45 protein-coding genes (2 of these 45 cut by a window edge) are annotated in these 57,671 nt (G+C 45.0%); 21 read left to right on the top strand and 24 right to left on the bottom strand.

Annotation, left to right across the window (positions count from 1 at the left end):
• The 4 genes in view from gshA to clpP are tightly spaced (at most 15 nt apart) and all read right to left on the bottom strand, a layout consistent with a single transcriptional unit that may run on beyond the window.
• On the bottom strand, positions 1-990 hold the 5' portion of the coding sequence (gene gshA / locus B143_RS0103485; RefSeq protein WP_018122220.1) for a glutamate--cysteine ligase. The gene continues 573 nt to the left of window position 1, outside the view; only the first 990 of its 1,563 coding nucleotides appear in the window; its start codon is at positions 988-990; its stop codon lies off the left edge, out of view.
• Positions 991-1,001: 11 nt separating this feature from the next.
• Positions 1,002-1,646: a ribonuclease T gene (rnt, locus tag B143_RS0103480; protein WP_008314498.1), complete on the bottom strand. Its 645-nt coding sequence runs from the start codon at positions 1,644-1,646 to the stop codon at positions 1,002-1,004.
• Positions 1,643-2,941 (bottom strand): ATP-dependent Clp protease ATP-binding subunit ClpX, encoded by a 1,299-nt coding sequence (gene clpX / locus B143_RS0103475; RefSeq protein ID WP_008314499.1) that lies wholly within the window; start codon positions 2,939-2,941, stop codon positions 1,643-1,645. The genes rnt and clpX overlap by 4 nt, the downstream gene beginning before the upstream one ends.
• 15 nt (positions 2,942-2,956) lie before the next feature.
• Positions 2,957-3,565, bottom strand: a complete 609-nt coding sequence (clpP, locus tag B143_RS0103470) for an ATP-dependent Clp endopeptidase proteolytic subunit ClpP (protein WP_008314500.1) — start codon at positions 3,563-3,565, stop codon at positions 2,957-2,959.
• Between the two features lie 184 nt (positions 3,566-3,749).
• On the opposite strand from clpP, the gene serC reads away from it, so the two are divergent.
• Positions 3,750-4,832 carry a 3-phosphoserine/phosphohydroxythreonine transaminase gene (gene serC / locus B143_RS0103465; protein WP_018122219.1) on the top strand — a complete coding sequence of 361 codons (1,083 nt, stop codon included), beginning with the start codon at positions 3,750-3,752 and terminating at the stop codon, positions 4,830-4,832.
• 40 nt (positions 4,833-4,872) lie between these two features.
• Complete coding sequence (locus B143_RS0103460) at positions 4,873-7,002, top strand: carboxy terminal-processing peptidase (RefSeq protein WP_018122218.1); 2,130 nt, start codon at positions 4,873-4,875, stop codon at positions 7,000-7,002.
• Here B143_RS0103460 and B143_RS0103455 read toward each other — a convergent pair whose 3' ends face one another.
• Together B143_RS0103455 and B143_RS0103450 are read right to left on the bottom strand one after the other, a co-directional pair.
• Positions 7,003-7,890 carry a LysR family transcriptional regulator gene (locus B143_RS0103455; RefSeq protein ID WP_008314503.1) on the bottom strand — a complete coding sequence of 296 codons (888 nt, stop codon included), beginning with the start codon at positions 7,888-7,890 and terminating at the stop codon, positions 7,003-7,005. It lies immediately after the preceding gene.
• A gap of 102 nt (positions 7,891-7,992) precedes the next feature.
• The gene (locus B143_RS0103450; protein ID WP_018122217.1) at positions 7,993-9,498 is read right to left on the bottom strand and encodes a carbon starvation CstA family protein; all 1,506 of its coding nucleotides are present in this window, start codon (positions 9,496-9,498) and stop codon (positions 7,993-7,995) included.
• 177 nt (positions 9,499-9,675) lie between these two features.
• Here B143_RS0103450 and B143_RS0103445 point away from each other — a divergent pair, with 177 nt between their 5' ends.
• The 3 genes from B143_RS0103445 (at position 9,676) to smc (ending at position 14,919) form a co-directional block, all read left to right on the top strand.
• Positions 9,676-10,977 carry an L-cysteine desulfidase family protein gene (locus tag B143_RS0103445; RefSeq protein ID WP_018122216.1) on the top strand — a complete coding sequence of 434 codons (1,302 nt, stop codon included), beginning with the start codon at positions 9,676-9,678 and terminating at the stop codon, positions 10,975-10,977.
• Between the two features lie 37 nt (positions 10,978-11,014).
• A complete protein-coding gene (locus B143_RS0103440) occupies positions 11,015-11,353 on the top strand; it encodes a DUF4870 family protein (RefSeq protein WP_008314507.1) in 339 nt (112 codons plus the stop codon).
• A 197-nt stretch (positions 11,354-11,550) separates the two neighbouring features.
• On the top strand, positions 11,551-14,919 hold the full coding sequence (gene smc, locus B143_RS0103435) for a chromosome segregation protein SMC (RefSeq protein WP_018122215.1): 3,369 nt from the start codon (positions 11,551-11,553) through the stop codon (positions 14,917-14,919).
• 1 nt (position 14,920) lies between these two features.
• On the opposite strand, the gene B143_RS0103430 is transcribed toward smc, so the two are convergent.
• Positions 14,921-15,352 carry a DNA polymerase III subunit chi gene (locus tag B143_RS0103430; protein WP_018122214.1) on the bottom strand — a complete coding sequence of 144 codons (432 nt, stop codon included), beginning with the start codon at positions 15,350-15,352 and terminating at the stop codon, positions 14,921-14,923.
• A 112-nt stretch (positions 15,353-15,464) separates the two neighbouring features.
• On the opposite strand from B143_RS0103430, the gene tgt reads away from it, so the two are divergent.
• Genes tgt through lptG form a run of 3 tightly spaced genes read left to right on the top strand, consistent with a single transcriptional unit; the run spans position 15,465 to position 18,701 of the window.
• The gene (tgt, locus tag B143_RS0103425) at positions 15,465-16,577 is read left to right on the top strand and encodes a tRNA guanosine(34) transglycosylase Tgt (RefSeq protein WP_018122213.1); all 1,113 of its coding nucleotides are present in this window, start codon (positions 15,465-15,467) and stop codon (positions 16,575-16,577) included.
• Entirely contained in the window at positions 16,578-17,645 is a 1,068-nt protein-coding gene (gene lptF, locus B143_RS0103420) for an LPS export ABC transporter permease LptF (protein WP_008314511.1), read from the top strand. It begins immediately after the preceding gene.
• Positions 17,646-18,701 carry an LPS export ABC transporter permease LptG gene (gene lptG, locus B143_RS0103415; protein WP_018122212.1) on the top strand — a complete coding sequence of 352 codons (1,056 nt, stop codon included), beginning with the start codon at positions 17,646-17,648 and terminating at the stop codon, positions 18,699-18,701.
• Positions 18,702-18,757: 56 nt separating this feature from the next.
• Here lptG and B143_RS0103410 read toward each other — a convergent pair whose 3' ends face one another.
• The gene (locus tag B143_RS0103410) at positions 18,758-20,470 is read right to left on the bottom strand and encodes a coiled-coil domain-containing protein (RefSeq protein ID WP_018122211.1); all 1,713 of its coding nucleotides are present in this window, start codon (positions 20,468-20,470) and stop codon (positions 18,758-18,760) included.
• Positions 20,471-20,641: 171 nt separating this feature from the next.
• Between B143_RS0103410 and B143_RS0103405 the strand changes: the two genes are divergently transcribed.
• Positions 20,642-22,090 carry an aminoacyl-histidine dipeptidase gene (locus B143_RS0103405; RefSeq protein ID WP_018122210.1) on the top strand — a complete coding sequence of 483 codons (1,449 nt, stop codon included), beginning with the start codon at positions 20,642-20,644 and terminating at the stop codon, positions 22,088-22,090.
• A gap of 39 nt (positions 22,091-22,129) precedes the next feature.
• Here B143_RS0103405 and B143_RS0103400 read toward each other — a convergent pair whose 3' ends face one another.
• The 6 genes from B143_RS0103400 to B143_RS0103375 are packed head-to-tail and all read right to left on the bottom strand — an operon-like array spanning position 22,130 to position 26,763.
• Positions 22,130-23,497, bottom strand: a complete 1,368-nt coding sequence (locus B143_RS0103400; protein WP_018122209.1) for a GTPase/DUF3482 domain-containing protein — start codon at positions 23,495-23,497, stop codon at positions 22,130-22,132.
• On the bottom strand, positions 23,484-24,548 hold the full coding sequence (locus tag B143_RS0103395) for a DUF2868 domain-containing protein (protein ID WP_038195786.1): 1,065 nt from the start codon (positions 24,546-24,548) through the stop codon (positions 23,484-23,486). The genes B143_RS0103400 and B143_RS0103395 overlap by 14 nt, the downstream gene beginning before the upstream one ends.
• Positions 24,545-24,991 carry an NfeD family protein gene (locus B143_RS0103390; protein WP_018122207.1) on the bottom strand — a complete coding sequence of 149 codons (447 nt, stop codon included), beginning with the start codon at positions 24,989-24,991 and terminating at the stop codon, positions 24,545-24,547. Before B143_RS0103390 ends, B143_RS0103395 begins: the two co-directional genes overlap by 4 nt.
• A gap of 8 nt (positions 24,992-24,999) precedes the next feature.
• A complete protein-coding gene (locus tag B143_RS0103385) occupies positions 25,000-25,920 on the bottom strand; it encodes an SPFH domain-containing protein (RefSeq protein ID WP_008314518.1) in 921 nt (306 codons plus the stop codon).
• A gap of 26 nt (positions 25,921-25,946) precedes the next feature.
• Positions 25,947-26,282: an iron-sulfur cluster insertion protein ErpA gene (gene erpA / locus B143_RS0103380; protein ID WP_008314519.1), complete on the bottom strand. Its 336-nt coding sequence runs from the start codon at positions 26,280-26,282 to the stop codon at positions 25,947-25,949.
• A gap of 46 nt (positions 26,283-26,328) precedes the next feature.
• On the bottom strand, positions 26,329-26,763 hold the full coding sequence (locus tag B143_RS0103375) for an NUDIX hydrolase (protein WP_018122206.1): 435 nt from the start codon (positions 26,761-26,763) through the stop codon (positions 26,329-26,331).
• Positions 26,764-26,905: 142 nt separating this feature from the next.
• Here B143_RS0103375 and B143_RS0103370 point away from each other — a divergent pair, with 142 nt between their 5' ends.
• From B143_RS0103370 to B143_RS0103345, 6 genes are all read left to right on the top strand, one after another.
• The gene (locus B143_RS0103370; RefSeq protein WP_018122205.1) at positions 26,906-27,625 is read left to right on the top strand and encodes an SDR family NAD(P)-dependent oxidoreductase; all 720 of its coding nucleotides are present in this window, start codon (positions 26,906-26,908) and stop codon (positions 27,623-27,625) included.
• A gap of 108 nt (positions 27,626-27,733) precedes the next feature.
• Positions 27,734-28,966, top strand: a complete 1,233-nt coding sequence (locus B143_RS0103365; protein WP_018122204.1) for an aspartate kinase — start codon at positions 27,734-27,736, stop codon at positions 28,964-28,966.
• 68 nt (positions 28,967-29,034) lie between these two features.
• Positions 29,035-30,330, top strand: a complete 1,296-nt coding sequence (locus B143_RS0103360) for a dicarboxylate/amino acid:cation symporter (RefSeq protein WP_018122203.1) — start codon at positions 29,035-29,037, stop codon at positions 30,328-30,330.
• 19 nt (positions 30,331-30,349) lie between these two features.
• The gene (aroC, locus tag B143_RS0103355; RefSeq protein WP_018122202.1) at positions 30,350-31,417 is read left to right on the top strand and encodes a chorismate synthase; all 1,068 of its coding nucleotides are present in this window, start codon (positions 30,350-30,352) and stop codon (positions 31,415-31,417) included.
• Between the two features lie 9 nt (positions 31,418-31,426).
• A complete protein-coding gene (gene hemB, locus B143_RS0103350; protein WP_008314525.1) occupies positions 31,427-32,431 on the top strand; it encodes a porphobilinogen synthase in 1,005 nt (334 codons plus the stop codon).
• A gap of 187 nt (positions 32,432-32,618) precedes the next feature.
• Positions 32,619-34,004, top strand: a complete 1,386-nt coding sequence (locus B143_RS0103345) for an SLC13 family permease (protein WP_018122201.1) — start codon at positions 32,619-32,621, stop codon at positions 34,002-34,004.
• A 63-nt stretch (positions 34,005-34,067) separates the two neighbouring features.
• Here B143_RS0103345 and B143_RS0103340 read toward each other — a convergent pair whose 3' ends face one another.
• Entirely contained in the window at positions 34,068-37,466 is a 3,399-nt protein-coding gene (locus tag B143_RS0103340) for an FAD-dependent oxidoreductase (protein ID WP_018122200.1), read from the bottom strand.
• Positions 37,467-37,647: 181 nt separating this feature from the next.
• On the opposite strand from B143_RS0103340, the gene fumC reads away from it, so the two are divergent.
• From fumC to B143_RS0103325, 3 genes are all read left to right on the top strand, one after another.
• Positions 37,648-39,042, top strand: a complete 1,395-nt coding sequence (gene fumC / locus B143_RS0103335; protein WP_018122199.1) for a class II fumarate hydratase — start codon at positions 37,648-37,650, stop codon at positions 39,040-39,042.
• Between the two features lie 117 nt (positions 39,043-39,159).
• Positions 39,160-40,209: a 2,3-butanediol dehydrogenase gene (locus B143_RS0103330; protein WP_018122198.1), complete on the top strand. Its 1,050-nt coding sequence runs from the start codon at positions 39,160-39,162 to the stop codon at positions 40,207-40,209.
• 102 nt (positions 40,210-40,311) lie between these two features.
• On the top strand, positions 40,312-41,541 hold the full coding sequence (locus B143_RS0103325) for a sugar transporter (protein WP_018122197.1): 1,230 nt from the start codon (positions 40,312-40,314) through the stop codon (positions 41,539-41,541).
• Position 41,542: 1 nt separating this feature from the next.
• Here B143_RS0103325 and yccS read toward each other — a convergent pair whose 3' ends face one another.
• Positions 41,543-43,666, bottom strand: coding sequence for a YccS family putative transporter (yccS, locus tag B143_RS0103320; RefSeq protein ID WP_018122196.1), 2,124 nt, complete (start codon positions 43,664-43,666; stop codon positions 41,543-41,545).
• Between the two features lie 112 nt (positions 43,667-43,778).
• Between yccS and B143_RS0103310 the strand changes: the two genes are divergently transcribed.
• Entirely contained in the window at positions 43,779-44,921 is a 1,143-nt protein-coding gene (locus B143_RS0103310; RefSeq protein ID WP_248647495.1) for a hypothetical protein, read from the top strand.
• Positions 44,922-44,923: 2 nt separating this feature from the next.
• Here the strand turns inward: B143_RS0103310 and B143_RS0103305 are convergent, their stop codons facing one another.
• A complete protein-coding gene (locus B143_RS0103305) occupies positions 44,924-45,940 on the bottom strand; it encodes an FUSC family protein (protein ID WP_018122194.1) in 1,017 nt (338 codons plus the stop codon).
• A 52-nt stretch (positions 45,941-45,992) separates the two neighbouring features.
• Here B143_RS0103305 and B143_RS0103300 point away from each other — a divergent pair, with 52 nt between their 5' ends.
• Both B143_RS0103300 and B143_RS0103295 read left to right on the top strand, forming a co-directional pair.
• Positions 45,993-47,879: a Na/Pi cotransporter family protein gene (locus B143_RS0103300; RefSeq protein WP_026165687.1), complete on the top strand. Its 1,887-nt coding sequence runs from the start codon at positions 45,993-45,995 to the stop codon at positions 47,877-47,879.
• Complete coding sequence (locus B143_RS0103295; RefSeq protein ID WP_018122192.1) at positions 47,872-49,335, top strand: hypothetical protein; 1,464 nt, start codon at positions 47,872-47,874, stop codon at positions 49,333-49,335. Before B143_RS0103300 ends, B143_RS0103295 begins: the two co-directional genes overlap by 8 nt.
• Here the strand turns inward: B143_RS0103295 and B143_RS0103290 are convergent, their stop codons facing one another.
• The 7 genes from B143_RS0103290 to B143_RS0103260 form a co-directional block, all read right to left on the bottom strand.
• Positions 49,336-50,451, bottom strand: coding sequence for a 5-bromo-4-chloroindolyl phosphate hydrolysis family protein (locus tag B143_RS0103290; RefSeq protein WP_018122191.1), 1,116 nt, complete (start codon positions 50,449-50,451; stop codon positions 49,336-49,338).
• Positions 50,452-50,466: 15 nt separating this feature from the next.
• Positions 50,467-51,567, bottom strand: coding sequence for a toxic anion resistance protein (locus tag B143_RS0103285; protein ID WP_018122190.1), 1,101 nt, complete (start codon positions 51,565-51,567; stop codon positions 50,467-50,469).
• A gap of 9 nt (positions 51,568-51,576) precedes the next feature.
• A complete protein-coding gene (locus tag B143_RS0103280) occupies positions 51,577-51,978 on the bottom strand; it encodes a hypothetical protein (RefSeq protein WP_018122189.1) in 402 nt (133 codons plus the stop codon).
• 8 nt (positions 51,979-51,986) lie between these two features.
• Positions 51,987-53,891 (bottom strand): ABC-F family ATP-binding cassette domain-containing protein, encoded by a 1,905-nt coding sequence (locus B143_RS0103275; protein WP_018122188.1) that lies wholly within the window; start codon positions 53,889-53,891, stop codon positions 51,987-51,989.
• A 10-nt stretch (positions 53,892-53,901) separates the two neighbouring features.
• Positions 53,902-54,729 carry a dihydropteroate synthase gene (gene folP / locus B143_RS0103270; protein ID WP_018122187.1) on the bottom strand — a complete coding sequence of 276 codons (828 nt, stop codon included), beginning with the start codon at positions 54,727-54,729 and terminating at the stop codon, positions 53,902-53,904.
• Positions 54,730-54,792: 63 nt separating this feature from the next.
• Positions 54,793-56,118 carry a heme biosynthesis HemY N-terminal domain-containing protein gene (locus B143_RS0103265; protein ID WP_018122186.1) on the bottom strand — a complete coding sequence of 442 codons (1,326 nt, stop codon included), beginning with the start codon at positions 56,116-56,118 and terminating at the stop codon, positions 54,793-54,795.
• On the bottom strand, positions 56,115-57,671 hold the 3' portion of the coding sequence (locus B143_RS0103260; RefSeq protein WP_018122185.1) for a uroporphyrinogen-III C-methyltransferase. It continues 750 nt past the right edge of the window; the window shows 1,557 of its 2,307 coding nt (coding positions 751-2,307); its start codon lies off the right edge, out of view — the gene reads right to left on this strand; it ends in the stop codon at positions 56,115-56,117. The genes B143_RS0103265 and B143_RS0103260 overlap by 4 nt, the downstream gene beginning before the upstream one ends.

Genomic DNA, 57,671 nt, shown 5'->3' with positions numbered 1-57,671 from the left:
CACATACTCAATCCCGCGTGTTTTTAAGGCGCTCAGTAATGTTTCACCGCTTTTCAGCACTTGTTTGGGGCGAATGCTCGCATAGTATTCATTTTCGATCTGTAGAATGTGATTATTGATCTGAAAATATTGACCATCTTTTTTCGTGGGAATGTGGGAAACTTTATCGCATGGCGTCAACACAGCACGCTCAATGTCACGGATGTAATCTGTCAATGAGTTAAACGAAACTGTGAATTTACATTTGTTGTTACTGTAGCCAATGTCTGATAAACGAAGGGAGGTGGCATTTTTAAGATACACCGTTTCATCATCAAACGTTTCAAATGGATGATGGCTGCCTTCTTGTAGGAAGGTTTTGGGCATCACAGGCGATGCGCCAAAGAAATAGGGCACTAAAAAGCCAAAACGTGACACTGAACGCATCAAGTGTAAATAGCGCTCTGATTTAAAATCTTGAAGGGATTGCGTATTGCCAAGTGCCGCTTGCCAATTGGTAAAAAACTCATCACTCAACGAGAAGTTAAAATGAATGCCTGCGATGGTTTGCATCATCTTGCCATAACGATGGGCAAGACCGGTGCGGTACAGCGTTTTCATTTTTGCAGCATTTGATGTGCCATATTGAGCAATCGGAATGTCATCAACATTGTTGATGGTGGGCGGCATGGAATCTGGCCACACCACTTCATGATCTAAGCATTCTGCGGTGTAGGCCTGGATTTCATCTAATGCTTGATAGAGATCTTCAGGGGAGTGATACACATTGGTGACAAACTCCAATAAATTTTCCGCAAAATCTGTGGTGATGTTTGGGTTTGTCAATGCTGAACCAAGGGCACGCGGATGCGGCGCTTGGCTCAACAGGCCTTGCTCATTCACACGCAAACCTTCACGTTCTAAGCCCATCGTCACATGTTTGATGCCATCGGCCTTAGCACCTAATGTTTTGAGATGGTCGTTTAAAGATTTGGAGAGCATTTTAAACATAATCGATCCTTTTATAGAACGGAATGTAGATCAAAGCCAATGTGTGTTTGCCACATGTTGACAATTTTACAGAATAATTCTGCGGTTTGCTGTGTATCGTATAGGGCAGAGTGAGCATCGGCTGCATCCCAGGTCATGCCTGCGGCGATCGCTGATTTTGCCAACACCGTTTGCCCAAAGGCCAGCGCACTTAAGCTTGCCGTATCTAACACAGAAAAGGGGTGGAAAGGTGAGCGTTTGATGTCACAACGTTCAATGGCAGCATTTAAAAACGCTAAGTCAAAATGCGCATTGTGGCCAATTAAAATGGCACGTGTACAACCTTGGCGACGAACCTCTTCACGTACCGCAGTAAAGACGCGGGTGAGCGCCTCTTTCTCCGGGATTGCCATGCGAAACGGATTGTCTAACTTAATACCGTTGATCTTCATGGACTCAGGATTGATGCCTAAGTTTGGCGCAGGTTCAATGTGGGTGGAGACATGATGCGTGGTTTTCATCATGCCATTGTCATCGATGTCTAAAAAGACGGCCGCTATTTCAAGCAACGCATCTTTTTTTGGGTTTAAACCGCCGGTTTCTACATCGACAACAACAGGTAAAAAGCCCCTAAAGCGCAATGACATTAAGGGCGGATGACTTAATTGATCACTCATGACGTTTGTTCAGCCTTTGAGCGCTTCGAGGTGCGCTTTGCAGGTTTTTTGGCCTCAGCAGCCGGTAATGTGTATTCAATCATCGGTGGCACACGATCAATGATCTGTGGGCGGTCGATGATGACTTTGGCCACATTCTCTTCCGATGGAATGTCAAACATTGTGTCTAACAACGTGGACTCAATGATGCTGCGTAAGCCGCGTGCGCCTAATTTACGGGCAATGGCCAATTCAGCAATCGCTTTTAAACCTTCTTCTGTGAATTCTAATTCAACATTGTCAGAGGCAAAAAGGTATTCAAATTGCTTCACAATGGCATTTTTAGGTTTCGTTAAAATGTTGATGAGGGCAGCTTCGTCAAGCTCTTCTAACGTTGCCACAACAGGCAATCGGCCAATGAATTCAGGGATTAAACCAAATTTGATTAAATCTTCTGATTCCACTTCGGCAAAGAGTTCAGAGATTGTGCGTTCTTCATCTGATTTCTTAAGTTCAGCGCTAAAACCAATGCCGCCTTTGTTTTGACGCATGTTGATGATTTTATCTAAGCCCGCAAATGCACCGCCACAAATGAAGAGGATGTTGCGCGTATCGACATTGATGAGCTCAGCATTTGGATGCTTGCGGCCACCTTGAGGCGATACCGCAGCTACAGTGCCTTCAATGATTTTGAGTAGGGCTTGCTGAACGCCTTCACCGGATACATCACGCGTGATGGATGGATTGTCACTTCTGCGTGTGATTTTATCGATCTCATCAATATAGATGATGCCTGTTTGCGCACGTTCCACATCAAAGTTGGCATTTTGCAATAGGCGCTGAACGATGTTTTCCACATCTTCACCCACGTAACCTGCTTCTGTTAAGGTTGTGGCATCAGCAATGGCAAAGGGCACATCCAACATTTTAGCTAAGGTTTCGGCCAATAATGTTTTACCTGAACCCGTTGGGCCAATCAGTAAAATGTTACTTTTGGTGAGTTCTACATCAGAACGCACAGTTTTAGATTCTAAACGTTTGTAGTGGTTATACACCGCAACGCTCAATGTTTTTTTCGCCAAATCTTGGCCAATCACATATTCGTTTAAAGCTTCGAATAATGCTTTCGGTTTCGGCAGAGGTTTTTTGGTGTGATCTTCCACCATTTCATCCGTGATGAGCTCGCCACACAGCGCGATGCATTCATTACAGATGTACACATTAGGGCCAGCAATGAGTTTTTGCACTTCATCTTGTGACTTATCACAAAATGAACAGCGCAAGACTTTGCCTTTTTTCTTTGGAGTATCAGTCATAAAATTTAGTCTTTATTAACGGTGAGAGATGACAGAATCGATGATGCCGTATTTTTTTGCTTCTTCGGCACTCATAAAATTATCGCGGTCTGTATCTTTCACAATTTTTTTCAAAGGTTGTTTGGTGTGTTCTGCCATGATGCGGTTTAAACGATCTTTAATGAACAACATCTCTTTGGTGTGAATTTCGATGTCGCTCGCTTGACCTTGATAACCGCCAAGTGGCTGATGGATCATGATGCGTGAGTTTGGCAAGGATAAACGCTTGCCTTCAGCGCCTGCCGTTAATAAAAAGGCGCCCATGCTGCATGCTTGACCAATACACATGGTGGATACATCCGGTTTAATGAACTGCATGGTGTCATAAATGGACATGCCAGCTGTGACAGAACCACCGGGTGAATTGATGTATAAATGGATGTCACGATCAGGGTTTTCTGCTTCTAAAAATAGCATTTGAGCCACCACAAGGTTCGCGCTATAGTCATCGACAGGTCCCACTAAAAAGATCACGCGATCTTTCAAAAGGCGAGAGTAAATATCAAATGCGCGCTCGCCACGAGCCGATTGTTCGACAACCATTGGCACTAAGTTTAGGTTGTGAATATCATTATTAAAAGACATTAGAATCCTCATGACCGAATTTAAAAATAAGCCACCAATTCTAGCAGAAAGCTTTCTAAAATCCTATGTCAAATATTGAAAAGGCAATTCTAGGCATAGATTTTAGCCATGATGAAAGACTCCATTTTAGAAAAAATTTGGTATAGTGTAGCCTTGCTCATACATTTTAAATTGTGGATTGAAAATGGAACGTAATTATAATTTTTGTGCAGGACCCTCTACTTTACCTGAGTCAGTATTAAAACAAGCCCAGGCAGAATTGTTAAATTGGCAGGGATTAGGTGCGTCGGTGATGGAAGTCTCCCACCGCAGCAAAGAGTTTGAGGCAGTGATGAGAAACTGCGAAAACAAAATGCGTTCGCTCCTCAATATCCCTGAAAACTACAAAGTGTTGTTTTTGCAAGGTGGCGCTTTTGCGCAGTTTTCCATGATCCCCATGAACATCTTAGGGGGAAAAACGCAAATTGATGCCATTGAAACCGGTGTGTGGTCTGGCAAAGCCATGAAGGCGATGGCAAAACATGCCAACATCAACCTTGTGGCGAGTACGAAAGAGACAAAATTCACCACGTTGCCCGATTTAAATGCGCTGAACTTTTCTAAAGACAGCGCATTTGTTCATTATTGCGACAATGAAACCATCAATGGTGTGGAATTTAGAGCACCATTGACAGCGTGTGAAACACCTGTGGTGGCAGACATGAGCTCGAACATTTTATCGCGCGCGTTTGATGTGTCTAAATTTGGTTTGATTTATGCAGGGGCACAAAAGAACATTGGTCCATCGGGCGTGACTTTAGTGATCGTGCGTGAAGATTTACTGGGCCAAGCGGATCCTAAAACTTCAGATGTGTTCAATTATGAAGTGCAAGCGAAAAACATGTCCATGATCAATACGCCACCGACATTCTCACTCTACATGATTGATCTTGTTTTGACATGGTTGCAAGGGCAAGGCGGCGTTGAGGCGATTGAAAAAATCAATGCAGAAAAATCCGCGATGCTTTATGGCTTGATTGATCAGAGTGATTTTTATCACAATCCTGTGGCAATGGATGCACGTTCTCGCATGAATATTCCATTCACCATTGCAAATCCAGAATTAGATCCCATCTTCTTAGCGAAAGCAAAAGAACAGGGCTTAATCAATTTAGAAGGCCATCGCTCGGTCGGCGGGATGCGTGCAAGCATCTACAATGCATTGCCTTTAGAAGGTGTACGTGCATTGTGTGAATTCATGTCCGACTTTGAAAAACAGTATGGTTAAATCACACAACAAATACTTGGGTTGACAAAAAGATATGATGATGAAACGAACAAAATGGGGCATGATCCTGCCATTAGCCGCAGCATTGCTCTTTAGCAATCTGCAAGCGAGTGAGTTGCCGGCGATTCGAGCAAGTGCCATTGAGCAAAAGCAATTGCCGCAGATTCAGTCGAATAAACGCTTTGAACGCATCAGTTCAGCGCATGCGGCAGCGATGGCTCAATTTCAATATGGTCAGTTGCCCATTAATGATGCGCTCTCTGAGCGCATCTACTCGTTGTATCTGAACTCTCTAGATCCGCAGCATGTCTACTTTTTACAGTCCGACATTGATCAATTCAATCAACACAAGTATTTGTTTGATGATTACTTAAGGAAAGCGCAATTGCACTTTCCTTTTGAAATGTACAACCGTTTGATCGAACGCATTGATGAGCGTGAAACCGCCATTGAACAATTGATCGACGGTGATTTTGATTTTACCACCGATGAAGAGATTCTCATCAATCGTAAAGATGAGCCCTTTGCTCAAACAACCGATGAGCTCAATGCCATTTGGGCGCAGCGCATCAAAAATGAATTGTTAAATCTCATCGTGTCAGATGATGAAATTACGTTAGATGAAGCAAAAGCAAAGTTGAAAAAACGCTATGCATCGCGTCATGAACGCTTGATGCAGGTGGATGCCGATGACATTTTTGAAATCTATATGAATGCCATTTCCTTGGCGTTTGATCCCCATTCAGGTTATTTATCCCATCGCACGATGGAAAACTTTAACATCAACATGAGCCTCTCACTACAAGGGATTGGCACTGTATTACGCCAAGATGATGATGGCATTTCGATTATGGAAATTGTGTCGGGCGGTCCTGCGGATTTGAGCAATCAATTGGTGGTGGGTGATCAAATCATTGGTGTGGCGCAAGGCGATGATGGCGAATTTTTAGACATCGTGGGCATGCGTTTAGATCATGTGGTGGATAAAATCCGTGGTAAAAAAGGTACTGTGATCCGATTACAGGTGCTTGGTAATAAAGGCAAAGGTCCTGAGAAAATCGTGCGCATTGTGCGTGATAAAGTGAAATTAGAGCAGCAAGCGGCAAAATCTGACGTTAAAATCATCGAAAAGGATGGCAAAACACAAAAGATTGGTGTCATCACGTTGCCCACGTTCTACAGTGATTTTGAAGGCAGCAAAGAGGGTGAAAAAGAGTTCAGAAGCACCACGCGCGATATGAAGCGCTTGGTCAATGAACTGACAGACAAAGAGCACATTGATGGTTTAGTGATCGATCTACGTGGCAATGGCGGCGGCTCTTTAGAGGAAGTGATTAATTTATCTGCGCTCTTTATTCCAGAAAAGAAAACCGTGGTGCAGGTGAAAAATTATAATGGCTCTATTGAAACGCGCCACAGCGTCAATGAAAAGCCAATTTATGATGGACCTTTGATGGTGATCACCGATCGCTTGAGTGCATCGGCAAGTGAGATTTTTGCAGGCAGCATTCAGGATCAAGCGCGCGGCTTAATTGTGGGCAATACCACCTTTGGTAAAGGCACTGTGCAATCCTTACTGCCATTAGATGGTTGGTTGGCAAAAGCGGATAAACCTGGGCAAAGTAAAGTGACCATTGCGATGTTCTATCGCGCGAATGGTGAAAGTACGCAAGAGAAGGGCGTTGTGCCAGACATTGTGTTGCCACAAATCTACAATCCGCAAGACATCGGCGAGGCGAAAGAGAAATATGTTTTGCCGTGGGATAAAATTCCGGCGGCCAAAGATCTCAAAGTGACTGAAACATTGACGGAGTTTGTGGCGCCTTTGCAAAAAGCCCATGATGAGCGCTTAACTCAAGATGAGAAGCTTAAAATCTTCCAAGCGCAGCGTGATAAAATTCAAGCGCTTTGGGATGTGAAGACGCTTTCTCTTAATTTAGATGAACGCCATCAAGAACTCAACACCCAAGAAAAAGCCTCCTTTGACAATGCCAATGAGATTCGTGCCCTTTACAATCTTGAGCCTTTAACCCTAGAGCAATACAAGAATGAAGATGGCACGCACACAGAGTTGTTAAAAGAGACAACGCCGGATGTATTGTTAGATGAAAGCGTTAACATCATGAGTGATTATATTGATTTAATTCAACAAAAATCGCCTGCAAAATAGTCAGCGCGGCGCCGCTCTTGCCAGCTCAATGAAGCGACGCACATGGGCATTGTGCTGATCTAATTCGCGATAGCCCACATGAATGTTTTTAAAGATTCCCCCTTCACCTAAACGCACAGGTCGAATGGGGAATTTTTTTTGATAGCGATCAATGAGCCATCTTGGCATGGTGGTGACGCCGCGTTGTGTGGCCACCATTTGTAAGATGATCTCGGTATCTTCTAAGGGTTTGTGCACTTTAGGGATGCAGGCAGCGGGCAGTAAAAATTGGTTGAACACATCTAAGCGCGCTTTTTCTACGGGGTAGGTGAATAGGGTTTCTGTCAATAGATCGCTCGGCTTTGCAAAAGGCGAATTCACCAGCGGATGATCCTGATGTACCACTAACACCAATTCATATTCAAACACAGGCTCAAAGATGATGTTCGCCATATTGATGGGATCGGGCGTGATCAGTAGATCAATGTCATGGTTAAAAATGGCTGCAAGTCCACCAAATTTAAAGCGCTGTTTGACATCGATGTCCACGCCAGGATAAGCATGCAAAAAAGGATCAACAATGCTGAGTAACCATTGATAACACGGATGGCACTCCATGCCAATGTGCAGTGTGCCAAGCTCATGGCGGGCATAGCCTTTCAGATTATGATCCACACGTTCAAGCTGTGGAAGCAAACGATTCGCTTGATCTTGCAAATATTGTCCTGCCTCTGTTAAGCGAAGGGTGCGGCCATCTTTCACCCAAAGCTCTGTGCCCACAAGGTGCTCAAGTTTTTTGATGGTGTGACTCAATGCCGATTGCGTTAAGTTCAATGATTTTGCAGCGCCCGTTAACGAGCCTTCGCGATCAATGGCGCGAAAAATGGCTAAATGAATGCGTTCGATCATGTGCTTTCCTAGTTGAAGATAGGGATCATGAACTATATCTTATTTTTATCTTTGCGCGCATTAAAAAACGGCGCTTTTGCGCCGTTTCAAGGATGGGTGAATTTAGTTGCCTTTACAGCTAAAGACATAACCGCTTTCTTTCATGGTGCCATCCCAGCCGGTTAAATCCTCTTCAAGGTTTAAGCCCATGGGTTTTTGGCGTTTCGCTTGCCAGAAAAAGAGCGCCACCAACACCACAGAGATGACAGATGCCCCCATGATGGCGATTTGTGAAGGTAAGCCAAAGCCAATCGGTTGCTCAAGGATGTACGTTGTGGTTGCCATCAACATAAAGATGCCCGGTAATAATGGCACCCAGAAGTTACGATTGCCTAAGTAAAGGTACATTGCGCCCACAAAGAGTGCAATCACCGCTGTTGATTGGTTCGCCCATGAGAAATAACGCCATAAGATGTTAAAGTCTAATTGTAATAAAATGGCAGAGATGACAAACATCGGTAAAGCAATCCATAAACGTTTAGAAATGCTCTTTTGAGAGATTTTAAGGTAATCAGCGATGATCATGCGTGCACTTCTAAATGCAGTGTCGCCAGATGTGATCGGTAAAATGATGACGCCTAAAATGGCTAAAGTCCCGCCAATGCCGCCAAGCATGGTGATGGACACTTTACTCACCACTAAAGCAGGCCCGCCTTCTTTTAACACAGCTTGTAAACCTGCGCCAAAGGCAGCATTCGGCTCATAGAACATGGCCATAGCCGCCGCAGCCCAGATCATTGCAATGATGCCTTCTGCAATCATCATGCCGTAGAAAATTTTACGGCCATCTTTTTCATTTTGCGTGGTGCGTGAAATGATGGGGGATTGCGTGGCATGAAAGCCTGACAATGCGCCGCAAGAGATGGTTAAAAAGAGCAATGGGAAAATCGCTAAACCACCGGGATGCATGTTGTCTAATGTGATTTCTGGAATGTTTGCCGCTTGGCCTGTCACCACTAAACCAATGCCAATGCCGATGGCGCTGATCACAAGTAGAGCGCCAAAGAATGGATAAAAGCGGCCGATGATTTTATCAATCGGCAATAATGTTGCGAGCACGTAGTAGGCAAAAATGACGCTCACAATGATGGCTAAGCCCACTTTGCCGCCCATTAAGTCATACAATAATTGACCAGGTGCAGACACAAACACGGTGCCAACCAATACCAATAATAAGAGGGCAAATGCATTGACGATGTGGCGCATGGCTTTGCCTAAGAATTTTTCTGCCAATTCAGGTAAATGGGCGCCGCGGTTACGAATGGAGATCATGCCCGTTAAATAGTCATGCACGCCGCCTGCAAAAATGCAGCCCAGCACAATCCAAATGAAAGCCACCGGACCATATAATGCCCCTAAAATGGGTCCAAAAATGGGACCAACGCCGGCGATGTTCAATAACTGAATGAGTGAATTTTTTGTGGTGTTCATCGGAACGTAATCCACGCCATCGCTGCTTGTGTAAGCAGGCGTGGGGCGATCTTTGGTTCCGAAGATCTTCTCGACATATTTGCCATACGTCAAATAGCCGATGATTAATAGAATGATGCTGCCAATGAATGTATACATATCCTCCCTCCATATTTAGTATATTTTTATGCACACCTCATCAATTTATAGCCTGAATTTCTGCCTTTGTATAGCCTTTGATTAAAAAATTGTAGGGAAAGTGTAGTGATAGAAAGTGGCTGAAAAATATGCGCAAAAATGGCATACTATTCCCTTAAGTGAAAGGAGGTACAGACGATGAATCACAAGACCTGGCAACAATACATCAAAGCGTTACACAGTGAAGTCAAACCTGCGTTAGGCTGCACTGAGCCGATCTCTCTGGCCTTCGCTGCGGCAAAAGCCCGCGCACTGCTTGGTGATCAAGAAGAGATCATTAAGATTGAGACATCCGTCTCCCCGAACCTTTTAAAAAATGGCATGGGCGTCACTGTGCCCGGGACAGGCATGAAAGGGCTTGCCATTGCCGCCGCTGCAGGTGCCGTTTGTGGGGACAGTGAAGCAGGTTTAGAGGTGCTTAAAAACATCAATCGATCCTGTGTTGAAGCGGCAAAAGCGCTCCTTGATGCGGATAAAGTCAGCGTTCAAATGGCATTGACGAAAAAGGTGCTCTACAGCGAGGCGATTGTACGTACAGCGCATCACAGTGCGCGCGTTTGCATTGCCGATGGGCACACTAACATTGTGCGCCTTGAAAAAGATGGTCAAGTGCTCTTTGAAGCGCCGGATACCGGTGATCAAGGTCCGAAAAAGGCATTTGATTTTTCAGAGGCTTCCATTGCAGATATTTATGATTTTGTCATGCAGGTGCCCATTGAAGAGATCGCCTTTATGTTTGAGGCAGAAACCATGAATGCGGCGCTTTCTGAAGAAGGATTGACGCATGATTATGGTTTGCACATTGGTAAAACCATGATGAATCAGTTAGATAAAGGATTCATCTCCAAAGATCTCATGACGGACATCATGATTCGCACAAGTGCAGGTTCTGATGCACGCATGGGCGGCGCAACATTGCCGGCGATGAGTAATTCAGGCTCAGGCAATCAAGGGATTTCTGCCACGATGCCAGTTGTGGTGGTGGCGGATTTTGTCAATGCCTCAAAAGAGGATCGCATCCGTGCGCAAACCTTGTCTCATTTGGTGGCGATTTACATTCATAATACCTTTCCATCGCTGTCTGCCTTATGCGCGACTTCCACTGCCTCGATGGGTGCTGCCGCTGGCATGGCGTGGCTGCTTGGGGATCACAAATTAGAGGTGATCAACGATGCCATTTGCAGCATGATTGGTGATGTCTCTGGCATCATTTGTGATGGGGCGGCAAATAGTTGTGCGATGAAGGTGTCATCCACTGCCAACGCTGCGTTTAAAGCGGTGATGATGGCGCTTGACAATGTGCGTGTGACAGGGCAAGAAGGCATCGTTTCCCCAACGGTGGAGGAGAGCATTCAAAACCTTGGGCACTTGGTGTGTGATGGCATGAAACAGACGGATGAACAGATTATTAGAATCATGATCAACAAAGCAAAGTGTTAATCTTTCCCTTCATTAATCATAAAATAAGGAGCAAACCATGAACATAACAGATGCTAAAAAAATGTCATTGGTAGTGTATGTGCTGTTTTTGATCAGTATTGTGATGCCACCTGTGGCGGTGATCGCCATTATCCTTGCCTTTGTTAAGCGCAATGAGATGCGCGGCACGATTTATTACAATCACATGCTCTATTTGATTCGCACGAGCCTTGCAAGCTTTGTGTTGTGGATCGCGGGGCTCATTCTCACGCTGATTTTTGTGGGGTATTTGGTGCTCTTTTGTGTCTCGATCTGGTTTGCATTTCGTGTGATTTATGGCTTTGTGCAATTTAACCACAATGAGAACATTGATCCTTATAAATGGTTTTTAGCATAAATACATTCTTTCTTTTCAATGAACCTGAAACCTTGGGGTTTCAGGTTTTTTTATTGTCCCTTTCCATTCAATCACATCTTGCATTCATCTTTCTAAGACTAGATAATGTCCGCCTTTAATCATAAACATCGGGCATTTTTGTTGTGTATCTAAGTAAAGTTAAACTCTCTGGTTTTAAATCGTTTGTAGATCATACGGTGTTTGATTTAACACACCGCTTAAATGGCATTGTGGGCCCGAATGGTTGTGGGAAGTCAAACATCATTGATGCCATTCGCTGGGTGATGGGGGAATCTTCTGCCAAGCAGTTGCGCGGCGAAGCGATGACGGATGTGATTTTCAGTGGTGCTACAAGTCGTAAAGCCTCAAGTTTTGCAAGCATTGAGTTGGTGTTTGACAATACTGATGGGCGAATTGGCGGGCAATGGGCAGCCTTTGGCGAGATCAGCATTAAGCGTATTTTAGAGCGCACCGGTCAAAGTACGTATTACTTAAATGGTGCAAAATGCCGCCGTAAAGACATCACCGATATTTTCTTAGGCACAGGTTTAGGTGCGCGCTCGTATGCCATCATTGAGCAAGGGATGATTTCGCGCATTGTGGAATCAAAACCCGATGAATTGCGTTTGGTGTTTGAAGAAGCCGCCGGCGTTTCAAAATATAAAGAACAAAAACGCGAAACGGAAATCCGCATTGAACACACGCGCCAAAATTTATTGCGCTTATTAGATGTGCGCGAAGAGCTCAGCACGCAGCTCACCCATTTGGAAAAGCAAGCGAAAAAAGCTGAAACTTACCAAGTGTTAAAACGTGAAGAGCGCTTATTGCAATACATTGCCTTAAAACAACAAAAAGCAGAGATCAGTGCAGAACAAGCGGATTTAACGGCGCGTTTAGAGGCATTAGAGGCAGAATTTCATCAAGCGGTGAGTTTTTACAATGAACTCATCCTTAAACACAATGCCAATAAAGCAGCATTGATGGAAAAGAGCGGTGCGTTATCTGTGGCTACAGAAACATTCCATGCTGAGCAGCGTGAGATTTTAACGCTTGAGCATAAAATTGAGGCCATTAAAACATCACAAGCGCGCACTCATGAAGATCAAGCGGCATTGAATGCATCACTATTACAAGTCGACGCTGAGATCACAGAATTACAGATCGCTCTTGAAACCTTAACTGCAACAGAAGGCGAAGAGAGTGATGCATTGATGGTGATGACCGATTCACTCTTTGAACTCACTGAGCATTTAGAATCCCTCAATACAACATTTGATGCATTCTTGCAGACTGCGAAAATCCTCAATGAAGAGGTGCGCCAATTAGAGCGTGAGGCGGATGTTGCCAAAAATAGCATCACCCATTTTGAAACCCAACAGATCCATGGCGAAGCGCGCATTGCTAAATTGCAGTTAGAGTTATCTGCATTAGAAGCGGAAGATGGCCACAGTGATCAGCTGATTGAGTTGCAAGCAGCGATGGAAGAAAAAGCCTTGTCTGTAGAGACCTTGCAGCAATCCTTGTCAGATGCAGAGGCACAAGGACAAACCGTGAGTGAAGCGCGCCGCGATGTGGAAGCGCGCATTCATCAAAGCGTGCGCACGCAATCGGAATATGAAGGTCGCCTCAGTGCGCTCACATTACTGCAAAATGCGGTATTGGCACAAAAAGAGGGGCAAGCGCCTCTGTTTGAATCCTTAACCATTGCCCCTGAATGGCAAAAAGCGGCGGAAGTGGTTTTGGCCCGCTATTTAACTTTATCCACACTTGAAAATCCGGAAGGTTATGCGCTTGCAGCCACAGAGTGTACGTTTACAGAACAGCATTTAGGGCATTACATTCAAAGTGATAAACAGTTAGGTGCTTTGTTGTCCCATGTGTATGTGGCGCGCAATGAGTTGGATTTAGCGCTACTGAAAGCAGATTTAAAGATGCATGAATGGATCGTGATGCCCAATGGCGATCTTTATGGCGTGGATTGGTTCATTGCACACATCGATGGGGCAATTGATGGTGTGTTAGAGCGCGCCGAAGAGATGAATGAGCTTGAGCGTCGCTTACAGGATTTAAATCAATTGATCATGCAGTTAGAATCAGACAAGCAAGCATTGATTGAGCAAGAGAGTGCCGTAAACAGCCATGTTAAAGAGATCAGCAGTGCATTAGAAAGCGCAAAAGCAGAGCAAGCGGCGATTGAAAAATCGTGGGCACTGTTGAATAAAGAGCGCATGCATGTTGCGGAGAATCAAGCGCGCATTACCTCTGAGTTGGCCGCACTGAAAGAAGCCCATGAAGCCGGGCAGCTTGAAATTGAAGAAAACCGCATCACGCTTGAAAGCTTATTGATGACGTTAGAGGAAACACAGTTTAAAAAAGCAGCAAATGATGCTGAGTTGTCCAGCTATGAAGCAGAGCAAAAAGCCAAACAAGCCGAAGCGCAAAACATGCAGCAAGCGGTCAATGACGCCACAAGGCAATTGGACAACACGCGTTTTCAGTTAAAAGAGACAGAGAAAAACTTAGCGCGCTTAGTGAAAACACAGAGCGAATTGCAACAAAAATTGCAGGAAAAAGCCGAGTGCGAAGTCGACAGTGATGAGCTGATTTTGCTTGAAGAATCTTTGTTGATTCATTCAGAAAATTTAATCACCGTGGACACTGAAAAAACTGAACTTGTGGCGGAAGTTGCGGCGCTACAAACAGCGATTGAGCAAGAAGAAACGCTCAAAGCTGCGCAAGAGAAGCACATCGAAAGCCAAAAAGAGGTGATTCAATCCTTAATGGTGCGTGAGGCGGAGTTTAAAGCCCATCAAGCGCATATTGAGAAAGATTGGCAAGATTTATTAGAAACCGTGAGCATTGATGAGCAAAATGCCATGACCGATGAGATTGCGGCGCTTGAAGATGCGGATGTTGCACCGTTGCTCAAATCCGTACAACAAAAATTGAGCCGCCTTGGTGCAGTGAACCTTGTGGCGATCGAAGAGTGTCAGCAACTTGCCCAGCGTAAGCAGTATTTAGATGAGCAGGATCAAGATCTGAATGCCGCATTGTCAGAGTTAGAGATCGCGATCCATAAAATTGATCAAGAGACGCGTGAGCGCTTTATGAGCACCTTTAATGCCGTCAATCAGGATTTCTCTAAACTCTTCCCGCGTTTATTTGGTGGTGGTGAAGCCTATTTAGAGCTCAAAGGTGAGGATGCATTATCAAGCGGCGTGAACATCATTGCGCGCCCACCGGGGAAAAAGCCTGGCACCATTCATTTATTGTCTGGCGGTGAAAAGGCATTGACGGCGGCGGCTTTAGTGTTTGCCATCTTTAACTTAAATCCTGCGCCATTTTGTATTTTAGATGAAGTGGATGCGCCCCTTGATGAGGCGAATGTGCGCCGTTTAGGGGCTTTGCTGAAAGAGATGAGTGATCGCGTGCAATTTATTTTCATCACGCACAATAAAACCACGATGTCTGTGGCAGAATCACTCATTGGTGTGACAATGAGTGAACCTGGCGTGTCGCGTTTGGTTTCTGTAGATTTGGCAGAAGCAGAAAAGATGGCGGAGTGATTTATAACTTAATGGTGGTGGGTTCAATGCCTTGGCTGCGATAGAAGCGAAAGCGCTCGCGGCCTTTGGCTAAACATTCAGGCGTTTGGTACATCACTTCAATGATGCGTTGGTATTGTGCAAAATTGTCTGGCACTTGATCTGCCACTTGTATGAGCAGATCTTTACGCACATAAGCCGGCTCAAAGTTTGCTAAAATCACAGGATCGCTCTCGTCAATCTCATCATCGCTTGACACCCAAACATGGGGCACAAAGCGTTCGCTGTCAAATGACCAAAGATGATCATCCACAGGCTTTAAAATCTCTGCATCTTGGCTGTAAATGAGCACTTGATGCTCAGCCTCAAAGGCTTTGACGGCCAATTTTGTGATCACTTTGACATAATCTTTGAACTGATCGCTACTTAAAATATAGAAGGAAACATTCGGCATAAGGGTTAAAGTCCGCAAAAATAAAAGCATTGTATGAAGTTTTTCTGAAAAAATCAGGATTAAAGGTTAAAATTCACCGTTTATATTTCCCGTATTAGAGAACACTGACTTCATGGAATTTTCATTATTGTCTACCGACGGCGGCGCCCGTCGTGGTCGATTAACATTCGAACGTGGCGTGATTGAAACGCCAATCTTTATGCCTGTGGGCACCATCGCAACTGTTAAAGGTTTGACGCCAAATAACTTATTAGATGCCAATGCGCAAATCATCTTAGGCAACACCTTCCATTTATGGTTGCGCCCGGGGTTAGATGTGATCAATGCCCACGGCGATTTGCATGATTTTATGCGTTGGGATAAACCCATTTTGACCGATTCTGGCGGCTTTCAGGTCTTTTCATTGGCAGAACTTCGTAAAATCACAGAAGAAGGCGTGACGTTCCGCTCACCGTTTGATGGTAAAAAATGTTTCCTAGATCCTGAAACATCGATGGAAATTCAGCGCCGCTTAGGCTCTGACATCGTGATGGCATTTGATGAATGTACGCCATATCCTGCAGATTATGAAACAGCGCGTAAATCCATGGAAATGTCAATGCGTTGGGCGAAACGCTCAAAAGATGCCTTTGAAGGCAATCCGAATGCGTTGTTTGGCATCATTCAAGGCGGCATGCATGAAGATTTACGCACCCGTTCATTAGAAGCATTGTTAGAGATTGACTTCCATGGTTATGCTGTTGGCGGTTTAGCCGTTGGCGAACCGATGGATGAGCGTCATCGTATTTTAGAGCACTTAACGCCACAAATGCGCGATGATAAACCCCGTTATTTAATGGGCGTTGGTAAACCTGAAGATTTGATCGAAGGCGTTGAGCGCGGCATTGACATGTTTGACTGCGTCATGCCAACGCGTAATGCACGCAATGGTCATCTCTTTACCCGTTATGGCGATGTGCGCATTCGTAACCAAAAATATCAATTTGACACCAATCCTGTGGACCCAAGCTGTACGTGTTACACCTGTCAGAACTTCTCCCGCAGTTATTTGCGTCATTTAGACAAAACCAAAGAATTATTGGGCGCGCATTTAAACAGCATCCATAACATTCATTACTATTTGCAATTGATGCAAGAGATTCGTGACAGCATTGAAGCGGGTAAATTCCAAGAATTTAAACGCCAATTCTACTCTGATCGTCAAACCATCGGTAAGGAAGCTTAAATGAAAATTCTCCGCCATTACATTTCAAGGGAAATTCTCTTGACGTTGAGTGCCACGTTGATTGTGTTGCTCGCCATTTTGTTGGTGCAGCGTTTAGCGCTGATGCTCAATGAGGTGATGAATGGCGGAATCTCTGCAAATGTGATCTTCTCCATGATCGGCATTCAGATTCTGCGCTTTGTGGCGGAGCTGGTGCCCTTGAGCTTTTTATTGGCATCGATTGTGGCGTTTGGGCGCTTGTATAAAGATTCCGAGATGACGGCGATGTTTGCCCTTGGCATGCCGCTGACGAATCTATATCGCGTGTTGTTTCAATTGGCAGTGCCTTTTAGCATCATTTTGTTGCTCCTCAATTTCTGGGTGATTCCGTACTTTTCACAAAAGCACTTTGCCATTCAGCAGCAAGCTAGGGAAGAGGCACAATTAACCGTGGTGAAGGCTGGGACGTTTAGAGAGCTTTCGCGTGGTAAAAACATTGTGTATGTGCGTGAGATCTCAGAAAATCAGCAAGAGATTAAAGATGTTTTCATCAAAACTTTAGAAGGTGAGGGTGCTTATACCATTACATTGGCAAAAACAGGGCATCAAATTGTGGATCGTGAAACCGGTGTACGCTTTTTGGTGTTAGAAAACGGTAAGCGCTACAGCTTTTTGAAAAATGGCGGCATTGATGTGCTCGATTATCAAGAAATCACCTTGCGTTTAGACAGCTCAACGCAGCCCGTTTTTCCAAAATTGGCCACCTATTCCACGCGCGAGATTGTGGACAATCTCAATCGCACGGATTTTAACTCAGAATTCAATCGCCGCTTTGCCTCTGCCATCAGCGTTTTGATTTTAGCCATCATGATTCCTGCGCTCGCGCACTCTAATCCGCGCCAAGGGCGATTTGGTAAATTATTGTCCGCCATTTTCATCTATGTGGTCTATTTTAATTTGCTTAATGTGGCTCAAAACTGGGTGCGTAAAGGCGTGACGCCAAGCTGGCTTGGCATGTGGTGGGTGCATGGTGTGATGTTGATTGTGGCACTTGTGATTGCGTATCGATACAGTAAAAGGTTGGCATAAATGATTAAAGTGGATCGTTATATTCTCTGGACGACTTTAATGACGGTGATCGGCAGCCTTGTACTGTTGTCCATCATTGAGACGTTTTTCACCTTTCTAAATGAGTTGTCGGACGTGGGGCAAGCGGATTTTAGCTTGACCAATGTGTTGCTCTATTTGTTGTATGATTTACCGATGCGCGTCAATCGTATGATTCCGATGGGTTTATTACTTGGTGCTTTAATTGGTTTAGGGCAATTGGCCTCGACCAATGAACTCACCATTATGCGTGCGGCAGGCATGAGTAAGTTTCGCATTTTGTATGGCGCGATCATCACGGTTGTGTTGATGAGTGTATTGTCGCTCTTTTTGAGTGAAAAGGTGATTCCTGAAAGCTCAGTTGAAGCGGAGATTTATCAAAACAATCAAAGTGGTAAAGACGTTGTGCGCGATGGCTTTTGGGCGATCTCGAACCAAGAGATTTTAAATGTGGCAGCGCTGCATAATGATGAGCTCAAAAACATCACCATGTTTGACATTGACGGGCAAACCATCAAAAACGTGGTGCATGCACCAAGCGCGACACTTAATCGTAAAGATTGGATCATGAATGATGTCACCACAACCACGATTGAACAATCGCGCATTGTGCGCACTGTCGAGCAGGCTGTGACGTTTCCGAACCTGATTGATCAGCGCATTTTAGAGGCATTGTCCGCAAAGCCTGAGAATTTATCCATCCGCAACTTAAATCGCTTCATTCGCTATTTAGATGGCAATGGGCTCGACAGCTCTGAGTATCGCTTAGCTTTTTGGACGAAGGTCTTTAGCCCGCTTATGAACTTTGTGATGCTGATTGTGGTGGCACCTTTGGTGTTCTCTCAAAATCGCCAAGGCGGTTTAGGTGTGCGCATTTTCTTAGGCATTATGATTGGCTTAATCATCTATTTAGCCTCTAGAATTTTGAGTCACTCCATTTTAATTTTTGGCTATCCGCCCATTATAGGCGCGATTTTACCCATCGCCATTGCACTGCTCATTGCCTTTTTGCTCTTTAAGTTTGTGGCATCGAGGTAGATAGCAGTCATTAAAAAAGCCGAGTGTCCTCGGCTTTTTTGATGCATCGATATGACTTATTGAGCAGGTTTGCTCTCATCGATACTGAATGTACGAATGGTTTTGAGAGACCAATTGTGCTCTTGAGCTGTTTTCACGGCGCAGCGTTGTGCTAAACGGATGATCGAACCGCGATAATCCGTGGCAAATGATCCCATGCTAAAGGCAATTAAGAACACGGCATTGTTTTGCTCATCAATGCGGTTAAAGTCAATCGTTAAGGATTTGATGGCTTTGTGGGCATCTGGATTTTCCGCTTGAATGCGCGCGTTTAAAGCCTCTTGTAAGGTGGTGATCACGGCATCAATGTCACCATTAATGGCGGCATAATTTAAGCTCAATTCCGTTGAGATGTAATAACCGTAAGAAACATTGAGCACTTTATCCTTAATGAAATCTTTAGAAGGATAGATGATCTCTGTGCCGCTTGAGGTTAGGTAAACATATTCAGGCGTTTGGCGCATCACTTTGTATTGTGTGCCATTTAAATAGATCACATCACCAACGACGGTGGGAAACCAGGTTTCATCCATTTTCACAGGGCGGGAGATCATGTTGTTGAGATGATCAATCGTCAAGCGCACGGTACCATTTTCTAATAATGGATTGGTTAAATAAACGGTGTAAAGGTTGATGCGGCTGATCTTCCAAGGGAGATCATTATAAATCACGCGTTCGCCTTCACGGGCTTGCCCAATGTTTAAGAAAATGCGCGTTTTGGTGAAGTATTTAGGAATGGAATTGCGCGAAGTGACTAAGAAGGCGAGGATGATTAAAATCGCGATCCCAAAGAGCACCATGTCACCTGATGAGTAAAGGATCATCAAGGTCACCAAGACCGCCACCAATGTGGTGATGATTTGATACAAAAGAATGAACACGCGCCATTGGATGGAGATGTTATTTTTCTCGCGTTTTTCAATGAAGACCAAAAAGCGGTTAAAGAGGTACATTAAGCCTGACAATGTGGCAATGGTGATGAGCAGCAATAAACCGCGCCCTGTCATAAAGGACCAAGCGCCTTTATATAAGCGAGTGGTAAAGCCTTCTTTGGTGGTCAACTCATCGAGTTTAATCACCACAAGTTTGCGTTCACGTTCCAACTCTTTGTGTAGGTTTTGCCAACCGGCTTCGATGTCTTTGAGATTTTTTTGTGCCGTCTCTGGCAACTCTGCTAAATTGATTTGGGCAAAGGTGGCCAAACCTTTATCTAACATGGATAATCGCTCATCGATCTCTTTTTGCTCTAAGCGCAATACATCGCGTTTGCGTGGGGCATCGGTGATTTTTTTCATCTCGGCAAAGACGGGTTGGGCAATCTGTACGAGCTCTTTTTGCCAATCATAATCATCCACCTGTTGGATGGCTTGTTTAGCAGGCGTATCAAAGCGCGAGGTGTCAATGCCACCGAGGGCGATTTTTTCAAACAAGGCGGTGTACTCTTTAAGCTGCGTATTTGTACGCGTTAAGCTTTCTTCAAGCTCTTGCTTGTGCGCATCATCACGTTCGGCTTTGATCTCTTTGGTGAGTGCCGTTTTCTTGTCCTGAAGCTCCTTCATGTCATTGACAATGGTGGCCAATTGATCCGTAATGCTGTCACTCGGTGCCGCTTGTGCATTTGGGGTGTTTTGTGTGGTTTCTGCCTCCACTGCATGCGAAGGCCATAGGATCATGCTCAGCGCGAGTAAAATCCATAATAGGTGATGCCGAAGTTTCATCGTTAAAGACATAAGCTTCTCCATAAAAGTGTGAATCAAATGTAAATCAATATTGAGTGTATCATTGTATCATTAATCGCAACTGATTGATTGAGTGATCCATTTAGGCTGCGCCTTGAGAAAGGTGACATTATTCATTATGATTGAGGCTCAATGTATACAATAGAGAGATAAAGGACTTCTATGTCAGACATTTTAAAATTATCGCCCGCATTGGTTTGGAAACATTTTTATGAGATGAACCAAATCCCGCGCCCATCTAAAAAAGAAGATCGCATTCAAGCACATTTTAAAGCACAAGCCGAACAACGTGGCTTAGAAGTTCTACAAGATGCCATTGGCAATTTAATCATCCGTAAACCCGCAACACCCGGTTATGAAAATGCACCACCTGTGATCATTCAAGGTCATACCGATATGGTGTGCCAAAAGAATGATGGCACAGAGCATGATTTTGACAATGATCCGATTGATATGTACATCGAGGGTGATTGGGTGCGCGCACGAGGCACAACGCTTGGGGCAGACAATGGCGTCGGCGTAGCCATGGGAATGGCAATTTTAGATGATCCTGAAGCTGAGCATGGTCCCCTTGAAATCTTCTTAACGGTGGATGAAGAGGCAGGCATGGGCGGCGTTCGTGCATTGCAGCCTAATTGGTTACAAGGCAAATACCTCATCAATCTAGACAGTGAAAAAATCGGTAAATGTGTGGTGGGTTGTGCTGGCGGTGTGGACATTACTTATAGTGCACCATTAGATTATGATGACGCCACATATGGCCACTTTATGAAAGTGACCTTAAAAGGTTTACGTGGCGGACATTCCGGTGCGGACATTCATAAAGGCCGTGAAAGCGCAAATAATCTCTTAGCAGAGTGTTTAAGTGCATTGTCCCACACCATGCCCATTCGCTTGGTCTCCTTTGTGGGCGGCACACTTCGCAATGCTTTGACGCGTGAAGCCACAGCGATTTTTGCGTATGATGAAACCCATACAGATCATCTTGTGCAGCATTTAACCGAGTGGCAAACCCACTTAACGCAGCGTTTACATGCCATTGATGAAGGTGTGATGTTATTGCATGAAAAAGCAGCGGCGGCGCCTTCTTTATCCTCACAAGATTCTCATCATGTATTGTCCTTTTTAACCTTGTTGCCACAAGGCGTATTAAAACGTTCAGCTGAACTGCCTGTGGTGGAAACAAGTTGTAACATTGGTACGGTTTCCATTGAGGAAAGAACAGGTTTAAATGTGGGCTTATTGGGGCGTTTTTTAACACCTGAAGGGGCAGAGCACCTTAAAATTAAAACCCGTAATTTGGGTGAATTGGCCGGTTACTTCTGGCAAGCGAAAAATGAGTATCCAGCTTGGACACCAAACTTAGATTCAAAACCATTGCATTTGGTGCAAAAAATCTACGAAGAAAAACATGGCCAACCCATTCGTGTAGAGGTGATTCATGCAGGCTTAGAAACCGGTTTAATTGGCCGTGTTTATCCTGAAATTGAGATGGTGAGCTTTGGCCCGACCATCACGGGTGCACATTCACCCGATGAACAAGTGTTCATTCCGGATGTGGCAGAAGTGTATGAATTGACCAAATCATTGTTAAAAGCCTTAAAAGATTAAGTGACTCTTTAGGCATTAAATGAAAAAGCTGATGAATCATCAGCTTTTTTTATTTGCCATAAAACAGTCTTGGATTTCTGTGACAATTTTTTTCAAGAGTTTATCTTTTTTAGCATCTTGCTTTTGATGCAATTCGCTGTAAGCGCGGACATATTCTGTGGCTTTCATAAAATCATGAATGCGTGCAGGCGTTGATTGCTGCATGTCGATCACAATTGGGTCAAGCTCGGCATGGGAGCGATCATTGAGGCGTTCGATGATGTATAAAAGATTCAGCATCAATTTAACGGCGGTGGGTTGATCAATGAAAAAGTATTCAATGTCTTGAAATTTGTCCCAAAGACGCTCCCCATAATTCCAAATGGAGTTGAACACGCCGCCCACCACAGCGCCCGTTGCCGAGGCAATGCCAAGGGTGGTAAAGCCGCTGATTAAATCAACGCTTGCCATGATGCCAGCGCCTGCCGCTGCCCCTTTAGTGAATTGAATGGAAAATTGCCCAAGCTCTTCAGCGGAGAGTAAATCTTGCGTGGTCGCGCTCGCTTCTGTGGTCAGCATGATGTGCTGAATGTCACTTCTGCTGAATTGATAGAGTTCTAAAAGCTGATCAATGAAGATGGATTCTAATACTTTCGTTTCTGTGGTGATGCGCTCATTGATCTCATCTAGATCAAGCTTTTGGGTGTTGGCTTTGATTTTAATGGTCATCAGGTCAAAATAGAATTCTGCCAATAGCATCAATGCGCGTGCTTTGCGGGATTGATCTAAGGTGTTTTGCACCTGAATGAAGGATTGAATGTTTTGATAACGATCCGGAAACATGATGGCAATTTGCTCATACAAGCGCTGCTTTTTCGGCAATAAAATCGTATCAAACTCTAAGTAATGATGCAGTCCATTGGCTTTGAGCTCATTTTTCCAATCCTCGATGTAGCGTGCATTTTGCGTAAAATTTAAAATCGGTAGCAAAGGAATGTGCGTTTTCAGGAGCAACATGATCTCATAGTGATAGCGCGGCAAAAAAGGTTGGCGCACATCAATCACATAAAATGCCATGTCACTTTTGAGCATCTGTTTGAGGACTTTAAATTCTTGGTCAAAATCTTGCTGATATTGCGGGTTGTCCATGAGTTGAAGGAGCGCGTCTTTCTCTTCAACGCGCGAAGCATTGAGGGATTTTTGTGGCATCAATTCCAAAATCCCCATGGCATCTTCAAGCCCCGGTGTGTCCACAAAATGGAAGGCAAAATCTGGCGTTTCGAGCGTAATTTTTGTCACATCAATGGTGGTGGCAGGGGCGTTTTTCACCTCCCCAAAGTGGCGCTGCTTTGTGAGCGCACGCACCAAAGAGGTTTTACCGGTATTGGTGTGTCCTACGATGGCAATCGTAATGTCATTTGATTTCATAATCAGCTGCCTCGCCGTCAACAATGATGGAGGATAAATGGTGTTGCCACATTTGTGTTTGATGGGGATCATCCGTCAAGACATGAATGGTGGCTTTTTCGGCTTGATTCATCAGGCGAATTAAACGGCGCAAAATCCCACGATCTGGCATTAAATTACCATCAATCATGATTTCAATCCACTGAGCGGGCTCAACTTTGCGTGCACTTTCAAATTGTTGAAAGGCTTCGATGTCATTTAAGCGCACCACGTTATCGGGCAAAGTTGTTTGCTCTGTGATGTCGAGTGCGACTCGATAATGACCATCACCAATAACAGGCGTTTTTGGGGCTCGGATCACCAAAGGTTTTTCTTTTGCGGCATCTTCAATCACTGCATCACTGACGGCAACAGTTGCGGATTTTCGATGGCGCAGTGCGCGAATCACATAATAGATGAACACAAAAAGGCGCGGCACAATGCCATACATCAAGATCATCACGATGATCCATTTTGCCCACATCGAGCGCGCTTCATCGGCAAGTTTTACACTTTGAAAGCTTGCCTGAATGATGGCATCATCAAACTCAATGAGCCCAAGTTTACTTGGCAACCAATTGAGATAATGGACAATGTGATCCGTGGTGCTTTGGCTCTCTGTAAAGGTATTGCCTAAGTAAAAATCAAAGTGCTGAAAGGTGAATTTAAAAAAGAGCACAAGCAACGTCGTGATCAAAATGGTGAGCCATGTTGCATTTGAGATGAGTTGAGCAATATAGCGCACCGGTAATGGCGTGCTGAGATTCGGTGCATGATCCTGCTTAAAGATGAGATTTTTCAGCTGTAAAAAGAGCTCTGCAAACAGCGAATGGGCTGTGATGAGTGAAAAAATTAAAAACAACGTGGAAGGCAGCAGCATCACCAAGACAAAGTAAAGGGGATGAATTGGGGAAGCAATGAGTGAGCTTGAGCCAAATAATGTGCTTAAAATGGTCAGCACGATCCACAGCACAAAGAGAATGCGCCAATGGCGCATTACGGTGTGTAAATGAGGTTCGAGGTGCGTTTTCATAAGTCGTCAGCAATCTGATAAGTCAAGGTATTGTTTTCAATGCCAGTAATGCGAATGCGAGCATTGGCAGGTGCAATTGGCCCACGGATCAACCAAACAGTATCGCCAATCGGGAGTTTGCCTTGTCCATCGCAATCACTTGGTAGGGTGAAAGTTTGACCAATCAATTCAGCGCCACGCACTTGATTAAGATGCGCCGTCACTGTGGTTTTAGATTCTGGCACATGTTTACGCATCAGATACAGCACTGCTAAGACAGAGAGCACAGAAATCACGGCAAATAAGATGAGTTCTGTGTTCATCGCCATCGGAATGATGAGGGTAATGATGCCCACAATCAAAGCGCTGACGCCAAACCACATCAGGAAAATGCCTGGCAAAATCATCTCTAAAATGATGAGCACAAGCCCCATGGTGAACCAATTGACTAAGATCGCTGCCACATTTACTCCTAAGGTTTGGTTTGTGTGGCAGATTTCACCAATTCTGCAATGCCGCCTAAAGAACCCACAATGCTGCTGGATTCCATCGGCATCATGATGATCTTACTATTGTCGCTGTCGGCAATTTTCCCAAAGGCTTCCACATATTTTTGTGCCACGAAATAATTGATGGCTTGTGTGTCACCTTCTTGAATGGCTTTAGAGACAATGGCTGTGGCACGCGCTTCGGCTTGTGCTAAGCGTTCACGGGCTTCCGCTTCCATGAAGGCAGCCATTTTTTTGGCTTCTGCATCTAAAATGACGCTTTGTTTTTCACCTTCTGCTTTGAGGATTTCCGCTTGGCGTAGGCCTTCGGCTTCTAAAATGGCGGCACGCTTTTCACGTTCTGCCTTCATTTGTCTTGCCATGGCATCCACTAAATCGCGCGGCGGGGCAATGTCTTTGATTTCGATGCGTGTCACCTTAACGCCCCAAGGCGCTGTGGCATGATCCACGACATCCAGTAAACGCGCGTTGATTTCATCGCGTTTAGAGAGCAATTCATCTAAATCCATCGAGCCCATCACTGTACGAATGTTCGTCATGATGAGGTTAATGATGGATAAGGTTAAGTTATTGACCTGATAAGCAGCTTGCGCAGCATCATTGATCTGAAAGAAGACGACGCCATCAACGCGCACCATAGCATTGTCGCGCGTGATGACCTCTTGAGAAGGGACATCCATGACTTGTTCCATCATATTGATGCGTTTACCGATGCGATCAAACACAGGCACAATTAAGTTGATGCCCGGGTGAAGCGTGTGAGAATAACGCCCAAAACGCTCAACGGTGGCTTGCTGACCTTGGGGAATGATTTTCACGCCAAGATACAACACCACAACCGCTGCGATGATGATCAGTAAAATTACGGTGGATAAACCGGTCATGAATGCTCCTTTATTATTGTTGTGAATTATGCACTGAATGAGTTTCCGCAGCCGCATGTTGTGGTGGCATTTGGATTACGAATCACAAATTGCTCGCCTTGTAGGTTTTGCACATAATCAATGTCCGCGCCCACTAAATATTGATAGCTCAATGGATCGATCAATAAAGTCACACCTTGATTGACCACTTCCATGTCACCTGCTTCCACTTCTTCAGCAAAGGTAAAACCGTACTGAAAACCAGAGCAACCGCCACCTTGAATGTAAACACGCAACATTAAGTTCGGGTTTGCTTCATCATCGATCAAAGATTTCACTTTGAGGGCTGCGGCATCTGTAAAATTAATTCCTGTATCTGACATAACGACCTCCTGTAAATTTCACCATTATATGAGAAATCGCCACTGATTACACCTGTTTCCCACGAATATGTTCTTGCCAGAGCGGTAAAATGCGTTCCACCACGAGCGGGGCAAAATTAAGGGTAGGATAATCAGTGGCATTGAGCCAAACCATCTCTTCAATTTCCGCTTGTGGCGTGATGGTGATGCCTTCAGGCAATACCACGCGAAAAAGATTGGACTCAATGCGATGATCCGGTTCATTGGCAGCTTTGGCATCATAAGTTTGTAGAAAGTGGGCATCATCGGGCGCAATGGTTAAATCAATCTCCTCTTGCAATTCGCGCATCAATGCTTCAAGGGGCGATTCTGTGCCATCAATTTTTCCGCCGGGGAGCATGAATTTTTCAGTATTGCGTTTACGCACGAGGAGCAAGCGATTCTTATGATCAATCACCATGGCAGCGGCGATGTAAAAATAGTTGGGTTTGCGATCAGTCATGATTTCAATTTCATTCAATAATGGATGGGAAAGGAGTGATCATGATGGGGATATTCATAGGGAACTGCAAGATGGAATGATGGTCAATCATTTGTCAGCGCCTTATAGATTGGCTATAGTCAATCTTTTGACGGAGATTATCATGAGTGAATTATACATTGTCACCGGCGCATCTAAAGGCATTGGCGATGCATTGGCCACACAATTAGAGCGAGAAGGGCACACAGTATTGCGTTTAGCACGCACCAATCCAAGGGCGTTACCCAATTTAATCACGGTGGATTTAACAGATTTAGCAGCGGGCGTTGAAGCGATGACGCAATGGTTATCCTCAAAGCTTGCGGATGCAGCGCGCGTCACCCTCATCAATAATGCCGGCACAGTCGAGCCCATTGGTGTGGTGGGTAAAATGGATGCCACACAAATCAGTCATGCCTTGTTGCTCAATGTTGGAGCAGTGATGGCTTTGACGAATGCTTTTGTGGCATTGACGGAATCATTCAGTGGTGAAAAATGTGTGATGAACGTCTCCTCTGGCGCTGCCCATAAGGCGTATGAAGGTTGGGCGGCTTATTGCGCCACAAAAGCTGCGGTGGATCATTTTACGCGCGTGCTGTTTACAGAGCAGCAAACTAAAGACAATCCTGTCAAAGTTGTGTCGATTGCCCCAGGCGTGATTGATACAGACATGCAAGCGGTGATCCGCAGCAGTACGCCTGAACTGTTTCCAAACCTCAAGCGCTTTATCGATTATAAAACAGACGCTAAATTAAGCACGCCCACAGAGACTGCAAAAGCTTTGATCACCCATCTGCGCTCAGAAAAAATGGGCGCTGTGGCAACTGCAGATGTGCGAGATTAAAAAGTATTTGAATTTGTCTAATGTAATTGCTATGTTGCTAAAGCTCTGCATTTTGTGTCAAACGCAGTGCATCAGTCATTTTTCAAAATTAATTAGAGTAGAGATCTTATGAGTTTATTAGTGCAAAAATTTGGTGGGTCATCCGTCGCAAACCTTGATAGAATTCGAAATGTTGCTAATAAAATCAAAAAATTTAAAATGCAGGGGGATGATCTCATAATTGTTTTATCGGCCATGTCCGGTGAGACAGATCGCTTACTCAATTTAGCTAAGGACATTGATCAGTTTCCTAATCAACGCGAGATGGATGTGTTGCTCTCCACCGGTGAGCAAGTGACCGTTGCTTTATTGAGCATGATGTTAAATTCAATGGGCATCAAAGCAAAATCTTATACAGGCGCGCAAGTGGGCATCATCACCAATGATGTGCACACGAAAGCGAAGATTGAGCGTGTACAAGAAGACAAAGTGCGTAAAGATCTCGAAGACGGCTATGTGGTTGTGGTGGCCGGTTTCCAAGGTGTGACCGCAGGTGGCGAAATTACAACACTTGGCCGTGGCGGTTCAGACACCACAGCCGTTGCATTAGCTGCACAATTTAAGGCCGATGAGTGCCAAATTTATACGGATGTCGATGGCGTTTATACAACCGATCCTAGAATCGAAAAAAAAGCACGCAAATTAGACACCATCACATTTGAAGAGATGCTTGAGCTTGCAAGCTTAGGCTCTAAAGTTTTACAAATTCGCTCAGTAGAATTAGCGGGCAAATACAATGTTCCTCTGCGTGTATTATCATCTTTAATTGATGAACCAGGGGAAGGCACTTTAATTACGTTTGAAGAAAAGGAACATTACGTGGAATCTGAAATCATTACTGGCATTGCATTAAACCGTGACGAAACACAAATTACTGTGCTTGGGGTACCGGATCGTCCGGGCATTGCCTTCAATATCTTAGATGCTGTGGGCAAAGAAAACATCGATGTGGACATGATTGTTCAAAACATCAGCCAAGATGAAACCACAGATTTCACGTTTACTGTCAATGCGCCTGATTATGATCGTGCATTGCTCATCACGCAAAATGTTGCCAATGCAATGGGTGCAAAAGAGGTGTTAGGCCGCACAGACATTGCAAAATTGTCTGTTGTCGGTGTTGGCATGCGCACAAACAGTGGCGTGGCCAGCCGCATGTTCCATGCCTTGGCAAAAGAGAAGATCAACATTCACATGATCTCAACCTCTGAAATCAAAGTGTCTGTGATCATTGAAAGTAAATATGCAGAGCTTGCCGTGCGTGTGTTGCATGAAGAGTTCTCTTTACATTTGAGTCACTAAGTATTTTGTAATCATAAAAAGCACACTTTGATGAGGATTAAAGTGTGCTTTTTTTCAATGGGTGGCATATGTTTTCGTTGAAAAATTATCTCGGCTCTTTCACCATTTTATTGGGCATTGTGATTGGTGGTGCGGTGGGCGCTGTGCTTGGGCAGCAGGGGATTCAATGGTCGATGTTTGGTGACGTGTGGCACATTTCTTCGCGCTCATTTGCACCGATTGGGCAGATTTTTTTAAACATGATGTTTGTCACCATTGTGCCGCTTGTGTTTTTTAGCATCACCTCCGCCATCACGAAAACGGCGCAAACAGCACGCCTAAAGCGCATTTTATGGGCAGGCTTATGGGTCTTTTTAGTGACGGCGCTTGTCATCGCCATCATCAGCTATTTAGGTTTTGTGTGGTATCAGCCGCTCGCGGGTTATGATCTCAATGCTTTATTGGCAAGTCATGGACAAACCATTAACATCACTGAAATTCCGATCTCTGAGATGCTCATTAAAACGCTCTCGGCAGGAGATTTTCTGGAGTTATTTCGCCGCAACAATCTATTGGCATTGATCATTTTCTCATTATTATCGGGCAGCGCTGTGATGATGAGTGGGGAAAAGGGACAACCTCTGGCACGCTTTTTTGAATCGGGCATGTCGGTGATGCTCAATTTGGTCAAAATCATTATGTATGCAGCGCCCATTGGCTTAGGCTGTTATTTTGCGGATATTGTGGGCGATCTTGGTCCTCAGATCGTGGGCGCATATGCGAATGTCTTAGTGCTGTATCTTATTTTAACGGTGGTGGCATTTTTTGGCTTAAATACGCTGTATGCATGGTTAGCGGCGGGGCGATTGGGCGTTCGAGTATTTTGGCAAAATGCGTTAACGCCTGCCTTGACTGCTGTTGCAACGACTTCAAGCGCCGCGTGCATTCCGGTCAATTTAATGGCTGTACAAAAGATGCAGGTGCCAAGCGATATTGCGGACACCATCATTCCTCTTGGGGCAAACACCCATAAGGATGGCTCTGTGATGGGTGGCGTGTTTAAAATTCTCTTTTTACTCACGCTTGTGGGCATTCCCTTTCAATCATTTGGCATGTTTGTGGCAGTGATTTTAGTGGCAATGGTGGTGGGCATTGTCATTGGCGCGATCCCAAGTGGCGGGCTGACGGCTGAAGTGTTCATTTGTACGATTTTTGGTGTGCCGGTTGAATATGTGGGATTGATTTTGGTGATCAGCATCATCATCGACATTCCCGCAACGCTACTGAATTCAACGGGCAATAATGTGTGTGCAATGCTGATCACACGAATTGTGGAAGGTAAGCATTGGTTAGCGCATAAAAGTAGCGCTATAATGTCTAAATAAATTAAATGATAAGGTTGATATGTCAGGCAATAGTATTGGTAAATTATTCACAGTGACCACGGCTGGGGAAAGCCATGGCGCAGGGTTGGTGGCCATCGTTGATGGTTGTCCGCCAAACATTCCATTAACAGAGGCGGATTTACAGGTGGATTTAGATCGCCGTAAACCCGGTACATCACGCCACACCACGCAACGCAGGGAAGATGATGTGGTGGAAATCATCTCTGGGGTGTTTGAAGGGAAAACAACTGGCACCGCGATTGCATTGTTGATTCGCAACACAGATCAGCGCTCAAAAGATTATGGCAACATTGCCGAGCAATTTCGCCCAGGTCATGCCGATTATACGTATTATCATAAATATGGCATCCGTGATTATCGCGGTGGCGGTCGCTCAAGCGCGCGTGAAACAGCAGTGCGTGTCGCGGCAGGTGCCATTGCTAAAAAAGTTTTGGCGGCACAATTTGGCGTGAAAATTTATGGCTATTTGTCACAATTAGGGCCGAATCGTCCTTCAAGCTTTGATGCAACCGTGATCGAGAACAATCCATTCTTTTGGCCTTGTGAAGCGGACATTCCGGCGTTAGAAAGCTATATGGATAACCTTCGTAAATCTGGCAATTCTGTGGGTGCAGCTGTGACTGTCATTGCAGAAGGCGTGCCCGTTGGATTGGGCGAACCTGTGTTTGATCGCTTAGATGCGGAGTTGGCGCATTCACTCATGAGCATCAATGCCGTGAAAGGCGTAGAAATTGGCGATGGCTTTGATTGCATCGAAGCCCTTGGCACAGAATTTAGAGATGAAATGACCAGCACAGGTGGCTTTTTAAGCAATCATGCGGGTGGTATTTTAGGTGGGATTTCATCGGGGCAGCCCATTGTGGCACGCATTGCCTTAAAACCCACATCGAGTTTACGTTTAGAAGGGCGCAGCATTAACCAACACGGTGAGGATGTCACTGTGGTGACCAAAGGTCGCCATGATCCTTGCGTTGGCATTCGTGCAACGCCCATCGCAGAAGCCATGATGGCCATGACGCTCCTTGATGCAGCGCTGCGCCATCGTGGGCAAAATCAGAAAATTTAGGAGATAAACATGACAACGGCTCATCCATTGTATCGTCCACGTCGTTTGCGCAGAAGCACTGCGATTCGTCAAATGGTGCAGGAGAACTTTTTTTCACTCAATGATTTGATTCATCCAATCTTCATTGAAGAGGGGCTAACGGAAGCTGTTCAATTGAAGACATTACCGGGTGTGTATCGTTATCCTGAGACGGATTTAGCCAAAGAAGTCAAAGAATTGGCCGACCTTGGCATTAAATACATCATGCCATTTGGGATCTCTCATCATAAAGATGCCATCGGCAGTGACACATGGAAAGATGAAGGTTTATTGGTGCGCATGATCCGCACAATCCGTGAAGCAGCGCCTGAAATGGTGATCATTCCGGACATCTGTTTTTGTGAATACACTGATCATGGTCACTGCGGCGTATTGTGTGAGCATGGCCATGTGAAAAATGATGAAACCATCGAAAATCTTGCACGCCAAGCGGTGGCAGCGGCGAAAGCAGGGGCAGACATGCTTGCACCATCAGCGATGATGGATGGTCAAATTGCAGCCATGCGTGAAGCCTTAGATGCAGCAGGTTATGAGCATGTGGGCATTTTAGCGCACGCCATTAAATTTGCCTCAGCATTTTATGGTCCGTTTAGAGAAGCGGTGAACTCTGAATTATCCGGTAACCGCAATGAATATCAAGCCGATTACGCCAATGGCCGCACAGCGATGATTGAAGCGGAACTTGATGAGGCAGAAGGTGCGGACATTTTAATGGTCAAACCTGGCACGCCGTATTTAGATTTAGTGGCGCGTCTTCGTCAGCAAACGAATTTACCTGTGGCAGTGTATCAAGTCGGCGGTGAATATGCGGCGATTAAATTTGCATCCATGGCAGGCGCATTAGATGAAAAAGCCATCGTCAAAGAAACCATGATCGGTTTTAAACGCGCGGGCGCAGATGTGATCGTCAGCTACTACACCAAGCAGATCGCAGAGTGGTTGCGTGAGGGTGAAATTGACAGCTTGAGCCGTTAATTTTTATAAAATGTAGTAAGAAAATAGTGTGAAAAACCCTTTGAGTGCTTTGTTCTCAAAGGGTTTTTTGTTGTGCATAAAATCAGAGAGGTTTTATTTATCGATTTAATATTGTAATGTAGTCGATTGTATTACTATAATGCTCGTTTTTTCGAGCAATGACTAGACTGGAAGATTGGAGGAGAGCATGTCGGATTCACAGGTGACTGAGCCATCGGTTTCATCACCAAAAGTTTTGAAAGGCGTTATCATTACCGCCATTGCAGCTGTATTATCATTCGTTTTATATGAGATTTTACCTTACGATACCAATGCCAATAAAGGCTTAGCCATTTTACTCTTTGTGGCCATTTTGTGGTTTACAGAAGCCATTCATATCTCGATCACCGCATTACTCATTCCCATTTTAGGCGTGGCAACAGGCTTGCCGGGCTTAGATACTAAAAAAGCGTTGAGTACGTTTGCAGATCCCATCATCTTTTTATTCTTCGGTGGCTTTGCATTAGCAACGGCACTGCATGTCCAAAAAATTGATAAGAAAATCGCTTTTTGGTTGATCTCCATGTCCGGCTCACATTTAGGGGTGGCAACGCTCTCAATTTTTGGTGTGACAGCGTTTTTATCCATGTGGATCAGTAACACCGCAACCGCCGCGATGATGTTGCCGCTTGCCCTTGGCATCATGAGTCAGCTTGATCAAAAACAAGATCGCAATACGTTTGTGTTTATTTTGCTTGGGATTGCGTATTCTGCGAGCATCGGTGGTTTAGGCACGATGGTGGGTTCACCGCCGAATGCCATTGCCTCTAAGGCGCTTGATTTAGACTTTGCAGAGTGGATGAAATATGGTTTGCCCATGGCGATTGTTTTATTGCCATTGATGTTATTGGCAATGTACATCGTATTGCGCCCACGTTTGAACCGTAAAATCGTGGTGGAAACGGTGGAAATTCCGTGGACAATCTCCCGCATCATTACCTTAGCGATCTTCATCATCACGGCAATTGCTTGGATTTTTGGCGGTTGGATTGGCTCAACTTTTGGCATCAGTAGCCCAGATACGTGGATTGCGATTGCAGCAGCGGTGGCTGTGGTGCTCTTTGGTTCTGCAAATTGGAAGCAAGTGTCTGAAAATACAGATTGGGGCGTTTTATTCCTATTTGGTGGTGGTTTAACACTGAGTGCGATGCTTAAAGATTCGGGTGCTTCTTTAGTGCTCGGCCAACAAGTGGCAACCACTTTTGTCCATGCCCATCCATTCATTGTGATCGTGGTGGTGACGGTGTTCATCATTGCATTGACAGAGTTTACAAGTAATACCGCTTCTGCAGCGCTTTTGGTGCCTGTATTTGCAAGCATCGCCGCGCAAATGGGTTTACCCAAAGAAGTCTTGGTCTTGGTGATCGGTATTGGTGCATCGTGTGCCTTTATGTTGCCAGTTGCAACGCCGCCGAATGCCATTGTGTTTGGCACAGGTTTGATCAAACAAAAAGAGATGGTGAGCGTTGGTTTTATCCTCAACATTTTCTGTGTGGTGTTGATCAGCTTGTGGGCATACTTCTTTTTGCTCTAGGTGATTTAAAACCAAGAAAAAGGGAGCGTTGGCTCCCTTTTTTGTTTTCAATCCATGATGAAATTAATCAATTTTCTTTAAAATATTGTCAAACCATGCCACGTTCAATACATCTAATAAACGGTTTTGGCTGGTGCGCGCGGTTAAGTTGTCAAGATCAATCTCTTTAACGTTTTGATCTTGTCCAGCGCAAGTGAACACAGCTTTGGTGCGTTTTTTCGTGATGGGGTCGATTTGCCATTGTAAACATTGACCACACACACCCTTCATCATGCACTGCATTGGGCTGCCAACGGTGCCCATCACTTCCACATCTGCTTTGAAGATTGGCGTTAAGCGTCCACCTTCAGACAACTCTTTTTGTAACCCTTTGAGTAAGCTTGTGGAGCCTAACGCAAGCATGCGATCAATGCTGGATAAATCCACCACGCCATCTTTATCTAACTCATGCAAAAGCTCGATCATGTCTGTGGCGATGACAGAAGAGTCCTGCACACGGCGCGCGGTGACTTTCTCACCTTTTTGCACGCACCAAACGATTTGATCTGTGCTCGCTTCTAATTCATCCATTTTATCCATTTCAGAGGCTTGGCCAAGGGTTGCGATGTAGGTGATTTTATTGCCAGCTTCACGCAATACGGGTGCTAAGTCGAGCATAATGGCGGTGCCCCAGCGTCCTGCCATGATGAGGATGTTTTTGTTGGTGGGGATGTCCGTTGGCGCACCTGTCGGTCCTGCTAACACTAAACGATCGCCTTTTTTCAAGCGTGACACTAAGCGCGGTGCAACGCCCCATTGGAACACCATCAAGCGAATGGCATCATCTTTTGAGCCGGTGCCCGATGCCGTAAAGAGCGGGATTTGTAAACGGGTGTCATCCACAATTTGCCCATCGACTTCATAGGTTTGTAAGCGGAAGAATTGCCCCGGTTTAAAGTTGCGTGCCACAAATGGCGCTTTGACCCAAACTTCAGCGACGGCAGGATTGTCTAATTTCACAGATTCAATGGTGACGGTTAAGCCTTCAGTCATCACGCGGCTGAGCTCTGCATTATCGATGTGATTCGCAGGCAATGCTTTCATCGCTTCAATCACTTGATCCGCGGTGCGTTTTGCACTGGTGATGGCTTTGACCACGTTACCATTAAATGTTGGGTGCGTATCCCCAATGTATGACACGCGATGATCTTTATGATTAAAAGAGGTGAACGGTGCAAAATCATCTTTCACTGTTTTGCTGCGATCATATTCCACTTTATTGCCCAAAATGTCATAGCCTTGGAAGTGATGTTGATCTTCCACTTCTAAGGTACCATGTTCTGTGGCGTAAATGGTGTTCGGTGATGTCCCTGCAGCCACTAATACTGTGCGGGCTGGAATGGTGACATCCTCGCCATTTTTGGTAAAGGAGATGCTTTCAATGTGACCATATTTATCTAAATTCACGCCCGTTGGGTTCAAAGATTCACCATAGAAGATGCCTTCTTCAAACGCTTTGGTGATCTCTTCATGATTTAAAGTGTAAGCCGGCGATTCTTGCATGGTGCGGCGATAGGCCAATAACACGCCGCCCCATTTGTGTAAAAGTGGCGTAAAGTTTGGTGCTTCACCTGCCGCAGTTGCGCGTTCACGTTCAGCTTTCACTTCGCGGCCATGGGTTAAGAATTCATCTAAAATGTCATGATCTTCAGGTGTGAAGAGTTTAGCGCGCACAGCCTCTTCACCCAATGTTTCCACGCGGTGTAAGACTTTTTCCACTTGCTTGATGTAATAAGCCTGCATTTCTGTGGCAGCATCGACTGCGGTTAAACCGCCGCCAATGACCACAGCTGGCATGCGCACTTGTAACGTGGAGAGGGACGTTTGTTTGGCAGCGCCCGTCAATTGCATCGCCATTAAGAAGTCAGAGGCTTGGCGCATGCCGCGAGCTAATGAGTTTTCGATGTTTAAGACGCGTGGTAAACCTGCGCCCACCGCCATGGAAACATGATCAAAGCCCATTTTAAAGGCATCTTCAAGCATCAATGTGCCGCCTAAACGCACGCCACCAAAGATTTGGACATTGTTGCGGCGCGCGAGCACTAAATAGATGAGGCGAAGGAAGTTTTTATCCCAACGCACCGTGATGCCGTATTCTGCGACGCCACCAAAACCATATAAAATGCGGTTGGCTAAATCTTCTTCTAAGGATGACCAATGTTCCACAGGACCATTGAGGAGGGCTTCAGGTAATGGTTCAATCTTTAAACCATCCACAGCGACGACATGGCAACCGGCTTGGGAGAGATAATGGGTCATGGTAAAGCCCGCAGGGCCAAGACCAGAGACCAATACTTTGCGGTTTGAGCTCTCTGTGGGGAGATAATCCGTCTGTTTTAAAGGATTCCAGCGGGTGAAGATGTCATAAATCTCAACGCCCCATGGCAAATTTAAAACGCTGGTTAATACATTGGTTTCAATTTGTGGAATGTTAACCGGTTCAGTTTTTTGATAGATACACGCCTTCATACAGTCATTACAGATGCGATGACCGGTGGCAGGCACCATTGGATTTTCGATCATGATCATGGCAAGCGCGCCCACAACGTGGCCAGACTTACGCAGCGTGATCATTTCGGAGATTTTTTCATCTAAAGGACAACCCGTTTGCGTATTGCCAAAGGCATCTTTCTTTAAGCCAAGCTCAGGTTGCGCCTTTTTAACAGGGAAGCCTTTGCTGCAAAAATCCCCATCATGATCATGGCAATATTTACAGTAATCGGTTTCACCTGCGATGTCATGATCACACATGCGGCTATCGGTGAGATGAAAACCATCACGGCGGCGATCTTTGCCATCGCCTTTTTTCACAGGAATGCCTTTAAAAGTGATCTCTGTGCTGTTGACTAAAGCTTGTGGATCCACACGCTCTGGGAATTTAAAAGAGACCCAATATTGCGTCAATGCTTTGCCTTCATCGGTATTTAATGCAAGCGTTGCCCACTCGATGACAGTTTTTTCTTCCGAAGATTCCGCCTCGAGTGCCATGGCATATTTTGCCAGGGCAAATTCAAAGTTCTCAGCAGTCGCACCACTTTTTGCCATCACTTGTTCAGTCAAAGCATTAAAACTCTCGGTGATCTCTTGCTTATAGCGTTTTGCGCCGCGCTGCACGTAGCGATTTTTAAACTCAAGCACAATGGCTTCATCTGCCGCTTGTTCAAAGTAAAAATTGGTGTGATCCTCAATTTTTAATGTTTCGCTGATGAAACGGTTGAGGTGACGGGCAATCTCTAATTGTAACTCAGAGGTTTCAATTGCAGTGAGCGTGAGCGCATTGTTGCGCCAAGCTTTGATTGTACTATTTAATTCTGGCGATAAGCTTTTTAAAAATAGCTCATCGAGCGACACTAACCCTTCTGTCGTTTTGAGGGCATCAAAAGAGAGCGCGTAAGGTCTCCAAAGGTCGTTAAAATCAGTCATTTCGGCATCCTAATTCAATTTACATAAGTCTTGCACAGATAGAATAAGGCGATATTGTATCTAAAAATTTAATTCGATGTTGAGATGTAAGTCATCATTGCCGATTTTCGTGGGGTTGCTTATTTATAAAATCGCGCTACATTAAAGTTCCTAATCCATTCACATCAATTTGGAGGAAACCATGGATCAACCGTTTCGCATAGAAAAAGATACAATGGGTGATGTTAAAGTGCCCAGAGATCAGCTTTGGGGCGCTCAAACACAGCGTTCTTTAGAGAACTTTAAAATCTCCACCGAAAAAATGCCCAAAGATTTAATCACCGCAATGGCGATTGTTAAACGCTCAGCAGCGTTGGTGAATCATAAAGCAGGTTTATTGGATGATCGAAAAACGCAGTTCATTGTTGAAGCGTGCGATGAGATCATTAAAGGCGAGCATCCTGACGAATTTCCATTGGCGATTTGGCAAACGGGCTCTGGCACACAAACGAACATGAATCTCAATGAAGTGATTGCCAATCGCGCCAGCGAATTGATGGGCGGTGAACGCGGGGAAGCGCGCCTTGTGCATCCAAATGATGATGTGAATAAATCCCAAAGCTCGAATGATACCTTCCCAACAGCAATGCACATTGCCGCAGTGGTGGCCATTCATCAACATTTATTGCCAGAACTTGCAGCGCTTAGAAATGTGCTCGCAAAAAAAGCCAATGATTTTAAAATGATCGTCAAAATTGGCCGCACGCATTTACAAGATGCCACGCCATTGACACTCGGGCAAGAGATTTCCGGCTGGGTTGAGATGTTGCACAACGCAGAAAAACACATTAAATCCGCTTTGCCGCATTTATCTGAATTGGCGTTAGGCGGTACAGCGGTGGGCACAGGTTTAAATACGCCGCCCCATTATTCTGAGAATGTGGCGCGCGTAATTTCTGAGTTCACAGAGCTTGATTTTGTGACTGCGCCAAATAAATTTGAGGCACTGGCCACCACAGATGCATTGGTGTATGCCCACGGCACGTTAAAAGGCTTAGCCGCTGCATTGATGAAGATTGCCAATGATGTGCGCTGGTTATCTTCGGGTCCTCGTTGCGGCATTGGCGAGATTCGCATTCCGGAAAATGAACCGGGCAGCTCCATCATGCCTGGGAAAGTGAACCCCACTCAAAGCGAAGCGATGACCATGTTGTGCGCGCAAGTGATGGGCAATGATGTGGCGATTAACATTGGCGGAATGAATGGGAATTTTGAGCTCAATGTGTTTCGCCCAATGATCATCAATAACTTCTTGCAATCAGTGCGTCTATTGTCTGATGGCATGAACAGCTTTAACATTCATTGTGCCTTTGGCATTGAGCCGAATTTAGAGCGCATTGACCATTTGTTGCATAACTCATTGATGTTGGTTACAGCGCTCAATCCTCACATTGGCTATGATAAAGCGGCAAAAATTGCGAAAAATGCGTATCAGAAAAACTTAACCCTTAAAGCCTCAGCATTAGAATTAGGCTATCTCACAGAAGCGGAATTTGATGCGTGGGTGATTCCTGAGAAAATGGTGGGGGATATTTAGTCACGATATCCTTTGACACATTGACAAATATCAGCCGAAAGCGATCCTTTCGGCTTTTATTTTGTGGATCTGATAAGCTATAGCTTACTGAATAATAAAGATAAATAGGAGAACGCTATGAAAGCAGCCGTTTGGCATGGTCGTGAAGATATCCGCATCGAAGATAAAGCATTATCGCCCTTAAAAGACAATGAAGTGACCATTCGCGTGGCATGGGCAGGCATTTGTGGCAGTGATTTGCATGAGTTTGAAGAAGGTCCTGTCTTCATTCCGACTCAAGCGCGTGACGGTTTAACCGGTGGTTTAGCGCCGTTGACGATGGGGCATGAGTTCTCTGGCGTTGTGGAAGCGGTGGGTCAAAACGTGACTGCATATAAAGTGGGCGACCGCGTTTCTGTCAATCCAACGATTACTCATGGCAAACGCAGTGAGTATGATGACATTTACGATGGCTTTAGTTTCATTGGTTTACATTGTGATGGTGGCTTTGCCGATTTTGTGAATGTGCCAGAATCTGCGGTGTATCATCTGCCGGATCATCTTTCACTAGAAACCGCAGCGTTAATTGAACCCACAGCCGTGGCTGTGCAAGCGGTGAAAGAGGGCGGTTTACGTTTTGGTGATACGGTTGCGGTGTTTGGCGCAGGTCCGATTGGTTTAGTGACGATTGCGGCGGCTAAAGCAGGTGGCGCGACTAAAGTCATTGCCCTTGATCTCTCCGATTCACGTTTAGAGATGGCCAAAGCGATGGGTGCAACCCACATCATCAATTCAGGGAAAGAAGATGCTGTTACGGCTGTGCGCAACATTGTGCCCCGCGGTGTTGATGTGGCGTTTGAAGTGGCGGGCGTTCAGCAAACGGTGGAGCAATCCATCAATGTCACGCGCCCACGCGGTACGATGGTGATCATCTCTATTTTTGCAGCGCCCATCACCTGGCATCCGATGCAGCTCATCAATACAGGTGTGAAAGTGACTTCATCGATTGCTTATTCACCCTCAAGCTTCCAAGAAACCATTGATTTGATGGCATCTGGGCAATTAGATGTGACGCCGATTGTGACAAAGAAAATCGCCTTTGATGAGATCGTCAACGAGGGTTTTGAAACCTTGGTGTCTGATAAAACTCAAGCCAAAATTTTGGTGACGCTCAGCGGCGAACAATAATTTGTTTTTTCAATGATTGCCCAAAATCCCCTGCGCGCCATAGGCAAACAGGGGGTTTTTTGTTAGGGTGAATAGCATTGATCATACCAACAAGGAGCGAAGATGTTAGCAACGCCCATCACAAATAATCACCACACCAATCGCGCATGGCTTGGCGTCATCAGTTTAGCGTTTGCAGCCTTTGTGTTTAATACGACAGAATTCATTCCGATTGCATTGCTCACTGACATTGGCCAAGACTTTAACATGTCCATTGGGCACGTGGGCATCATCATCACCATTTATGCGTGGGTGGTGGCACTCACATCATTGCCTTTATTGTTGATGGTGGGAGCAATGGAGCGTAAACGCTTACTGTTGTACATCTTTATCGTGTTTGTGATCAGCCATGTGATCTGCTTTATGGCAGAATCTTTTACGGTGCTTGTCATTGGGCGCATTGGTGTGGCCATTTCGCATGCATTGTTTTGGTCGATTACCGCGGCGCTTGCGGTGCGGGTTGCACCCATTGGACGAAAATCCCAGGCGCTTGGCATTTTGGCCACAGGCACAGCGTTAGCCACAGTGCTTGGCATTCCGATTGGCCGCATTGTGGGGCAAATGGTGGGTTGGCGATTCACTTTTTTAGGCATTGGCGGGCTTGCTTTGATCACATTGGTGGTTTTACTGCGCGTGTTGCCTAAATTGCCGAGTGAAAATGCTGGCTCTTTAAAAAGCTTACCCATTTTATTTAAACGACCTGCATTGGTGGGCATTTTTGCGCTGACGGCGATTTTTGTCACGGCGCATTTTACCGTATACAGCTACATTGAGCCTTTTGCTGAGCAAGTGGCGAAGATCGAGCCAAGTTATACCACTTTTTTACTATTGATCTTTGGGGTGGCAGGCATTGCCGGGAGCTATATTTTCGGGCGCTATAATGGTCGCCATCCGTTGGCATTCTTGCCTGTCTCCATCATCGTGCTGACGGTGTGTATTTTGATTTTATTGCCTGTGGCATCTTCGAGCGTGTTGCTGTTTGTGTTGTCCTTCATTTGGGGGATTGCCAGCATCTGTGTGGGGCTTGCGCTGCAAGTGAAAGTCTTGGATTTAGCTGCGGATGCAACGGATGTGGCAATGTCCATTTACTCAGGCATTTTTAACATTGGCATTGGCGGCGGTGCGCTCGTGGGCAATATTGTGATTGCAAAATTGGGGCTCGATTCATTGGGCTTTGTGGGGGCTGGCATTAGCCTTGTGGCCTTTGGTTTGGCGATGTGGTTATTCATGCATTATAGAGCGCAATTTATGATCAGTGCGGCAACACCGAAGGACGATGTTGCCATACACTAAATTATGCTGCGTGAATCACATGATCAGCCGTTTTAATCATCTCCGGCAAGATCTGTAACATCAATTGCAATTGCTGAAGGATCTGATAATCAATGGCGCTGAGCGTTTCTGAGGCTTGCAATAAGTCTCTGAGCACTTGGCAATGATGTTGATAATCCGCTTCGTTGAGTTGATGGCGGTGCAATGCCTTGACCATCAAATCACAGGTTTGATCAAACTGCTTTTGCACAGCATCTGATAAGCTTGATGCACGGTGCACCCCGAGGGTTGAAATGTAACTGATCAACGTATGATTCAGCGTTAAAAACTGAAAGGCTTGATCAATGAGTTGATGATTGACTTTAGGTTCATTAGACATGATGCTGATGAGGGCAGAAAGATCAGCGGAATCATCATGAGCATCGCGGCGGGCAGAGCGGTAAGCCACATCATCTAAGCGCCCGACAGAATATTGACGGTGGGTTTGATTCAAATACGCCGCATTATCATTGAGCGCTGCTTGCACAAGGTTTGGCAATGTTCGATAGCGCCAATCTGGCCATAAGAAACTCACCGCTAACCAAGAGATGCTGCACCCAATCAATGTGGCAAGGATGCGTGAATAGGCCACATCCAATGAACTTTCCCCAGTTAAACTGAAGCTAAAGAAGACCAACAGCGTGATGAACACAGTGGCAAAGGCATAGCGCGAATTGCGAAAGAGGAAAAATAGCCATGCGCAAACGATGATGGCAAACAAGCGCGTGGTTAAAGTGTCAAAGAGCGCCACAAAAAAGACGCCCAATAAAATCCCTGTGACAGTTCCGGCAACTCGTAAAAAGACGCGCTTTTGCGTGGTGGCGTAGTTTGGCTGACAGATGAATAGGCTTGTCATTAAAATCCAATAACCATGAGGCAAATGGGTGGCTTGTACGATGATATAGCCAATGGCAAACACAAGACTGATGCGCACAGAGTGACGAAAGAGGGCAGATTTAACTGTGAGATTTTCCCGAATGCGCAGCCAAGCTTCTTTGAACGTGGTCACTTCATTTTCCACTAAATGATTGTGCACGTTGTCATGGGAAATATAATTGACTTGATTGATCTGTTTAAATTGCTGATCAATCTCATGGAGATTTTTGTGGATGTTCGTCAATGCCACGATGATCGATTGCGGCGCTTGGCACTGTTTAATGGATTCAGCAAGCGTTGCAAAATAGCGCTCAAACAGTGGGTTATGCTCATAAGGTTTACGGTATTTAATGCTAATGGCCACTTGTTCACACGCTGCGGCTTGTAGCGACATGATCCGCGCAATGCGAAACAGTACATCACTGTTTTTTAAGTGATTGCTTAAAATCTGATAATTCATGTGGGATGAGGCGGCGCGCTCGTGAATATCTTGCGCCACAAAGTAGTAATTGAGCATGATGCGCACACGCCGATGCCCTTGATCACCGCGTAAACGGTTAAAGAGCGAGAATTTACTGCGATTCATGGATTGAATCAAAGCTTGATTGCGCGCTGTGAGTGTTTTGGTTTGAAGGACAAAGCCATCGGTTTCATCCGGGTCAAAGAGTTGTGACTTGGCATTTAAAAAGTCACGCAAACTCAAAAAAGAGTTGTGCAGATATTCATGGGTGGTGCGAATTGGCTGCACAATTGACTCGATCCATGCAATGAGCCCGTACCATAAAGCCCCTGCGAGCATCAATAATGAGAGCACAAGCGGCGTGTGATAGAGCCCGATGCCGAGCATGGTGTATGTTGAAATGAGCAGCGTGCCAAAGGAGATTACGGCAAAGCGTTGTCCCCAAGCGCCAATGATGGTGAAGCAAAAGCCTGCCAACACAAGCCCAATGATGAATAAATAGGGGTGCGGGAAAAGCAATTCCACGGAAAATGTGGCAATGGTAAAACAGGTTAAGACAATGGCAAGGTTGGTGATGCGCTGTTTTGGGCTTGTGTCAATGTCCGTGATTGCGGATGCAATGACCCCAAGCGTTAAAGGGATCACCGCGCGGATGTCGCCAAAGAGTGTGGGGACAATCGTACTGCCAAGCACCGCAATGATGATGCGAATGCTGAACAAAAGATTGCTGTGGTAAAAGATTTTACGCACATGTTCAAAGGGTATATTCATAGAAATTCATCTCCTAGATGTTTCATGGCACCATTTTACGCGAATTTTGTACTAAATTGATGATTGATCATCGGTATAATGATCAATTGATTAAATGTTAGGAGGTGGTGTGGTGCGTCGTTGGTGTTGTGTGGTGATGTTGGGGATGAGTTTAGGGCAGTTGAGCCTCGCGCAATTAGATCATAAGGGTTTGAATATCTTGAGTAAAGCGGAGAGCGCGCTCAGTGAAACATTGACTTTACCAGAGCGCCAATGGTTTGGGCGCGATCAAGCTTCAGCCAATTCAGACATTGATGATTATTTAGGGGATTTGATTGTTCGTTTAGAGTTGCCAAGTTTGGTCAAACTTCGGGAACATTACTTTAAAATGGAAAAGCATATCGCCAAAGAGCGCCTCATCATTCGTGATTTGCGTGAAAAACGCTTATTTGCGGTGGCAGAAGATTCGAGCACATTGATGAAATATACGCCCACCGATACTTTAAAAGGTTGGACAGCCTCCACGCGCGGCGATTATGATCGCTTAATCGAAATCCATGAGCAAAACTTAGCGCAATATGAGGCGAGTTTAGTGACGCTTCGTGAAAATATGAGTGATGCACTGAGCGAAATTGGCGTGAATCTTGCGCCTGAGCAATTAGAATTTTTATACACCACCGTAACAGGTGAGGAAACCGTGCGTGCCATTGTGCTTTTTAACAGCGCGATTGCGGTGTCTACGCAGCTACAAACCTTGATGGAAACCAATGCGCAAGATTTTGATGCCGTGAAGCGTTATTACGGCATGGCAACGATTTTGCATCGCATGGTGGTGAAGATTCAAACGGACTTCATTCGAAAACTCGAAGAGAATTACATGGTGCAACTCAAAGCGTATCGCACAGAGGCAGAACGCAGTTTAGCCGAAGCGAAACGCTTACAAAAAAGTGCGGATAGCGCTCAGAAAAAGATTCTGCAAAAGAACATCGAAGCCAATCAATTGGCAGTCAAGGCCATCGACCGCTATATGGAATATTTAAAAGTGCAAGCGGTGAATGCCAAAGCCATTTTAAAAGCCGCTAAGGCACGCGAAGCGATTGCACTCAATACTTATTCCACTGTTAAAGTGTCGCTTGATGTATTGTCATTGATGCAGGAAAGTCAGCGCGATTTTAAAGCCTTTTCCACCATGCAAGTGCCAAGCATTGTGCCATTTGATAATCCTGAATTGCGTAAAGAGTTCATGAACATCACGCAAAAATTGAATGATCAATAATTTTATGGATCATTCGGATCGCCTTGTTCACGCATCACTTTAAGTAAAATCCCTGCGATGATCGCCACAATGCCACCGATCATCGTTTCGGTGATGCGGTCAATGAGCAATGTATAAGTGGGATTGTGCCAAAAGCCTGCCAATTCCACGAGCGTTAAGCTATAACAGGTGGTGCCAAAGGCGACAATGAAGGTGTCTTTGCCAAAGCACATCGGCAAAATGAAGGCAAACATAAAGAGTAAAATCAGCACTAAAATCGCCATGTGGCTTTGTAAGCCTGTGTGGTACGCCACTTGGAAAATGGCATAGAGCAAAATCACCGCCGCTAAACTGCCCAAAAATCTTAGTAACGTTGTGTGCACAACATTGTCCGCTTTGGGCGTTAACACCATGATGAACATTAAGGTTGCCCAATAAATTTTATCGAGCATCAAATAATGGGGAATGAGTAAACAGGCAAACATGCCAAGGCTATAGATCACCGCACGCGGAATAAGGTTGGTTTGCAGCTTAAAAAGATGATGAGTAAAAATCCCTTGTTCAAAAGCTTTAAGATCATATTTTTTACGCATCAATAAATGGCACACCACCAACGCAGTCAATGTCCCAATGAGTGAACCTAATGGCAAGCCTTTGGTCACATGCGGCATTGTGGTACCAATGGTGGATAAAATGATGATGAAACGCATGGCACGATCACACACAGGATCTCGTCCAAAGAAGTAGTAATAGCAATAGGCGATCGCCAATAGATAGAGATAAAAGCCCCAAGAGAGATGCAAAAAGCGCCCAACATAGGTGCTTGAGATGATGAGCGTCATCCAAAATAGGACGTACCAAAAGTTACTGCGATCTTCGTTCGCTGTATAGAGGGAATAAGTACAGAGCACCGCAAATGAGGTCCATGCGATGCCGCCTTGAATGCCCACAAAAGGATAGACAATCAATGCACTGATGAACATGCTGCCAATGAAGACAAAGCTGTCACGGCAGTAAAAGTTATGGGAAATGAATTTCATAGCAGGTGTCAATCTTCAATATAAACGATACAATGGAGGACTCACTATTATAATGCCAATTAAAACTATGGATAAAAATCAAATTCGTCATGTGATCTTTTTGATCATTGCTGCTGTCTTGATCTACTCCTTTCAGAGTCATCCGAGTTGGGTAGAATTGTGCTCAGGGTTAGCATTTTTCCTATTTGGCATGCAATGCATGACCGATGGTTTACAGCAATTAGCCGGTGGTAAATTAGAAAAGCTACTGGCAAAAAGCACCGCGAAGCGTTGGAAAGGGCTGCTCTTTGGTGCAGGTTCCACCATCGTTTTACAGTCTACCACGGTGGTGTCGCTGCTGATCATTGCTTTTATTAATGCATCCCTCATTACGCTTGCAGGTGGTTTTACCATCATGCTTGGGGCATACATTGGCTCAAGCAGCGGCGTTTGGTTGTTGGCGTTGGCAGGGCAAAGCGTCAGTTTGTCGGTGTTGACGTATCCTTTGATTGTGCTTGGGGTGTTGGCATCTTTTAATGGTGATAAAAGTAAAGCGCTTGGGCGCGTGGTGATCGGCATTGCTTTTATCTTTTTAGCCATCACGCATATGAAAACAGGGTTTTCGGATGTGACCACGCAGTTTGATTTCACCACTTTTGACATCACAGGTTTTTGGCGCTTTTTGATTTTATTGACGGTGGGCTTTTTAGCCACAATGGTATTGCAATCAAGCCATGCTACGATTATGTTGATTTTAACGGCGCTCGATTTATCACAAATCACGTTGAACGACGCATTCATCCTAACGATTGGTGCACTCCTTGGCAGCACAGTTTCAACTTCTATCATTGGTTTTCTAGGCGGCAGTCGTGATGGTAAGCGCTTAGCATTGGCGCATTTGATTTTCCATTTTGTGATTGCTGCGGTGGTTTTAGTGCTGTTGAGTCCGATTAGCCACTTGACGCATGCCATGGGGAAAATTTTGGATCTCAATGACATGATGCAATTGGCATTTTTCCACACCTTTTTTAATGTGTTGGGCGTTGCGATCTTTTGGGGCATACAAATGCGTTTGTTAGATGGTTTAAAGCGTTTGATTCCAGATGCTGAAAAAGTGCCTTTGGTGGTGGAAACCGCAGAATCGATTGAAGCCATTGAAGAGGGCAATCCGCCAGTGCAATCAAAATATCTTTTAGAAGCTTCATTGTCCGTGCCTGCAGCCGCGATGGGTGCAGTGTTCCAAGAGATTCGTCACCTTGGGGAAGTGAGCGCAGAAGTGGTCTGTTTATCCCTCAATATTTCCTTAGAAGATGTGACAGATGGCGAGGTTAATGAGGATGCCTTTGCCAATAGCCATGATCGCGCCTCTGTGGATGCCAATTTACTGTATAATCATTATGTTAAGGGATTGTATGGCAACATTCTCATTTACATGAGCCGCATTCATTTTACGGATGCTAAAGAGATGGAGTATTACCAATCGTACCTTCTCAATTGCCAAATGGTGGTGTTATCGATGGTGGATTCTGTCAAATCCAGCCGCCATTTGCAAAAGAACTTCAATCGCTATCTCACTGCAAAAGAGGGCATCATGCAAGATTTTTATCAAGATCTGAAACTCTATTTGCTCACCAATCTCAAAGCGATGTATGAGATGCGTAAAACCTTTGATGAGGATCTGTGTGATCCTGTCAGACGAGCACATTTACTCGATGAGATCCACGCACAATTAGACAAGGGCAAACAGTTTGAACGTGTGTTTCGTCATGAGATTTTCATTGCAGGGCGCGATCAAAAGGTCAATGCCTTTAATACGGGGTCTGTGATGAATGATTTAAGTTATTGTCGCCGCCTTGTGAAAAGCCTATTTGACATCATGTTATTGACACTTGAGAGCCAAACCTATCCCTTTGCCAATGATGATGTTGAACACCTAGATAAGGAAATCGTAGATGATTAAAGAATCTTTAAAGATTCATGGACATAAACAATTTGAAATTAAACAGCGGGTCTCTTTTGACCACGCTAAAACCAAAGACATTAAATATCATGTGGAGACCTATTTCTTTTTGCCTGCAGCATTGCAAATCAATCCACAATCGTATTCTGCAGAAGAGTTTCGTCGCTCCTTTAAAAATTATGTGCGCTTAAGTCCTGCCACTCATAAATTGAAAAGTTTCTATAAGGTTGAGGGCATTGTTGAAGCGTTAAAAGCGGATTTAGAAGCATGGCAAACAGAAAACGTGGATTTATCCGATTATGAAAATGCGTTAAAACGCATTGCATTGACTTATAAGCGCAGCCTTCGCCTTTCTGTCAAAGGCTTGTTACAAGGGCCAAATCAAAAGAGTGAGGAGAGTACACAACAATTGCTCATGGACATTGAGGCGAGCATTGCAGCGTATCGTGCATTAAAACCTTTATGCGCGGCGATTGAAGAAAAAATTGTCTCAAAAGCCTTTGAATATTGTGATGAATACATCTCCTGGGTGACGACCTATTATTTGCGTAAACTCATCACAGAGCGCAACATGCCGCTGCGTCGTGCAATCAGCGATGTGTGGCGCGAGGAGATTTTGTATCGGGAAGAGAATTATCCTGAAAGCATCGCAACGCCCGGCGAAAGCAATGAGAAGGTTTTGTATCGCTGGAGCACGCTGCGCCGTTACATCAATCGCTATCTATTTTTGGATATTAGTCATCGCAAAGGCGCGCCGTTCATTTGGCACACCATTTATGCGATGATTGCGGCAGTCTCGATGCTTTTTACCTTTGCCATCATGTTCAATTGGCGCAGCGGCCGCTATGATACGTTGAGTTTTAAAGTGCTGCTCATTATGGTGGTGGCGTACATTTTCCGCGATCGTTTTAAGGACATTGGTAAAAAGAAGCTGCAAAAGATCTTTCAGCGCTGGCTACCGGATCGCAAATTACTCATTTATAAACAAGGGATTAAAAAGCCCATCGGGATTTGTCGTGAGTCGTTTCGGTTCATTTCTCATTCTGCATTGCCAGATGATGTGCGCATCATGCATCAGAAAACGTATGAGGAGATTTTGCTCAACAACGAGCGCGAAGAGGATGTGTTGTATTACAAAAAAACAGTGCACCTCATCAATCAGCCTGATTTATTTGAAAAGACGCGTTTTCCGATTGCAGATATTACGCGCTTTAATGTGACGGACTTTTTGCGTTACATTGATGTGGCATTTGAAGAGCTCCCATTTTTAGAAGAGGATGAAACGCCAGTGCTTGGGGAGAAAAGTTATCATGTGTATATGATTCGGCGCATTCGGATTCAAGGGGATCAAGAAGGGCAGGAAAATCATGCCACGGAACTTGTGCGCATTGTGCTCAACGTCCATGGCATTAAGCGGCTAGAAGTGCTCCAACCGCTCGATTTTGCCAAAAAATGATCACTCTTTGATCTCAAAGCCTTGGGCGCGGATGAGTTTATCCATCACATTTAGATCCACTTTGAGATCATCAACATCATTGTCCGCAAGCTGCTTTTTAATCTGCACAAAGGCTTGCTGAATGCCACGAAGGGACTGCAATGTTTTTGCATCAATGTCCATCTCGATGCTTTGTGCATCATGCAGGGATTTAATGGTGCTGTAGCGCACAAGGGATTGATGAATCAGTGGTAAATAGCGGTTTAAAAATTGTCCGCCAGCGATCACATCGCGCGGATCGCGCTGCATGATTTTTAAAATGTCCACAGATTCTGTGCCAATTGATTCCACCACGATGGATAAATCATTCGGCAACTGCGTTGTGTGCTCTTCAATGAGGCGAAGCATCTCAATGTGGCGGGCAAAAATGGCATAGGAAGGCTCTTCTTTTTCAGCATTGGCTTTGGCGATTTTTGCAGCCGCTTGCAGCTCAATGCTTTCTAAATAGCTGCGTTTTTCATCCTCGTTCATCAGCGCAAGATTGGCCAAATGCTTTAATGCTTTTGGTTTAAGTACCCCAAGACCAACAGCAATGGCAATGATGCCATAAATCCAAATGGGCATCGCGCTGAAGATTGATTCAGGCATATGAATGCTCGCAAAGGCCAGTGCTAACAATGAGAGCGGAATGGTGAACCAAAAGCCTGTATTGCGCGTCTCTTTATCAAATAGATCGATGATTGTGGTGGTGAGTCCGCCAAATAATAATGCCACCGGCCACAATCCACCTAAAACCGTTGCTAAAGCCACAATGAGCCCAAGCAAAGTGGCAGTGTGATTTTTACGCAGGGGAAAAAGGCTGAGGATCCCTAAATAGCTACACAAAAAAGTGGCGCCATAAAAGGGATCAATGCTGCTTGGGATGAAAAGTTTCAGCACTTGTGCTGTGATGCCACCTAAGAATGCTTTGCTGTGAAACAGCATGCGCTTGACAGTGGTTTTGGCACCTTTGACCAAGGCTTCACTGAAATCAATCTCTTCTTGGCGCAAAATGGGTCCATCTTGCGTATCCACAGATGTCATTTCAATGATGTGGGTTTTGCGCTGAAATGGTAGATCTGACTCTTGATAACTCATCATCCCTCCGAGTAATTATTGATATTTATCCACCACAGAAGTGATGCGTTCGCGTAAATTGTCTTCCATTTGGGACAATTCAATCTCCACCGCTTTACGTTTTTCACGCGCTTCTGTGGCGATCTTCATGGTCTCTTCAATGGTATTGACTAAGCGATTTTGTACATCTCTGATGGTTTCAATGTCCACAATCGAACGCTCCACTTCTGTTGCGGTGGCAATGCTATTTTGCTGAAGCATTTCGGCATTTTTACGCAATAAATCGTTGGTGGTGTCCGCCACATCTTTTTGCAATTGAGCGGCTTTCTCTTGCTCTTGAAGGGAGAGCGATAAGACAATTTGACTCTTCCAAACGGGCAATGTGGAGAAAATGCTGCCTTGAATTTTTTCCGCCAACTGCTGATTGTTGTTTTGAATGATGCGGATTTGCGGCGCAGTTTGCATGGCAATGGTTTTAGAGAGATTTAAATCATGCAAGCGGCGCTCAAAGCGATTGATGTTTTCCATCAAATCTTTCACTTTTTGGGCATCTAATAGATCTTTTGACTCATTTGCCGTCGCTTCAAGGGCAGGGAGTTCATGGGTGCGCACATTTTCTAAATGATGCTGACCTGCTTTAATGAACAGATCTAAATCGCGGTAATAATCCAAATTTTTAGCATAGAGCAATTCAAGCTGCTCATTGTCACGCAGCAATTGCACCATTGAATTGTCTAAGTGGCTCGCAATGGCATCCACTTGTTCTGTTAAATTGGTGTGATCAATTTTAACTTTTTCAGCCTTACGAAAGAGCCCGCCAATCACAGGAATATTCGCTAAAAAACCTGTGGCTTGTTCTTCTTTTGTAAAAGGGTCATATTCACGGATTTTAAGCACCAAGTTAGAGAGTTGATTGCCCACTTCGCCGGCATCTTTTGTTTTAACGCGATTTAATAACGTGTCAGAAAAACGCGCGATCTCTGCCATTGGCTTTGAACCATAGGCTAAAAATTGCGTGGGATCATTAATGTTAATGGTTTCGCTGATGGCAGTGATCTCTGCTTGATTCGGTGCCAATTCGTTGAGGATTTTCTCTTCTGAGACAATGATCGCTTGATCGTTTTGAGTTTCGTTCATTGTGGTTCCTTATTTTTTATTCAGTTGTTTAAATTGGGCACGGCGCACTTTAAGCGTTAAATATGCACCGATGAAAAACAGAATCAAACCAATGGGCAAGACAATGTAAAACGCCCACTGTTTAACGGGGGAAACATACTCTAATTTACCATAATCACCACTGGGATAGCGAACCAAAAGTGTGCTGTTAATAGGGTGCATGTTGGCATTCATGGATTCTGTGAGCTGGTAGGTGATCTGTTCTGTGGGCGAGGCTGCAAAGCGCACCCAAGGATGATCGCCTTCATAACGCACAATGCTTGCTTCTGTATAAATGAGTTCTTTGTCTAAATAGACAAAGTAGCCTGCGCTTAATACTAAGGCTGCGCCCACTAAGCGCAATAAACGGGCAATGAAAGCTTGATTGAACATGTGATCTCCTATGCATTGAGTTGAGCGGTGATGGTTTCAATCTCATCCCCAGCCATGAGCCAAGCCTCTTCTGCGGCGGCTAAATCAGCGGAACATTGATCTTTTTGCGCATTTAAGGTTTGGATTTCATCGTGGCTTTTGTTTAAGTATGTATCACTGTCGCCTAAAATGTCATCGAGTTTGGCAATTTTTGCCTCGATTTTTGCCATTTCAGCTTCGAGCTTTGGAATGTCGCGCTCTAATTTCTTTAGGCGAGCATTGAGGTTTTTGCGCTCATTGAAATCTAATTTCGCTTCAGTGGATGCTGTAGATGTCCCCGCAGCGCTTTTTTCATCATTACTGCGCTCAGTGACCACTTGTGTGCGATAGCTCTCTAAATCGCCCTCATAAAGGGTGACAGTGTGATTGCGCACGACGGCGAATTGATCACAACACATCTCTAAAAGTGAGGCATCATGGGAAACGATCACAACGCCGCCTTCAAAGGCTTGCAGCGCCATGGCAATGGCTTCGCGCATCTCTAAATCAAGGTGGTTTGTCGGTTCATCGAGCAGCAATAAATTGGGCTTTTGATAAACAATCATCGCTAAAGCTAAACGCGCCTTTTCACCGCCAGAGAAGCGCTCGATGCTTTCTAAGGCTTTGTCGCCATGGAAATCAAATTGCCCAAGGAAATTACGAATGTCTTGCGTGCTGATTAAAGGATCAAGCATTTGAATGTGCCACATTGGCGATTCTGTCACCGTCAAATATTCTAATTGATGCTGGGCAAAGTAACCGATGTTTAAAAACTCAGAAGCTGTATAGTCGCCATTTTCAATGCTCAATTGACCGGCAATCGCTTTAATCAAGGTGGATTTACCTTCACCATTTTTACCGAGTAAACCAAGGCGTGTATCGGGCGTTAATGTGAGGTTCACATTGTTTAAAATGGGTTGGCCCACCTCATAACCGATGGCAACATTGTCCATGGTTAGCAGTGGATCCGGTAAACGATCCGGCTTTAAAAATGAAAAGGTGAATTCATTGGTGGCGACAACTGGTGCAATGTCTGCCAATTTTGCCAAGGCTTTGACGCGGCTTTGCGCCTGTTTTGCCTTGGTGGCTTTTGCGCCAAAGCGGCGAATGAAGTTCTCTAAATGGGCTTTGGTCTTCTCATTTTTCTCATACATGGTTTGCTGAAGGATCAATTTTTCCGCGCGCATGCGTTGGAAATCTGCATAGTTACCTTTGTAGAGATTTGCCTTTTGCTGCTCAAGGTGCAAAATGTAGTTGCATGTGTGATCTAAAAACTCTTTATCATGGGAGATGATGATCAAAATGCCTTGATAACCTTTGAGCCAGTTTTCTAGCCAAACCACAGTTTCAAAGTCTAAGTGGTTCGTCGGTTCATCGAGGAGCAAAATATCCGAGCGGCACATCAACGCTTTGGCGATATTCAAACGCATGCGCCAACCGCCCGAGAAATGGGCAATCGGTTGATGGAGATCCTCAGGATTAAAGCCAAGCCCCATCATCAACGCCGCCGCGCGGCTGTCTGCACGGTAACCATCGATGCGTTCAAGCTCTTGATGGATGTGGCTGATGGCGATCCCATCATTGGCATCTAATGCTTTTTGTTCAGATTTGCGCAACTCAATGAGTTCTGCATCGCCTGAGAGCACATAATCAAACGCCGTTTGATCAATGTTGCGAATCTCTTGCTCCACATGCGCCATTTGCAAATGGGGCTGAATGTGCACATTGCCTTTATCGGCTTCATAGTGCCCTAAAATCAGGTTGAAGAGGGAAGTTTTGCCGGTACCATTTTTGCCGACTAAACCCACATGCATTTTATTGTGGATCTGCATGGAGAAATCTTCGATCAGCACTTTTGTGCCCACGCGTAAGGTAATTTGGTTAAAATCTATCATTTTTTATCAATCAGTTAGAGAGTTGTTGCCAAAGGGTGAAGGCTTCTTGTGTGGCTTTGACATCATGGACGCGTAAAATCTTTGCGCCTTTCGTCAAACACCAAAGGGCAGCGCTGACATTGCCAATGGTGCGTGCTTTCGCATCACTGACACCCGTTAAGTGACCAATGAGGCGTTTACGCGATAAGCCAATGAGCATCGGATAAGGCAGGGCAGTTAAGCGCTCGAGTTGTTGTAAAAGCTCTATTTGTTCTGCCGTGGTTTTGCCAAAGCCAAAGCCCGGATCAAAAATGAGGCGGCTTTGTTCAATGCCATGGCTAGTTAAAGTCGCGGCGCGCTCATGACAAAAGTCGATGATGCTTTGCGTAATGTCTGCATGTTCAGTTTCGGTGTGCATCGCAGCAATGGGCTGATCTAAATGCATCACCACCAAATCCACATTTGAATGCGCAACGGCGGCAATTGCAGCTTCATCCCGAAAGCCATTGATGTCATTGATGATGTCCACGCCTAAATCCACCATCGCCGCCATGGTTTCTGGGTGATAAGTATCAATGGAAATCAGTGCAGGGAGTTTACCCACAAGGGCTGAAACCACAGGCGTTAAGCGTGCAATCTCCTCATCACTACTGATGGGCAAAGCTTTGGGATTTGAGGATTCCGCCCCAATGTCAATGATGGTTGCGCCTTCATCGACCAATTGATGGGCGCGCATAATGGCATCTTCTGAGGCAAAGTAATCCCCACCATCAGAAAATGAATTGGGTGTTGCATTGACAATCCCCATGATGATGGGTGCTTGGGCATTTAATAATTCAGTGAGACTCGCGTGAGTCATTGCATCTCCTAAAAAAAGACAACCTTCTATGAATCATAGAAGGTTGCATGGATGAATCAATGGTTATTTAGATTCAGTCACGTCGGCTTCTGTGACTTCAACCCCGACCTTCTCAGGGAGCTGTGCATCTTTCGATGAGAGCAATTCGCCCTCCACTTGCAGCAATTCCGCTGAAGGTTTTGCATACGATAATCGACCAGCTTCACGGAAAGCTAAGGCTGATTTTTCAAACTCACCTTGCTCCAATAAAATTTCCGCCAATAAGTGATGCACTTCAGGGATTTGATCATCAATTGCCAATGCTTGTTGCAGAGCAGTCAAGGCTTCCTCAAGTTGCTTGGTTTGATAATACAATCGTGCCACCGCAAGGGCAGCATAAGCGCTGTCAGGATGCTGATGCGCAAACTGCTTAGCGTGCTTGATGTACGTTTTAAAGTCACCGGTATATAAATGACCGTAAGCGGTGATGACCAAATCATTCCACTCTTTTTTCAAAGAGTAGCGCAGTGCCTCTTCAGCATCGCTCACATTGCCAGCATACAAAAGCTTTTCAGCATAATTGACCACAACGCTTGGCGTCACTTTGATGTTGTTTGGAATCACTTCCCACAATGCTTTGAGTTTATTGCCATTGTGTTCAGCGCCAATGTGATCAATCAACGCCACATACAACTCAGGCTCGATGGCTAAGCGCTCATCTTTTGGTAAAGATTTATGTAGATCGGGCATGATTTGATAGAGCTGATCATACAAACCTTGTTTCTCATAAGATTTTGCCAATGCCACCAAAATACGGTGATGATCGCCTTTTTCTTTGCGAATGCGTTCAAGTACAGTTTGCGCTTTATGAGGTTCATCCCATTCATTCAACAGCTCACCAATCATAATGCCAGCATGTAAACGGTTGTGATTGTCACTCAATGTTTCAACCGCACGTAAATATTGATCACGTTGCTCCGTTTTGCCTTGCATGTGCGCCGCGCGTGCTGCGCCAATGTAGCAAAAACTTGGATTCGGGCTACTTTTTGCGGCAGATAAATGGAGCGCTTCGGCTAAATCCGGCTTATTTTCAAGCATCGCCAATTCCGCGCGGGACATTTTGCGGCTTGCACTCTTTTCGCTGCGTAAATCTGCACTGCGCTTTAAGAAGCTTGGTAAACCGATCACTCTGAATAAAAAGCGCAATAATACATAGCCCACCACAAAAAAGATGAGGCCACTGAAGAAGAAACCTGAAAGGGTCATCATCAAAGAGAAATCTTTTTGCGTGAAGAGGTTTTTACCTGTAATGATCACCATGCCGGGATCTTTTTCCACTAAGAGAAATAAGAAGATCGCAAGGGCAAAGGGGATTAAAAACCAACCCAATGCTTTAAGGAAACGCATCATAATCCTTCTCCTCTATAGTTCAACATAGAGGCATCGAAAGATTTTAAAATCGGATCGATGTTGAGATTGTCATTTGCCACATTCACATTCAATAACTCATTGAGCGCCGCTAATACTTGATGATAGGTTTCATCGTTCGGGCTAAAGTAATTCGTGAGTAATGTGCGCGCGGCTTTTAAGGATTCTTGATACGTCACCGCTTGATGTTGCAATAACGCTAAGCGTGCCGTGGTCAATTGCATCTGCATGTTTTGCTTTAACAAAACTTCATCCGTGATGGACATCAATTCTGGTGCGGCGGTGCGCTCTTGGGTCACAATGAACACAGGCTTGATTTTATCCACAGCTTTTGAATACCAAGGACGAGCATTAGGATCATCATTGGCGGCATCTTTGTCCACTTCTGCTTTAAAGCTGTTTTTGAGTTCGCCTAAAATGTCATCTGATTTGGTGTCAATACCTGGTACTGCATCAATCAAATGTTGAATGCGCGTGGCATATTCAGCGCGATTGATGGTGGGGATCTCTTGCAATTTAACGATCTCACTTTGAATGAGATTATTGGTTTCGCTGAATTTGGCATTCGCCGTTGCCATCAAGCGCTCACTGGCCTCTTTAAGGATGTTCACAGCGGCTGTGGTGTCTTCTTCAAATGTTAATTTAAAGTTGGCTAAATTCAATAAGTATTGCGCTTGGCTCAAGTTTAAAAGATCAATGTCTGTTTTGGCAGATAAATGTTCTTCTAATGTATTGAGCGCCGCGATTTTGCTATTGATTTCCACAAGCTGAGAGGTTAAGCGATTTTGCGTTTTCACCGCATCTGATTGCGCATCATTGGCCATTTTGCCAATTTGCGTGATGGATTGATCAAGATTGCTCACCACAGATTCAAATTGTTGGATGTGATCTTTCAATTGATTGTAGCGATTGCTTGCGGTGCCGCTGTCTGCTTGTAGATTATTGATGGCGGAATCTAATGTACCGACGCGTTGTTGTAATGCCAATAGATTTTGCTGTTGCTGTTTTTGGGCATCACTTAAATCCGTGAAGTTAGAGGATTGACCGCGCTCAGTGGCCACAGTTTTTTGCAGATTCGTCAAAGCATTCGATAAAGTTTCAAGCTCTGTTTTTTGCTGCACGATGGTGCGGTTAAGCTCTTGCGTACGTGTGCTCTCATCAGAAACTTGTAAGAATGCAAAGGCGCCGACGCCAATGCCCACAACGCCAAGGGCGAGGGCTAAGAGCGATAAAGATTTACCGCCTGATGATTGAGGCGCTGCATTGTGCATGATGGGTGCAGGTTTTTCTGTAGGTTGAGGCGTGACTTCTGGTTGTTCTTCTTTGACAGCATCGACAGTGTTCGCCACATTGAGCTCAGGCTCAGGCAATTGTGTGGTCTCTTTATCATTCGGTTCAGTCATGGATGAATCCTCAGGGGTTGAATCAAAGGTGGATAAAAGCAAGTGTGGGGCAGCCTCAACCAAGGCTTGCCACATATCTTGACTCACAGCAGAAGACGCTGTGATGATGTGGGTGTAACCCAGCGTTTGCAC

Origin of the sequence: Wohlfahrtiimonas chitiniclastica DSM 18708, assembly GCF_000375345.1 — a bacterium.
In the GTDB taxonomy this organism is placed as follows: domain Bacteria; phylum Pseudomonadota; class Gammaproteobacteria; order Cardiobacteriales; family Wohlfahrtiimonadaceae; genus Wohlfahrtiimonas; species Wohlfahrtiimonas chitiniclastica.
The sequence above is the reverse complement of the archived record's forward strand: the minus strand, read 5'-3'. Positions and strand labels throughout refer to the sequence as shown.

Excerpts from the sequence above, each read along its gene's own strand:
- rnt (WP_008314498.1), bottom strand. The coding sequence starts at position 1,646 with ATGAGTGATCAATTAAGTCATCCGCCCTTAATGTCATTGCGCTTTAGG.
- clpX (WP_008314499.1), bottom strand. The coding sequence starts at position 2,941 with ATGACTGATACTCCAAAGAAAAAAGGCAAAGTCTTGCGCTGTTCATTT.
- clpP (WP_008314500.1), bottom strand. The coding sequence starts at position 3,565 with ATGTCTTTTAATAATGATATTCACAACCTAAACTTAGTGCCAATGGTT.
- serC (WP_018122219.1), top strand. The coding sequence starts at position 3,750 with ATGGAACGTAATTATAATTTTTGTGCAGGACCCTCTACTTTACCTGAG.
- B143_RS0103460 (WP_018122218.1), top strand. The coding sequence starts at position 4,873 with ATGAAACGAACAAAATGGGGCATGATCCTGCCATTAGCCGCAGCATTG.
- B143_RS0103455 (WP_008314503.1), bottom strand. The coding sequence starts at position 7,890 with ATGATCGAACGCATTCATTTAGCCATTTTTCGCGCCATTGATCGCGAA.
- B143_RS0103450 (WP_018122217.1), bottom strand. The coding sequence starts at position 9,498 with ATGTATACATTCATTGGCAGCATCATTCTATTAATCATCGGCTATTTG.
- B143_RS0103445 (WP_018122216.1), top strand. The coding sequence starts at position 9,676 with ATGAATCACAAGACCTGGCAACAATACATCAAAGCGTTACACAGTGAA.
- B143_RS0103440 (WP_008314507.1), top strand. The coding sequence starts at position 11,015 with ATGAACATAACAGATGCTAAAAAAATGTCATTGGTAGTGTATGTGCTG.
- B143_RS0103430 (WP_018122214.1), bottom strand. The coding sequence starts at position 15,352 with ATGCCGAATGTTTCCTTCTATATTTTAAGTAGCGATCAGTTCAAAGAT.
- tgt (WP_018122213.1), top strand. The coding sequence starts at position 15,465 with ATGGAATTTTCATTATTGTCTACCGACGGCGGCGCCCGTCGTGGTCGA.
- lptF (WP_008314511.1), top strand. The coding sequence starts at position 16,578 with ATGAAAATTCTCCGCCATTACATTTCAAGGGAAATTCTCTTGACGTTG.
- lptG (WP_018122212.1), top strand. The coding sequence starts at position 17,646 with ATGATTAAAGTGGATCGTTATATTCTCTGGACGACTTTAATGACGGTG.
- B143_RS0103410 (WP_018122211.1), bottom strand. The coding sequence starts at position 20,470 with ATGTCTTTAACGATGAAACTTCGGCATCACCTATTATGGATTTTACTC.
- B143_RS0103405 (WP_018122210.1), top strand. The coding sequence starts at position 20,642 with ATGTCAGACATTTTAAAATTATCGCCCGCATTGGTTTGGAAACATTTT.
- B143_RS0103400 (WP_018122209.1), bottom strand. The coding sequence starts at position 23,497 with ATGAAATCAAATGACATTACGATTGCCATCGTAGGACACACCAATACC.
- B143_RS0103395 (WP_038195786.1), bottom strand. The coding sequence starts at position 24,548 with ATGAAAACGCACCTCGAACCTCATTTACACACCGTAATGCGCCATTGG.
- B143_RS0103385 (WP_008314518.1), bottom strand. The coding sequence starts at position 25,920 with ATGACCGGTTTATCCACCGTAATTTTACTGATCATCATCGCAGCGGTT.
- erpA (WP_008314519.1), bottom strand. The coding sequence starts at position 26,282 with ATGTCAGATACAGGAATTAATTTTACAGATGCCGCAGCCCTCAAAGTG.
- B143_RS0103375 (WP_018122206.1), bottom strand. The coding sequence starts at position 26,763 with ATGACTGATCGCAAACCCAACTATTTTTACATCGCCGCTGCCATGGTG.
- B143_RS0103370 (WP_018122205.1), top strand. The coding sequence starts at position 26,906 with ATGAGTGAATTATACATTGTCACCGGCGCATCTAAAGGCATTGGCGAT.
- B143_RS0103365 (WP_018122204.1), top strand. The coding sequence starts at position 27,734 with ATGAGTTTATTAGTGCAAAAATTTGGTGGGTCATCCGTCGCAAACCTT.
- B143_RS0103360 (WP_018122203.1), top strand. The coding sequence starts at position 29,035 with ATGTTTTCGTTGAAAAATTATCTCGGCTCTTTCACCATTTTATTGGGC.
- aroC (WP_018122202.1), top strand. The coding sequence starts at position 30,350 with ATGTCAGGCAATAGTATTGGTAAATTATTCACAGTGACCACGGCTGGG.
- hemB (WP_008314525.1), top strand. The coding sequence starts at position 31,427 with ATGACAACGGCTCATCCATTGTATCGTCCACGTCGTTTGCGCAGAAGC.
- B143_RS0103345 (WP_018122201.1), top strand. The coding sequence starts at position 32,619 with ATGTCGGATTCACAGGTGACTGAGCCATCGGTTTCATCACCAAAAGTT.
- B143_RS0103340 (WP_018122200.1), bottom strand. The coding sequence starts at position 37,466 with ATGACTGATTTTAACGACCTTTGGAGACCTTACGCGCTCTCTTTTGAT.
- fumC (WP_018122199.1), top strand. The coding sequence starts at position 37,648 with ATGGATCAACCGTTTCGCATAGAAAAAGATACAATGGGTGATGTTAAA.
- B143_RS0103330 (WP_018122198.1), top strand. The coding sequence starts at position 39,160 with ATGAAAGCAGCCGTTTGGCATGGTCGTGAAGATATCCGCATCGAAGAT.
- B143_RS0103325 (WP_018122197.1), top strand. The coding sequence starts at position 40,312 with ATGTTAGCAACGCCCATCACAAATAATCACCACACCAATCGCGCATGG.
- yccS (WP_018122196.1), bottom strand. The coding sequence starts at position 43,666 with ATGAATATACCCTTTGAACATGTGCGTAAAATCTTTTACCACAGCAAT.
- B143_RS0103305 (WP_018122194.1), bottom strand. The coding sequence starts at position 45,940 with ATGAAATTCATTTCCCATAACTTTTACTGCCGTGACAGCTTTGTCTTC.
- B143_RS0103300 (WP_026165687.1), top strand. The coding sequence starts at position 45,993 with ATGCCAATTAAAACTATGGATAAAAATCAAATTCGTCATGTGATCTTT.
- B143_RS0103295 (WP_018122192.1), top strand. The coding sequence starts at position 47,872 with ATGATTAAAGAATCTTTAAAGATTCATGGACATAAACAATTTGAAATT.
- B143_RS0103290 (WP_018122191.1), bottom strand. The coding sequence starts at position 50,451 with ATGAGTTATCAAGAGTCAGATCTACCATTTCAGCGCAAAACCCACATC.
- B143_RS0103285 (WP_018122190.1), bottom strand. The coding sequence starts at position 51,567 with ATGAACGAAACTCAAAACGATCAAGCGATCATTGTCTCAGAAGAGAAA.
- B143_RS0103280 (WP_018122189.1), bottom strand. The coding sequence starts at position 51,978 with ATGTTCAATCAAGCTTTCATTGCCCGTTTATTGCGCTTAGTGGGCGCA.
- B143_RS0103275 (WP_018122188.1), bottom strand. The coding sequence starts at position 53,891 with ATGATAGATTTTAACCAAATTACCTTACGCGTGGGCACAAAAGTGCTG.
- folP (WP_018122187.1), bottom strand. The coding sequence starts at position 54,729 with ATGACTCACGCGAGTCTCACTGAATTATTAAATGCCCAAGCACCCATC.
- B143_RS0103265 (WP_018122186.1), bottom strand. The coding sequence starts at position 56,118 with ATGATGCGTTTCCTTAAAGCATTGGGTTGGTTTTTAATCCCCTTTGCC.